This window comes from uncultured Campylobacter sp. (assembly GCF_937997595.1).
Lineage (GTDB): Bacteria > Campylobacterota > Campylobacteria > Campylobacterales > Campylobacteraceae > Campylobacter_B.
The window spans coordinates 1-41,222 of the sequence record NZ_CALKTS010000073.1 but is presented as its reverse complement, the minus strand read 5'-3'; the positions used below and the strand labels follow the sequence as shown (position 1 = coordinate 41,222).

Here is a 41,222-nt window from a genome sequence, read left to right as displayed (position 1 = left end):
TTTTGCGTGCCCGCACGATCGGCGTTGCCTACGGCTCGCGCCGAATATTCCGCGCGACGCCCGATCCGGTCTTGAGCGCGTGCATATCGCATCGACTAGCCGCGCCGCTAACGATGCGCACACAACGCGCATGAGCGGGGCGGTCTTTAAAACATGAAGCAGCCCGTAAGTATCCGCGATAAATTCGCTTCAAAACGCAAATGAAAGCGAGTTTTCAAACACCTGGCGACCTATAAGCGCCGAGCTCTCTATCTGCGCAGCGTTTCTTTCGGTGAGATTTTACCGCCGCCGCACCTTTTGGGCAAAATTTCACTTCCGCCTGCCTTTCGGGGTAAAATTTACTGCCGCCATGTCTTTTGACGAAATTTTACCTAGTCCCAGCTTTCCTTAGCATAGTACCAACTTCAACTACCGCGTCCTTTGGGGTAAAATTTCACCGTCGCGCACAATCGGTATTTAATCGCGCCGTTTGTTTCGTAGTAAAATTTTACTGCCGTCCGCGCTCGGTTCCGCTGCTCGTTTATCGCAAAATGGTCTGCTAGAAACAAAGCCCGTTACCCGCTATGCCACCCTGCTTGTACTCGTTTCCGAGCCGCAAATTTTAAATTTAACTCGCACTGCTTTGCGCCAAAATTTCGCCAAAATTTTACTCGCCGCCGAGACGATCTATTTTAGGCGCGACGAAAATTTATCGCCCTGCTCTGTCGAACAGGCGCCGTCTAAATTCCGCCTCGAAGCGCGCTTTTAAAATTTCATCAGGCTCACGCCGTATGCACGGCTTGCGCGGCGTTGCGTAAAATTTGTCGGACGATGGGCTCTGCTATCCAAATTTTGCCCGCAGTCTCCAAAGTGCCGCCCGCGCGCTAAATTTCACTCGTGCATTAAAATTTCACTCGCGACGCTCGCCCGTTAAAATTCCACGCTGATCGGCTGACCTAAGCGAAACTGCCCATCTTCGTCGCTAAAATCGGCGCGCGCCTCCCACACTAGATCTGCGCGTAGCTCCTCGGTCTGCACTGTGCGGGGCGTGTACATCGCGGTTTGGCTCACGTAGGCGACCTTTGCGCTCGCGCTAGAGCCGTCTGCGGCGATGATCCGCACGCTCTGCCCGGCACGCAGGAAGCGAAGCTGATTTTCGCTCAAATAAAATTTCGCGCGCTTGTTTTTTACTTCGCTGAGCTCAAAAACGCCCACGCTTGGTATGCTGATGTCGCCGAGCTCCTTAAGGCGCGCTCTGATCTGCCCGCTAAATGGCGCTTTTAGCACGCTTTGCGTCTCGATTTGGTAGTTCAGATATTTTAAATTTTCCTCGCAGCTTGCCAAATTTGCGCGGGCGGCGCCGACATCCTCGCCGCGGTAGCCGCTTTGAAGCTGACGCAGATTAGCCTGCGCGCTTTGCAGCTGAGCTTGCGTGCGCTTCATAGAATAAAACGCCTCGTCGATCTGCTGCTTGGACGCGGAGTTGGTTTTGCCTAGGCTTTTTAGGCGCTCGTTCGTCAAAGTAGCGAGCTGTAGGGCGTTTTGCAGCGCGCTTACGTTCGCCGCTGCCATCTCGATCTCCTCGCTACGAAAGCCGCTTTGCAGCTTTTGCAAGCTAAATTTAAGCCCGTCGCATCTCGCGATCTGAATACGTCTTTGATAGCTCAGATTCGCCGTATCCAGAGCTGCCAAAACATCGCCAGCCTGCACGAAATCGCCCTCGTCGCGATAAAGCGCGCTAATGCGGCCGCTGCGCTCGAAGCTAAGCGAGCTCTGCCTGATGTCGATGATGCCGTAGGCCTTGTGCGCGACCTCTTCGCGCCTATCGAGATTGAAGTAGATCGCCGCAGCGAGGGCGGTCAGCGCAAAAACGACGAAAAATAGAAGCCTCTTCATAGATCGCCTTAAATTTTGATATGCGGTTATTATAAAATAACTTTTCTAATGCGGCGCTGATATTTGAAGTTCGGGCGGTGATTTTATAAATCGATCGCATTAAATTTGCCGTATTGAATTGACCGCCGCACGAGTAGAATTGGGCTTGGGAGGATAAAATTTCATCCTATCCGCGCGATTTTAAGCGGCACGACTTGTAAAATACAGCGACTTTTTGAACTAAAAATTTTAAAATTTTAATGCGGAGGCTCCGCTTTCAAGCGGAGCGTGGAATTTTAACGTGCGGGCAGCATACTAGCACTGCGGGCGAAATTTTGTCACGAAAGCGAAATTTTGTCGCGCTAGCGACATCAAGCATCGCAGGCGGAATTTATCGTTTATTACACGAATAGCGCGTAAGTTGCCGCGAATTAAATTTTATCGCGGCACCCATAGCTACTCGCGCGACGAGTTGAAATTTACAGCCTCCGCTAGCGATAAAATTTTAGCAGCATGAGCTCGTGAAGCTTGGATGCGGTGGAAATTCTAACAGCGCAACGAGTAAAAATTTAAGAGGGCGCCGCTTTCAAGCAAAGCGTGAAATTTAATGGGGAAATTTAACGAGCTTTAGGCTCGATGAGCCCAAAGCTCGCTCGGTCGCGCAAAAGCTGAAATATTTAAAACTCGCCTTTAACCGCGGCGATCCATTTATCAGCCCTCGCCTGCCAGTGCTCGTCGCCCTTAAAATCGATCGTAAGACCTACGAATTTGCCGTTTATGAAGGCGCGCGAATGTTTAAATTTATATCCCTCTGCGCCCCAAGCGCCGATGAGATCGGCCTTTTTAAGCACCGGCAAAAACGCACTCATACCGCTGCAAAAATCGCTGCCGTGGCGCTCGATGTTACCGACGCCGACTAGCGCGACCTTGCGTCCGTCAAAATCAGTTTTGTTTAAAAGCTCCAATTTGTCGTCAAATTTAGCCTGGATCTGTCCGTCGCCGTGCGTCGAAGCTGCAAAAATAAACGCGCCAGCGCCCGCCAAATCCTCCTCGCCAAGCTCTTTGGCCTCCTTGATCTCAAAGCCGAGCTTTGAAGCGATGTATTCGCTCACGACTTTCGTGTCGCCGCCTTTGGTGGCGTAAACTAATAGTTTTTTCATTTTCTCTCCTTAAAAATAAGAATGATTCTAACAAAATAAGATAAATTTTGAGTGAAATAAAAATTTTATAAGGCGCCCAGATATAGCGCGATGCCTCGTATCCAGCTAATTTTAAGCGGCAGCGAGCCGGTAAATTTTAACGCCGCCGCTTAACCGCTCGTATAAAAACCCGCAGTATAATGTCGCCAAGCTCATTACAAGGAGAGGATATGCGAAATTTTACATTATGTTTGATCGCCGCGATCGCGCTTTGCGGCTGCGCGACCCCGCAGGATCGATACGGCGGAGATATTTATGACGCGAGCGAGACGAACCGCATGAGACAGAGCGATCGGATCGAGATCGTGGATGTCCTGCCCGCCAAAATCAACGTAGAGCGCTCCGAGGGCAATACGGGTAAAATTTTAGGCGGCGTCGCGGGCGGCACTACGGGCGCCATCATCGGGCATAAGCTCGGCAAACATAGCAGCAGCAGGCGCTTAGCTGAGACCGTGGGGCTAGTAGGCGGCGCGGTAGTGGGCGCGGTCGCCGGAGATGCGATCCAAAACTCCCAAAAAACGGTGCAAGGCTCCAACATCATCTACAAGCTAAACGGCAAGGAATACTCATCCGTGCAAGCCGATCCGCCGTGCAGATTTAGACGCGGCAAGGCTCTGCTGATCCACACGGGCGGCGAAACGCGGGTGCAGCCAAACTCTGGATGCTAACAGAACTCGGTATGTTAAATTTAAAGCCGCAAAGCTTACGGTGAAATTTTAAAATTTTACCGCCATGTTTAAAAATTTAAAAGCGGCGTTTTAAATCCCGAAGCGGCGCGGCTTTTGAAAACGGTGCCGCTAAAATTTGCGGGCGATCGAAATTTTAACTATGCAAAATTTTAAGAGCCCGCTAAAATACTTTAATATATAATCGCCGCTTAAAAACATGGAGCGGCAATGAAAAAATTCTATCTTAAAATTTCAGCACTTACGTTTATAATGGCATTTGCAGTGATCCCTGCTGCGGCAAAGGTAAGCGTAGATCATTTAGAGACGCAAGAGGAAAAAGATTTAGCGATTGCTTGCGATAGCGGCAACGGAAAATATAGCGCATGCACGAAACTGGTCGAAATTTTATCTAAAAAGTGCGACGGCGGAGATTATGAAAGCTGTGGATCGCTCGGCATAGCGCTTTTCGACTCCAATAGATATGAAGACTCCGCCTCCGCTTATAAAAAAGCTTGTGAGGCCGGCGTAGTAACTTACTGCTATATGGTAAGTGTAACCGAAATGCACTATGGCGGAGATATAAATTCGGTAGTTAAATATCTTGGTAAGACATGTGAAGCAGCAAATAGCCTGTTTAAAAACGAAGCGTGCAAGATAAACGAGGAATTGAAAAAGTGCCTAAATGACAGCGAGTGTAATCCTATAAAAAAAGCAAGAATTTTGTTAAAAAGCGTAAGATGATATTGTTTAAAAAGCCGCTTTATATATCAAAATCTAAATAGGAGAGAAAATGCAGAAAATTAAATTTATAGTTTTGGCTTTAATATTTTCAATATACTCGAGTGCAGCAAGACCCATGGATTCGAGCTTTTTCAAAACTTGGGAGGAAAAAGAGCTAAATTTAGAGTGTGATAGCGGCGATGGAAAATATAGCGCATGCACGAAACTGGTCGAAATTTTATCCAAAAAGTGCGATAGCGGAGATTACGAAAGCTGCGGATCGCTCGGCGCGGTGCTTTTGGTTACAATGGGTAGATATAAAGATTCCGTTTCAGCATTAAAGAAAGCTTGCGAGGCAGACATGATGTATTATTGCTTTTTGCTAGCAGGGAATGAAATATTTTACGGCGGAAATATACATATGGCTATCGGTTACTTTGACAAGGTTTGTTACGGAAAAAACAGCGACAAGAAGGATTTTTCCTGCAAAATAAAGGAGCAATTAGAAATTTGCCTAAGCGATAGCGAGTGCAATCCTTTAAGAAAAGCGATGAGTATACTTGTACCAAAATAAAAATTTTAACAACGCGATAAATTTCATCCTTATAGCTGATGCACTTCGCAAAAAAAAGCAAGAATAAAGCCGCTAGAATATTACCGCCTGCTTCTATCGTTTCGCTGCCATAAAATTTTACTCCGTCTCCAAAACCTCTCTCGCGTATTTCATCCCCAAATCATACGCCTTTTCATTTAGCGCACGGGTTTTTTCAGGCACAGAGCGGAGCATTTGCTCTTTTACGAGCCCTGAGTCCATGCAGCGGCTAAGCCCTACTGCGATCGCTAGAGCCACGACACTTTGAGTGATGACATTCCCAACTTCGTATTTTGCGATGGTGATGATTGGAATTTCATAAATTTTAAAGCTTGCCCTATCCTCATCGCTCGGTGCTACTAAATTCGGCTCAATTACGATCACGCCGTCTTTTTTCACGCCATTTTTGAAAGCATCGTAGCTACTCTGCGCCGTTGCGAGCATGAAATCGATCTCGCCCTCGCTCGCGTAAGGATATAGAATTTCTTCATCGCTTAAGATAATATCCACTTTCGTAGGTCCGCCACGTACCTGAGAGGTATACGTAGATGCCTTGATTCCATAGCCGCCGTGCGCGATCTTTGCCGCAGCTAGAATTTCACCCGCTAAGATCACTCCTTGACCGCCCACTCCCACAAATCTTAATTGATTCATCTTAGTCCTTCAAAATTTATCGCTTCGCCGCTTTGTGCCGCGTCTATCACCTTTTGATACGCCTTTGTGTATTCGGTGCGCTCATTATCTTCGTGCAAAACTCCAAGCGGAAATAGCCCCGCTCGCTCATCCTCGCTAAGAGCGTCAAATTTTGTTTTGGAAATCGTGCGCGAATCAAGCCACTTTAGCATTTGCACTGCCTCGCTCATTTTATTTTTACGACCCAAATTTACGTGGCAGTTGCTAAAAATATCAAAAAAACTATAACCCTCGTGCTCAAAGCCCTTAGCCAAAAGTCGCTCGATTTTTTCTGGATTTGTCACGCTCTCGCGTCCGACAAAAGTTGCCCCAGCGGCAATCGCAAGCTTTGCCGCATCAAAGCTGGGATCGACATTGCCGTATTGTGCCGTAACCGTCCAAAACCCGCGCGGTGTCGTAGGACTCGTCTGCGAGTTCGTAAGCCCGTAGATGAAATTGTTTACTAAGATATGATTTAGATCGATATTGCGGCGGCATCCATGGATCGTGTGATTGCCCCCTATCGCAAGCCCGTCGCCATCGCCAGTGACTACTATTACGTGCTTATCGGGATTTGCGAGCTTGATACCCGTAGCATAAGCTATCGCACGTCCGTGCGTCGTATGGACGGTATTGCAGTCTATGTAACTCGACATCCTGCCACTACAGCCGATACCGCTTACCACACACACATCGTCCATACTCCAGCCTATGCGGTCAATCGCGCGGATGATCGCTTTTAAGATTACTCCGTCGCCGCAGCCCCAGCACCAAAGTGTAGGCATCTTGTCCGTTCTTAGATATTTATCGTAATCAAACGCCATTTAAAGCTCCTTTACTTTCTCGATAATCTCGCTAGGGCTGATCGGCCTGCCGTTTGCCTTAAGAAGCGTCTTAAAATCATCCCTCAAGCAAGCGCGCTGCACCTCTAGCAGATACTGCCCTAAATTTAGCTCGGCGATCAAAATTTTATTAAATCTCTCCCCTAGCTCCCTTAGCTTGCGCGCTGGGCTTGGCCACAGCGTGATCGGGCGAAAAAGCCCCACACGCACGCCTTGCCCACGTAGCTTTAAAATCGCGTCTTTTGCTGCTAAGCTAACGCTGCCGTAGGCGATGATGCAAGCATCAGCGTCATCTAGCATAAATTCCTCGTATTGCACGATCTCATCTTCATGCGCCGAAATTTTATTAAAAAGCCTTTTTATAGAGCGATGCACGATCTGCTCGTTTTCGGTCGGAAAGCCCTTCGCGCCGTGATGAAGCCCCGTTATGTGATAGTGGTATCCCCTAAAAAAGGGATTTAGCACCGCAGGCTTATCCGGCGCAGCATCGTAGGGCTCATAATCTTTCGGACTACCTTTAAATTCCGCCCTGCGCTCGATTTTTAGATCCGAAATTTCAGGGAGCATCGCCTTAGCCTGCATATGCCCAAGCGTCTCATCAAGTAGCAAAAATACCGGCGTCATAAACCGCTCGGCTAAATTGAAGGCGCGCACGGTTTGCGTATAAGCCTCCTTTAGCGAGCCCGGACACAGCGCGATGCTTTGAAAATCGCCGTGAGTGGGGTTGTGAGCTTGCAAAATATCGCCCTGCGCCACTCTCGTAGGAAGCCCGGTGCTAGGACCTCCGCGCATAACATTTACGATTAAAAGCGGAATTTCAGCGATAAAGCCAAGTCCAATCTGCTCTGATTTTAGCGAAATTCCAGGACCGGAGCTTGCCGTCATCGCCTTCGCACCGCTCATAGATGCGCCCAAAGCTACAGAAATGCCCGAAATTTCATCTTCCATCTGGATAAATTTACCTCCGACCTTAGGTAGCAAGCGACTCATCTCGTGCGCGATCTCGCTGCTCGGCGTGATCGGGTAGCCGCCGAAAAAATTACAGCCACAATCAATCGCCGCACGCGCAATTAAGGCGTTGCCTGTGGAAATTACCTCTCTCATTATGCGTCCTTGGGTTTCATAAAATTATTGTTTTTGATCTTTTCAGCCATCTCTCTAGCCTGCGAGCTTAGACGAGCGAATTTAAAGCCCTTGGGCGCGACGAAAATCGCAAAATCAGGGCAGTGCAACTCGCACTCCCTACAGCCGATACAGGCGCCCTCATCCACCACGTCGATCATCATGCCCTGCACGGCGCCCTCGTCCTGTCTCATCGCGATCGCGCCGCTAGGACAGACGCTTACGCAGATGTTGCACGCCTTACAGCGGCTCTCATCCGTCCAGACGGCGCGCTGGCTCTCATTTTCGCTCATATTTTCTCCTTAATTTATCAAAATCCGCACCAAATCCAGCTTCGCAATTTATTGAAATTTTGCGGCGCAAGCCTGCTTTGATCGCATTAAAGTCCTCTCGTTTTTAAATTTTGCAGAGTTTAAATTTTAAAATTTTGTGGCGTTTAAAAATTTTACGTCACGCGGAATTCTACGTCAAAGTAAAATTTTAATCTACGAAATTTCACAGCGAGCAAAATTGCACAAATTTTAAAATTCCGCAGCGAATGAAATTTTACGCTACACAATTCCGCGAGCTTAAATTTCTTGCCGAAGTGAAATTTAATGCCGCAAAATTCTATTGCAAGAATCCTGCGCTTTGAAATTTTAAATCTACGAATCCCGCTTCCGCATCGCGCTGAATTCGCTCTATTTCCACTAAAACTTTAGCTCCGCTATCCGCTCACGCATCCGTTCGAGCTGCTTGTAAAACTCGCCCGAGTAGGCGAAATTTCTCTCTATCGCGCCCATTTTGCCGACGCTTACGAAGCGCCCCAAAGGCACCCCCGATCCATCCGCGACGCAGCAGGCGAGCGTGCCGCAAGTATCAAAAAGGATGTATTTTATGATCTTTACGATGCCCGCAGCGGGCGCCAAATACGCCGACGTGCCCAGTAGCTCGCCGATCTGCGCGCCGGCGCGTTTGGTATTTTGTACCGCGCGACCAAAAATTTCATCCGAAATTTCAAATCCCAGCTCGTTTTTAAGCGCGATCATCTCTTCGCTATGCGGGCCTACGATCGCGCTTCTCATCGATGAAATTTCCTTGCCACTCGCGCGAGCGAGTTCAAATTTAAGCCGCGCGCCGTCTAGCTCGCCCGCCATGCCGATGACGCGCTCTTTTGCAAACCCGCTAGCCTGCAGCGCCGCATAGACCATCATATCAAGTGGATTGGTTACGACGATGATGATGGAGCCGGGCGCGTATTTTGCGGCATCTCGCGCGCATTGCGCGACGATGGCGGCGTTGCTGCCAAACAACTCCTCCCTGCTCTGTCCCGCCTTTCTTGCGCGCCCCGCCGTGATCACGACGATGCCTGCGTCCGCTATATCGCTAGGCTCCGTGCTGCCGCTTATACGCAGGTCGCGCTCATAAACCGCCGCCGTATGGGCTAGATCTAAAGCCTTGCCGCTCGCGATCCGCTCTACGGCATCCACAAGCGCGATGCTGTATATCTTTTGGCTCAAAGAATCGCTTACGATAAGATCGTTCGCTACCGCTGCGCCGATGTTTCCTGCGCCGAATATCGCTATTTTCATTGTTATCTCCCAAATATCGATCCGCATTTTTATAACTGCGGGGGTTAAATTTTAAAATTTAAAGACGAAATCTCGTTTTTAAATTTAATGCCGAAACGGCCTTAAATTTTACCTCTGCGCCTTTACGTTGCGCTCGTGCTCGGCTTGCGTGCGCGCAAAATCGTGAAGTCCCGTTTTTTTATTTCGCATAAAATAGAGGTATTCGCTCTTTGCGGGCGCGAAAACGGCGCGTATCGCATCGCGAGAGACCACGCATACCGGTTCTTTCGGAAGTCCGTCGTTGAGGTAGGTGTTGTAGTGGCTGGTGTCGGTGCGGATGCGCTGCGGAGTGATCTTGACGTGCGAAAACTCGCCGTAATTCAGCGTGCCGTCCATCTGAAGGCGCATATTTTTGGCTAAGCGGTTGTCGATGACGGAGGCTACGAGCGGCATCTCATCTGCGTTTGCGGCCTCTTTTTGAATGACCGAGGCCTTGATCAACACCTGCTTCCACGCCGTGGCGTTATAGTCGCCGCTAAGCTCGCGCGACAATCCTTCGTGGAATTTTTGTGCGCTTGAAACAAGGTGGTCGATGATATTTTTTTCGCTTTCGTTTTTGCTAATTTTATAGGTTTCGGGGATCAAAAAGCCCTCGTAAAACGGCGCCGTGGCGTTGTATTCGCGCTCAAGCTCGCTAAAGCTTAGCCCGCGATCTTTCGCCAGCTGTTTTAAAAACACGATCGTAGTCTCTCCCGGGATCAGCTTAATCTCGTTCATCACGGGCTTTGCGACGCTTAACTCATACAAAAATTGATATTTGGGCAAATTTTCGCCGCTAAGCTCCAGCTCGCCGGTTTTTGCGCCGCCGTAAAAAGAAAGTAGCCTCGCGTCGAATTTACTAAATTTTGGATAGCTCTTTGAGAGTTCGGATAAAATTTTCGTTGAGCTGCCTTGTCCTATCTGCACGGTTGTCGCGTTGCCGACGCGCTCGTGCAGATCAAAGCCTACGGCCAAAAGGACGATAGCCGCAAGCTCGATACAAATGCACGCCGCTTTGATGAGCTTTATAAAGAATTTCATGCGTTCCTTTCAAAATTTAGCTGAAATTATAGGCAAATAAGCCAAAATTTTGAATAAATTTCATATTATAAGCGTAGTTTTTCGGCACGCCCGATTTGGTTTTGGGGCGGAGTTTTTTGATGAGGCGATGATGTTTAGAACTTTGGCTAGATTTTTTTTGTGCATAACCATACTTTTTATAATCTGCGCGGTAGGCCTAAAGCACGGTATTGCGATTTCGCAGCTGGACGTGGGCTTTGCAAAGCTTGAAGGGTTTTATCTCAAGCTAAATAAAAGTCTCGTACTGCGCATCAAAAATCTTGAAATTACGCAAAATAATACACAAAATTTAGAGCAAAATTCCACCGATCTGCGCACGCAAAGCGAGAAAATTTTAGAATTTAGCAAAAAAATCTCGCTCATCAACTCCTTTTTCGAAGAGATCGACGTGCAAAATTTAAAGATCAAAGGCGAAAGCCTGAAACTAAAATACAAAAGCGACGTTTTTTACGCCGACACGCGGTTTTTTAGGCTAAGCTCAAAGATCACGCCTGGCTCAAACGGACTTAGCTTCGATCCGATCGAGCTTGAACTAAATGATTTTAATCTCACTCTGCACGGCACGGCGCGAGCAAATTTCAGAGCTGATACGTATGATTTTAACGGCACCTTCGCTTCGCACGAGATTGCGGGCGAGCTTGACGTGCATAACATCGGCTCGGAGCTAAATATCGAGATAAACCGCGCTTCGGCCTTGAGTCTGAAAAATTTTATGAATGAGCTGGGCGCACTTACTGGGCTAAATCCCCTTGCGAACGAGTGGATCTACGGCAAGGCGGTCGCGCAAAACTACTACATCGAAAATCTGCATGCCAAAGTCGATCTGAAAGATCCGCGCCCGATCGCCGAAAACGTTAGCGCTACAGCCTACGCGCAGGATCTTACGATAAAATTTCAACCGCAAATCGAAGCCGTAACGGTAAAAGACGCCAACATCACGCTTAAAAACGATTTTCTAAATTTCACGCTGAATGAGCCTAAATTTAAAGGCAAAAGCCTGGAGGGAAGCGGCGTGCGTATCGGCGGGCTCTTTGAAGAGAGGCCGATCGTATATCTGGATCTGCGAACTAAAGAGAGTTTGGGCAAAGACCTTGTAGATATTTTGCAAAGCTACGGCATAAATGAGCCCGTATATCCGCTGAGCGGCGGGATCGATGCGCGCGTGCTGATAGACGTGGACGTCGAAAAGGAAAGCGCCAAGGTCGATGCGAACGTGACGCTAAAAGACGCCGATCTGATGATCTCCAAAGCGAAATTTCACTCCAAAGCCGCGCGGGTGCATATCACAGAAAAAAAGATCGACATCAAAGACGCGAATCTGCAAAATGAAATTTTTAACGCCACTGCAAGCGGCAGTATCGATATCGCCACGCGCAAAGCTAAATTTAACGGCACAATCCATAGCTTTAATCTCTCCCCGAACGGCAAAGAAATTTTAAAATTTGGTGACGCGCGAGATAATATGAGCCTTGATTTTAGCGGCAAAGCGCCGGTGCTGAGCTCGCAATTTTTAGGCGCGAAGATGAGCTTCGGCGAGCGGATCGAGATTAGCTCGCCCGATATTAGCGGAATTTTGCCCTTTTCTAAGACGCTTAAAAACGCGGGCATTAGCGGCGGAGATCTTAAAATTTTAACCAGCGATTTTACAAACTTAGATATCAGCAGCAACAATCTCATCTTTGATTTCGGTCTGCTGAACAAGGACGGAAGCCATTATAAAAACGACTCTTTCGCGCTTAGAGTGCGCGGGGGCGATCTGGACGGCTCTAGCGAAAGCGGTAAAATTTCTCTCAAAATCAACAAAGGCGGCAACTTCGTCTCTTTAAAAGACGTGGACGTCGCGATCAATACGAGCGTGCAAACTAGCGAGTTTAATAGCGGCACGAAGGAGCGCTCGCCGATAAATTTCAGCGGGCAAAACTCTGCGATCGTGCTATCCGATCTTAATAAGACGCTTAAATTTACGCACTTTAACGGCGTGCTGGACGGCAAAAATATGAATTTAAACGCAAGCTTTAAACGCGGCGACGTGAAGCTGATCTTTAAAAAGAGTTTGCTTCAAATTTTTGCGCAAAACATCAGCGGCGAGGCGCTTAATCAATTCCTGGGCTCGCAGAGCTTCGACGGAGGGGTATTTACGCTGAAAGCAAGCGGCATCGATCCGCGCAACTATCGCGGCGAGATCAACGTGCAAAACACCTATCTGAAGGACTACATCATCTATCAAAGGCTGCTTAGCTTTATAAACTCGGTGCCATCGCTGCTTACGTTTAAGACACCCGATTTCAACGATCGCGGCTTTAGCGTGCAGAAGGGCAAAATTTACTTTCGCCGCAGCGACGATAAAATTTATATAAACGCGATGAACTTTACTGGCAGTAGCGCCGACATCGCGGGCAACGGCGAAGTGGATATGAAAAGCGGTGCGCTGAATATCGATCTGGAGCTTAAATACCTCAAAGACGCAAGCTCGATAATCTCAAAAATCCCGCTGTTAAATCATATCATCTTAGGCGAAAACAACACGATCTCCACGATCATCGAGATTCGCGGTACGATGAAAAAGCCTACCTACTCGACCGGCGTTGCGACCGATGTGCTAAAAACGCCGTATAATCTCATCAAAAACACGCTGATGCTGCCTTTCGTGATCTTCGGCGACAGCGAGGAGAGCAAATGAAATTCCCGCTCGATTATAAGGATAGCTTTGAAAAATCGCTGCTGTTTTGGCTCGTAAAATTCGTGCGCTACAAGCTAAGCGCGTTATCGAATAAGGAGCTGAAAAACGACGCGCTGTTTCGCCGCGCGAGCCTAGCGCTAAATCACGAAGTAGCAAACATCAATGAACTCGAGCGACTCGCAAAAGATGCGCGAAATGCGGGCCTTACGGGCATCAACACCTACTTTAATCCGCTTAAAAAATTTTACGAAGCGATCATGCAGTACGGCCTTGAGAGTATGAAAAATATCGACGAGGAGCTTTTGAGCGAAATTTTAGCCTCGATTACGGGCGGGCTGAGCGATGCGAGCAAAAAAAACTACCGCATCGCGCTGATAAATTTTTTCGGCTTCATCGACCGCCAAAACGAGCAGGACGGTACCTCGCACAACTTCGGCATCGAGCTTAAGTATTGGGGCGGCATTAGCGGCAGCCGCGGCACGAAGCTTCCGGAGTTTATGAGCGAGGAGGAGCTGAAGCGGTTTTTGGACGCGATAAATCTAAGCGAGTTTCGCTCCTTTGCCCATCGCAACCGCCTAATCGTAAAAATCATCGTCTATACGGGCATCCGCGTGGGCGAAGCGATAAATCTCAAGCGCAAAGATATCGCGCCCGAGGGCGATCTTTTCGTCATCCGAATCCGCGGCAAGGGCAATAAATACCGCATCGTAATGATCAAGCGCCACCTAATTGAGGAGCATCTAAACGCGCTGGAGACGAACTTCGCCAACAAAGAGGGCTATCTTTTCGTCACCAAAAACGGCGCGCCGCTTACTCAGGCCTACGTCAGCGGCATAGTGGAGAAAATTTTAATGAGCGCGGGCATCCGCAAGGAAAAAAACGGCGCTCACATGCTGCGACATACCTTCGCAACGATGCTTTACAAAAAGCAAAAGGACCTCGTACTCGTCCAGGAAGCTCTCGGCCACGCGAGCCTAAATACTTCGCGCATCTATACCCACTTCGACAGCGACAAACTGCGCCTTGCGGCGAAGGTCGCGGAGGAATTCGAGGAGTGAAATTTTAAAATTTGCAGCGGCGCGAGGCTTGCTTGAGCGAGATTTTTTAAATCTCGTTTTGAGACGGCTTTAAAATCGTTTTTTATGGAATATTTTACAAGAATTTCAGAATTTTATTTTGAAAAATTCTGAAATTTGTTTTTCATACTAGCATAACAGAACCTAAAAATTTTACCTTGCGAGCTTTAGAATTTAACTCGGCAAAATTTAAAATTAACGCGCGAGCCTTAGAGCTTGATTGCAAAAAATCTAAAATTTTATTCTTTTGGAGTATAGAATAATTTACTTTTTAGATTTTCTCATGTGATTTCGCCTAAAATTCCGGATAAATTTAGTGCAAAATTTAATTTACATTTTTACGATACGGGATTTCATCCGAGGATTTTATAAGCAAAAGATAATCGACATATTAAGAGGTAGCGGATATAAAATTTATCTGCAAATTCCGCAAGGATGGAATTTCTGATTTAAAATTTAAACCCTCGAAATTTTATAGTTTGATTTGCTTTCAAATTCTCATCGCACCGTATTCGCCTTAAAATTAAAGACACAAAAGATTCTGCCACCAAAGTTTGCTGTGAAATTTACCGATGCGAAGCTTGCTTCGTAAACAGCGCAAGAATCATATAGAAATTTCCACTAAAAATTTAAAGAGATAAAATCATCGGCATGACTATTTTTAGATTTATTTTACGACAGAAATCCCGCTCTTGCGAGCAGGATTTCATTTCTTAGGGGGATAAGAAAAGGAGTTTAGGCTAAATAAATTTAGCCCGAGATTTCGTCTAGCCACGGAGTCCGCGACAAAAAGGAGCAAAAAGACGAAATCTCGCGCAAAATTTTAAGCCAATATTTAAGCGATCGGTTCGCGACAATAAACGAGATTTGCGACGGCTTCGAAAGCTATCGCAAAAACGCCGTGCCGCAAGCATCAAAATTAAACGAGCCTTTGTTTTTTGAAATACTCGCGCGGAGCCTTGCAGAGCGGACAGGCGCCTGGGGCTTTCTTGCCGCGATGAACGTGGCCGCAGACCTCGCACACCCAAACTTCCTCGTCGAAGCTCTCGAAAAAGCCCTCTTCTAGCAGGATCTTTTGAAGCTCGTTGTATTCGCGCTCGTGCTCCTCCTCGACCTTGCCGATAGCGTTAAAAAGGCGCGCTACCTCTTTTTTGCCCTCTTCGGTTGCGATTTTAGCGAAGCTCGGATACATGCTCTCGTGCTCGTAGCGCTCGCCGGCGGCAGCATCAAGCAGATTTTTATCCATCTTATCAAGCGCTATGCCGGCAGCCGCATGATGTGCCTTTAGCTCGGCTCTGGCGTGCCATTTTTCGTTTTCGGCAGCCTCATAAAAATGTCGCGCGATGGCGTGAAAGCCCGCCTCTTTAGCCAAATCGCCGTAAAGATCGTATTTATTGCGCGCCTGAGACTCGCCTGCGAATGCCTTCATTAAATTTACCTGCGTCAGATCCTCGGTGATGCATTTCATCGGCTCGCCGCAGCAGCTAAGCGCGCCGCCGCCTACTTTTTGCACCTCGACCTCCGCGCCGCATTTTTCGCATCTATATGTTTCGTACTGTCTCATTATCAATTCCCTATCAAAATTTTTAGGGAATGATACCACGACTACTATTAAATTTTACTTAATAAATTTTATTCTTCTCAATAAATTTATGTTTTTGAGAAAATTTCAGCACGAAATTTCCATCCGCAAAATCTAAACTTAAGATTTTCCAAAGCAAATGGAATTTCAAGCGAAAGTGCTAACACTCGATCATCTAAAAATATGAAATTTAGTTTTCTGACTCATTTAGTCCACGATTTCAAGGCGAGCCACATCATTGGAAATTTTTTAAAATTTAAAGTTATCTCAAAAATAATTTGCTATTTTGCCATATGGTCTTATTTTACGAGTATATGACAATGCTCGGCAAAAAGTAGCTTTAATGCGCCAACGAGCCGCCCGATTGTAACTATGAAGCGTTAAAAGCGTAATTAAGGGCATTGCAGCATTACCATCTTGCCGCTATGATCGGTAATATCTGAGAATTTATGAACGTCAAATTCTAAGCCGCAAATCGAGCAAGGAGAGAATTTATCGACTTCCTTCTCGCCTAAAAGCGAGCAAATTGCGCCTATTGTCGGATTATGTCCAACGATAAATACGCATTCCGCGCTAGCTGCGTTAAAATTTCGCATAACATCTGTGCTAGAAATTTCCACATCATTGCAAGATAGCGCATTATTTTCGCTAATGCTAGCGGGAATTTTAGTGCTCTTAAAAGCAGAATTTTCATCGTTTGCGTCGCGATGTTTTTCGCTACTCAGACCAACCGCATTGTATTTTTCAACATTCACACTGCACCCAAAAAATCGTATCTCATCCAAGCTGCGAATAAACTTTGCCAAATCCCATAAGCTTGCGTCGTATAACTCTCGCAATAACGCTATTTTTTTTGTCGCATCCAACGCATTAGCGATAATTTGCGCCGTATGGAGTGCGCGTATAGCCGAACTTGTAATAATCAAATCAGGCATAAGTCCCAAGCTACGCAGCTTTTCTCCAAGTTTATTTGCACAAAGTTCGCCCACTTGGCTTAATGCCCGTTCAAAATCGCTTTTGCCGCCGCTTTGCGCCTCGGCATGTCTTATAAAATATATCCGTTTCATCCGCATCCTTTCATAAAATTTTATGTATAATTTAGCGTTAAATTCTACAAAATTCTAAATTTTTTCTGGATCATTCCAAAGCCATAACCGACCACAAATCCCGCTATGTGCGCATACCATGCCACATTTACGCCCATTAACATCGGTGCAAAGCTCATTATCAAAATTGCGATAAAAATCCCGCCCGCATTGCGTTCATCAAAATAAGCAATCACGCCTAAAAGCACACAGATAGCGCCGCTAGCGCCTACGATATTGACGATTTCTCCCATGCTCATGGCATAACGGATATAAATCAGACACAAAGCGCCGCTCAGCAGCCCGCCTACGATGTAAAGTAGCGTAAATTTTATCCCACCGAACGCCCGCTCTAAAATCCCGCCGAATTGATACAAGACTGCCATATTCATCGCTAGATGCATCACTCCGCCGTGCATAAAAGATGAACTTAGTAGCTGCCACGGCATCCCCTCGAAAAAATATGGATTGAGCCCAAAAAACAGGTAGGACTTAAAGCCGAAAAAATATTCCAATGCGAATGAAATTACGAAAAATAGGATATTCACCGCGATGATCGCGAGAGTAAATTTGCCTGATTGCATGAAGCTCCTTAAATTTTTCACGCATAGTAGCAAAATTTTTATTAAATTAAAGGCGTAGTGTGATTTTATAGGCTAGAGATAAATTTATGGATAAGTGCTAGCATTAAAATTCGCTAATAGTTTTAATTGAAAGCGCCTTATCAAATAGCTGCGCTAAAATTTAAAATTTAGATATAAAGCTTTAAACTAAAATTTTCGTAACAAAATTTAGACCGTAAATCTTTTTTGAAAGCTTTACTGGAATTTATAAAGTTTATCTGACGTAAATTAAAAAACAAACATGCCGTTAAATTTAATAACGATGGAATTTCAACTATATGAAGCTATTTCGTAGAATTTTATGTATAATTATAAGTATAATTTCACCAAGAATAACAAAAATTTGAGTTTAAATTAATTTCAAAATAAATTTTAGGGTAAATATTTTAAATCCTTATTATATTGCGCGTTAAATTGGTTGCTTCTTGTATAATCTCATAGCCATAATTGGTACATAAACAAAGGGTTCAAGTTTATTAGTATTGAAAAATACGCGATTATAAAATACAAAAATATTCTCGTATAATGCTAATTTGACTTACCATAACAGCATTTTACTTGAAATTTTAGAGCCTAAATCAAACCGCCGCGAATTTTTAAAAGGTCTAGCAAAATTCCATAAAATCTAATAAATTCCAAACGTTATAAGAAATTTTTCAAAAAATACGGAAAAAAATTTTCAAAATTCTAGTTATTTACTCGTCCATACCCTGCGAAGCGATTCGATGCTAGGCAGCTTATGCGGTCTTTGCCGCAGCGGACGATATAGCTATTTTCCATCTTTTGCCCCGCTACATGGACGTTTTTCTTATTTAAATTTACGAAGTCCGCTTGATTTCTACCGCGAGTATTGTGGACAAATTTCACGCGACCATCAGCATAGATCTCACGCACGATACCGATATGGCTGATCTCGTTATTGACCTTGCCTTTGTTAGAGCGCAAGGTGTTTTGAAAAAATACCAAATCCCCCACTCGCGGCGTATTGCTGAGTAAATTTTTACGGCTGTAATAATTATATATTGCTTGGGATTTGCGTCCGTTTGTGAAGTATTTCGGCAGATCTTTTGAGTTAAAAAATAGATCATCGTATTTATCATTTAGCACGGTAATAAATCCGCTGCAGTCTCCTCCTGCGCGAGTGCCAGTGTAATCGTCTACCGATGCGATTAGCGGGCGGTTAAACTCGCTTCCCGGCACCGAAGTTATTCCTTCTTCATGATCGTTTAAGACATACGCTTGCTGGCTGCCGGCAGACGGGGCTTTTGAGGAGCAACCGACCAGCAAAAACGCACCCAAAGCGCAGATAATTAGTTGTTTCATATAAATCCTTAAATAAAATTATGCGACGATTCGAACGTACGGCGTAATTTTAGCGCCTGGCGGTAACAAAATGGTAACTTTAAAGCTAAATTCTGTATAATTATTTAAATTTTACACGGAGAAATCATGCATTATCTACGAATTAACGGAGGCAAAAAACTAAGCGGCAGCGTCAAAATAAGTGGCGCAAAAAACGCCGCACTGCCGCTCATAGCTCTATCTATCCTTTCAAAAAACGAAGTCGTAATTAAAAATTTACCCGCAGTTTCCGATATCCACACGCTAATTCAACTGCTTTCAAATTTAGGCGCAAAGTGCGAGTTCCTTGACGCCAACACTGCCAAAATCGATCCGCGCGAGATAAACTCGACCAAAGCGATCTACGACATAGTGCGTAAAATGCGCGCTTCGATCTTGGTGCTGGGACCGCTTTTAGCGCGGTTTAGACACTGCGAGGTAAGCCTTCCGGGGGGCTGCGCGATCGGCGCAAGGCCGATTGATCTGCACCTTAGCGCGCTTGAAAAGATGGGCGCAGAGGTTAAGATCGAGCAGGGTTATGTCGTTTGCACCGCAAAAAAGGGGCTTAAGGGCGCGACTATAAATTTTGACAAAATTACCGTCACCGGCACCGAAAATATCGTAATGGCGGCTGCCTTAGCAAGCGGCACCACGCATATCATAAACGCGGCAAAAGAGCCCGAAGTGATCGCCGTTTGTAACGCATTAAAAAGCGCAGGCATCGACATAGAGGGCATCGGCACGAACGAAATCCTCATCAAAGGAAGCGGCGGCGAGCTTTTAAGCTTGAACGAAATTTCGATCATTCCCGATCGCATCGAGGCGGGCACCTATCTGTGCGCAGGCGCAATCACGGGCTCTCGTATCACGATCACGCACGCTTGCGCGGCTCATCTTGGCGCCGTGCTTGCAAAATTTGAAGATATGGGCTTTAAATTTGAAATTTCAAACGGTGGCGACGAGATCACGATCCTGCCCGCCTCAAAGATCAAACCCGTAGAGATCATCACGAGCGAATATCCGGGCTTTCCTACCGATATGCAGGCGCAGTTTATGGCGCTTGCGTGCATCTCCTCGGGCGTCAGCACCATCGACGAGAGGCTTTTTGAAAACCGCTTCATGCACGTTAGCGAACTCTCAAGAATGGGCGCAGATATCCGTTTAAACGGACACATCGCGACTATCAGCGGCGGCAAGCTAAACGGCGCAGACGTTATGGCGACCGATCTGCGCGCCAGCTCGGCACTCGTTTTAGCCGCCCTTGCGGCGCGCGGCGAGAGCAAAATACATAGAATTTACCACCTAGATCGCGGATATGAGAGGCTGGAAGCTAAGCTTGGTGCGCTTGGTGCCGATATACAGAGGCTGGAGGAATGAAGACTTCGGAATAAAAATCTTGTGCGAGCAAGTGATGCGGAATTTTATGCAAAACGCGTTTTAAAATGCCACGCTACGTAAGAGCCACGTAAATTCTATCAGCAGCAATGCATTTAAATCGCTAAAGCTAAGTGTGGCGAAATTTTAAAGGCAAATCTTGGTAGAATTTCAAGGATGAGTCCCTTAAGAATTTAAGTGGCGAACTTTGGTAAAATTTAATGAACGAGCCGTGGTGGAATTTTTTAAGCAAATGTGGGTGGAATTCCTAGGGCAAAGCGGAATTTTACGAGCGAAATGTTTTGAAATTTTAAGCAACGCTCGCATTAAAACAAGACAAGTTTGAGCCCATAAAATTTCGCACATTTATTTGGGTAAATTTTGCTTTGCAAGCTTTGGCAAAACATAGAATTTAAGACTATGTGAGGTCTTAACTGCGCGAATTTAAAATGTAAAAAATGATAAAAAGGACTTAAAATGATAGGAATAAATGAGGCTATAGATTTGGCTACGGCCAGAATCACATCAAGCAGGCGGAGCGAAATGGTACCTCTTCCCAGCGCTCTAGGCCGCATTCTTTCTAGCGATATTTCTGCGATTAAAAACCTACCCTGCTTCGATAATTCGGCGCTTGACGGCTATGCCTACGCGGCAGAATTCAAAGACGAAGAGCTAGAGATCGTAGAGCCTACGATTTTTGCAGGAGATGAGAAATTCTACGAAATCAAGGCCGGACAGGCGCAAAAGATAATGACCGGCGCGCCAATGCCTGCGGGCGCGGACTCTGTCGCGAGGCTAGAGGATGTAGACACGCAAGGTGGAACTCTAAAAATCCCTGCTTTCGTTCATGCCCACGACGGCTTTCGTAAAAAAGGCGAGGAGGTGCGCGCGGGCGAGCTTTTATTGCGCCGTGGCGAAATTTTAAACCCTGCCAAAATCATGCTTCTTGCCGCGCAAGGAATTTACGAAGCAAGCGTTTACACGCGTCCTAAAATCGCTCTATTTTCCAGTGGAAACGAACTAAAAGAGCCGTGGCAGAGCGCAAGTGAGCGCGAAATTTATAACGCCAACTCTAGTGGTATTGCTGCATTGCTGCAAAAATACGGCTTTGAAAATGAGTATTTAGGGATTTTAAAGGATGATTTTAGCGCGGTGTGCGAGGCGCTAGATACTGCTACGCGTAAATTTGACGTGCTAATTACCAGCGGTGGAGCAAGTGCTGGGGAGGCGGATTTTATGCAAAGCGCTATGAATGAACTTGGATTTTTGCAGGCTTTCGATCACATTGATATCAAGCCCGGCCGCCCCAGCAAGTGCTTCGCAAAAGACGGCAAATTCGTCTTTGCAATGGCAGGCAATCCAATGGCTGCTTTCGTGCTTACGCGCGCAGTCATACTGCCGATCTTATTTAAGCTTAGCGGCGCAAGCGAGGCTTTTAGCGCAGAAGCGGCGATCTATGCCAAGCTCGCAAGCGATCTAAAGCTAAAAAGCGGCAGAGTAAATTTAACCGTAGGCGCATATGAAGGCGGAGTTTTTACGCCTATGCCGTCGCCTTCTGGGCGCATCAGACCGCTGGCTGCGGCATCGCATTTTTTCTTGGCTGATCCCGAATGCGACAAAGTTCGCGCTGGAGAAATCATAAAAATTTATGAAATTTAAGCGAGAAATTATTGACAAATGAAAATTTATAGGCTACAATCGCGCTTTATTTTTACCGCATGCGGGAATAGCTCAGTGGTAGAGCGCAACCTTGCCATGGTTGATGTCGCGAGTTCGACTCTCGTTTCCCGCTCCATCTTAACTTCAAATTTTAAAATTCTTTCCGTTCCGCTCGCTTTTAAAGCACAAAATTTCGATATGAAAGCCTTGAAATGAAAATTTTAGTTTGCGTAAGCGGCGCGAGTTTTTGCGAGATCGGGCTTGATCTGCTTAAATTTCTCGCTAGCTCGCCGCATGAAATCCACGCCGTGCTTACGCAGGGTGCACGCCGCGTCCTGAGCGCCGAAAGCGGCATAGATGCGAACGAGGCTTTAAAATCCGCGGAATTTAAGAACGTAAAATTTTATCCCGACACCGATCTGGGCGCGCCGCCCGCTTCGGGCTCGTTCGGCATTGACGCCACAATCTTTGCGCCCTGCTCTATTGGCTCTTTGGCTAAAATTTACGGCGGGCTTTGCGACAGTCTAAGCACCCGCGCCGCTGCAGTCGCGTTAAAAGAGCACAAGCGGCTAGTTCTTGGCGTGCGTGAGATGCCTCTTTCTGCGATCAGCCTGCGTCAGATGAGTGAGCTAGCCGCACTCGGCGTCATCATCGCTCCGCCCGTGATCGCAGGCTACTGCGGCGTGCAAAATTTAAAAAATTTCATAATCGGCAAGTGGTGCGACGCTCTGGGCGTGCAAAACGAGCTATTTAAAAGGTGGCAATAATGCAAAACTCAAGAAAATGTATCTATCCGGGCACTTTCGATCCTATCACGAACGGCCATCTGGACGTCATCAAGCGTGCGCTAGGGCTTTTTGATGAAGTCATCGTCGCAGTCGCGCTAAACGAGAGCAAAAAGCCCTACTTCAGCCTAAAATCCAGACTAGAGATGGCGCGAGCCGCGACACGCGGGCTTCGCGGCATAAGTGTGCAAAGCTTTGATAATCTGCTCGTGGATTTTGCTAAATCTTGCGGCGTGCGCTTCGTTATCCGCGGACTCCGCGCGGTTAGCGACTTTGAGTACGAGCTGCAGATCGGCTATGCAAACGCCTCGCTATGGGAGAAATTTGAGAGCGTGTATTTGATGCCGACGCTCAAAAACGCCTTCATCTCAAGCTCGATTGTCCGCTCCGTTTTGAGCCACGGCGGCGATGTTTCGCACCTGGTGCCGAGCGAAATTTTAAAATTTTTGAAAAAATGAGCTTGCAAGCGACTGAAATTTAGCTCGCAGGCGCAGCTAAATTTAAAATTTACAAACCACACGGGAGATAAAAATGAGCGAAGCAATGGATGAGATAGAAAGACTGCGAACGTTTTTAAAAAGCGTGAGAGATGAATACAAAGCCTTACATAAAATAGCCGAAGCGCAGGTCGTAAGTAGGCGCTGGGCGTCGGACGAGTATATTAATTTAGAGCCCTTTTATTTCGAATATAACCGCTTCTTTAAGGGCAAAATTTTAAAAGCTAAACCAAAAAAGATCGCAAACGCCTACGAATACGGCTTTGATGCGCAAGATCGCGTCGTTTTTGAAAGACAACATGACGGCAAAAAACATTTCTTTGAAAGCCTTTATTTTTGGGGGCGGGACGAAGTTTTAAAATATCATTTCGGTTGCTACAATAAAAGATGCGTAGGATGCTTCAATATAAAAAGATTTATCTATGAGGATGGCGAGCTAAAGTCCATCTACTCGGCCTTTGACAACAACGCCTATGGGATAGAAAATTTTACTTACGAAGGCGGCAAACTCGCACAAAGACGGGAGTATGTAGAGCACCCTCGCGCAGGCAGAAGGAATGACGTAACAAACTATGAATTTGACGCAATGGGCGAACTGAGCTTAATAACCGAAAATGGTTATGTGCGCTATCAAAAGCCCGATAAGGATATGAGCTACAAAAAGCTTTATGAGCTCGCCGCGCAAAGGCTGCTGCCCGCGATTAAAGAGACGATCAAAAAGCACGCGCCAGGCTGTAAGCTCTACTGCATAAATTTAGCTTGCGACAATAGGAGTTTGCCGCCGATCATCGGATTCGGTTCGCAAGAACAGCGCGCGCAGTGGCTTGCGCGAAAAGATGGCTGGCTTCTTTGGCTCGTTCCTGATTACGAGTTTCGAGCTGAGGTCGAAGTAGACTACGAAACGGCGAAAATTTTTGATCTTTTCAATCAAGAAACGCAGCTAAATGATAAATATGCGCAGGCTAAAAAGCTTATTTGGGGGTGTATGAAGCAGCTTAAAGCAGGTCTTGGCGAATTTGCGCTCGATATGACGGAGGATTTTACGATCACGGCTACCGATTGCGATCTTAGCGATCTGCGGAAAAATTTCATAGCAATAAATCCCGAGCCGATAAACGTATAGGGCAAAATTTAAAATTTCATCGTCGCGGTTTTATCATCGCGCGCAGCACTCGCCCGCCCCAATGCGCCCCACTCTACACGACGCTGCCGCCCTGCTCCGCCAGAAGCGCCGCCATTTCCGTTTAGCGCCATCCGCTTCGCAAAGCACATATCCTGCTATGTATAATGGCTCCCTACCTCGCCCGACGCGTCATCATATCCGCACGGCGCGTCGTCTTTATCGACCGGCGCCCTGCTCCGCTCGGTAAATGTCCGTAAGCGCAAAATTTGCTCACCGCTTATTCGGCGCATCCGTCCGAGCGCTAAATTTAACCGCGAGCTGCGCCACAAAAATCAAGAGCCGAGCAAGGCGCCCGATAAAATTTGCGTCAAAAGATCAAAAGCGGCTCGGATAAGCTCGCGCAAAAGCCCGATTTGGAGGCGAAATTTAGCGCTCAGCTGTTTAAAAAAGCCGCTATTTAGCTATAAGCTTGTAAAATAACGCACAAATTTAAAGGCGAAAAATGTATGTAATATTCGAAGGTATCGACGGCGTGGGCAAAAGCACGCAGATAGCGCGGCTGGCGACGGCTTTTCCGCAGGCGATCGTGACCAAGGAGCCCGGCGGCACGAAGCTCGGCGAGGCGGTGCGAAGCCTCGTTTTGGGCGAGGATTTTAAGTGGCGGCGCGGTAGCATAAATCTACGCGAAGCCTGCGGCGAAATCTCAAAGCGCGCCGAGCTGCTTTTGTTCCTCGCAGACCGCGCCGAGCACTACGAGCGCGTGATAAAGGGCGGCGCGGACAGGCTCGTGCTAAGCGATCGCGGCTTCATCTCGGGGCTTGCCTATGCGCTGGCAAACGACGAAAACGCGGATCTTAACGAACTCATCGCGCTTAATAAATTTGCGCTCGGGGGCAAATTCGCAGATAAAATCGTGCTATTTTCGGCGGACGAACAGCTCGTCAAAAAACGGCTTAAAACGCGCGTTAGCAGCGATATAATCGAAGCTCGCGGGCTAAAATATCTAATGCGCGTGCAGGAGCTGATGGCACAGGCATGCACGGCGTGCGGCGTTCAGACGCTGCAAATCGACGCCGCGCAATCCGAAGAAGCGATCTGCGATCAGATAAAAAATTTCATACTTTCTTAAAATTTTAAGGCGTGGAATTTTGCTGCTGGAATTGATTTCTGAGGTCTGCCGTGAAATTTTAGCTATGGAATTTCGCCCATAAAATTTCATCTTCGAATTTCGTTATGGAATTTTACAGGAGAGATTCTAGGTAAAATTTCATGGGCGGAATTTTGTTTTATAATTCAGCCGTAAAATTTCGGTACGTAATTCTGTCTTAAAATTCTGCCGTAAACCGAAAAGGCGCGAAATTTCATAAGCGAAATCCCGCGCGGAATTTTAATTCGCGGATTCGCAGGCGGAATTCCGCTTAAGCTTTAGATTGAAAGGATAGCGATGAAGATATTAAAGTTCGTTTTGCGTAAGATTTTTAAATTTATATTTCTGTTTTGGGTGGTCATAAGCTCGCTTTTCGGCACCTTTATGATCGCATATCAAGTTTTTAGTCGCAATTACGAGAGCTGGATGCGACTTTATACTTTTAGCGGCGCCAGTGTGGAGCTGCAAAACTTTACAATCGGAGTAAGCTTGGACTCTACGACCGGTGGTGCAAGATGGGTACATCGAGAGGGGGATCCAATGCCAGATTTCCCCGATGATAACTCCACGGGCGCTCCGTATGAGCTAAATATAAAATTTAACCATATAAATCGCGAAAATACGCCGAAGATCGTGCTGAAAAACACCAAGCTCGAGCAGGAGAAGAGCGGGCGCGTAGTATTTGAAAGGGATGAGCTAGAGGCGCCGATAGAGATTGGCGAATACAGCGGCATCGCAAGCGCATCGGTAAAAATCCCGAGTATCGACTCCATCCACGTAAGGCATAAGCTAAGCACCGAAATATGCGTGCCTGATGGATCCTGCACTAGCTTCGTGCACTACTTCTCGCCGCGCAAAAGCGCGCAGGTTACGGCAGTAGTGCGGACTTTTTAGCGAGAAATTCGGCGTGAAATTTTAAAACATAAAATTTACGGCGGCATGGGTTAATTTGGCGGAATAAACGAGTAGATTATCGATGCCCGTAACGTGATAGTATGCTTTATTCGCGTGGCGGAATTTTGCCGCTTACCGTATTTGTGGAAAACAAAATTTCAAAATTTCGGGGCGCATAAAATTTATAGCGCAGCGTGAAATTCTACCCGGCAAAAATTTATGCCCTATTCCGGCACCGATAAATAAATCTGCTAACAAATCCTGCGAGGCTACAATCTATTAATATGATAAATTTGCAGTGCAGCGATTGAGTATAAAATTTTAAGATTACCTGCAAAAATATCATAATTCAAAAAGCGCGTTACATATTATAAAATGCGCTTTATTATCATTCGCCCTTTTATAATTTTCAGTATTTTTGCTAGCCGTTTCAAAAACGCTTTGCAAAATTTAGAGCTATATTAAAGCTTAAAATGCGCCTATTACGTATTTTTCGACCTATTCAAAATTTTATACTTCTTAAAAAATCAAAATTTCAAGCATTTAAAATTTATCCTAAATTTAAACTGCAATTTAATTAAACATTAAAAATCTTTGTATTATTATTCGCCGCGTTAATAATCAATTCTATAATCATTAAGTAAGGAAATATAAATGTTTAGAAGATTCTCTCTCTCTCTCTATGTCTCGCTGCTCTTTTATGGCTCGCTTTACGCGGAAGAGCCCGCCAACTCACAAGAGCTGGGAACTATCCAGGTAACGGGAAATGTCGATTCGCAAAGCGTAGCCGAGCAAAAGGTCGGCGAAACTAAAACTACCGCGCAGACTATCAAGAAGCAGCAGATCACCGATAGTAGAGACTTGGTGCGATACCAAACGGGTATCACGGCGGTCGAAACAGGCAGATTCGGCGCTAGCGGATATGCCGTTCGCGGCGTGGACGAAAACCGCGTGGCTATCACGGTGGACGGGCTTCGTCAAGCGGAGACTCTAAGCTCGCAGGGCTTTAAAGACCTTTTTGAGGGGTATGGAAATTTTAACAACACAAGAAACGGCGTAGAGATGGAAAACGTCAAAACAGCCAATATCACCAAAGGAGCCGACTCTATAAAAGCGGGAAGCGGCGCGCTCGGCGGATCGGTAATGTTTGAAACCAAAGACGCCAGGGATTTCTTAACGGAAAAGAACTATCATTTCGGCTTTAAACAGGGCTATCAAAGCGTCGATAGTCAAAATTTCCACTCCTTTACTGGTGCGGCTAGATATGGCTGGTTTGATTTTTTAGTTATAAATACCGATAGACACGGACATGAGAGAAAAAACTATTTCTACGATATATATGATAGTAAAGAGGATAAACTTCACATAGGAAAAACTCGCGAAAAGGCAGACCCCTACACCATAACCAAGAAGAGCACGCTCGTAAAGGTTGGATTTCAACCCGGCGACGAGCATAGATTTTCCGTTGCGGTGGATAACTCAAAGCTCAATTCCAACGGCGAAGACCTATCTTACACGCTCAGGCTCGGCAGTCGCCCGGGCGCTCCGGAACGATACGGAAGCAGGACGAACCACGACAGCTCCGATCGAAGAAACGTGCAATTCAGCTACGAAAATTTCAGCGAGACGCTGCTTTGGGATCACGTTAAAATTTCATACTCGAAGCAGAGTATTAAAAACCGCGCGATCAATAAAGAGGGTTGCCAGGGGAGCGCTTGCCAAAATACGCAAAATCCTGCGGGATTGCAATTAAAGGAAAATTCAAATAACTATGAAATAACCGATAAAAATAATCGAAGCTTAACTACAGATACGAATTCATATGATTCGGATACCCCCGCACCTATTAAAGACAATGCCGGGAATAATCTTAACCCTGGCACCGACTTTAAAACTCAGAATTCTACGGGTATATTTTTAGACTGTACCAAAATAAATTGCGATAAAAAATTTAGAGTCTTAAGGGCAAAATATGACACAGAGGATTATATGAAAAATGACAAGGGTTACACTTACGAATTCGTTGAAAGAGATATTACTAAACACACCCTCCCAAACGGTCAAGTATATGGAACGATAGAAAAATCAAGCGAAGACGCCACAGTAACAAGGCCCAATACTGATCCTGCATGGTCTTGGTATGGAGACTGGAGCACAAGCTATGATTTATATCATATTTTGCCATACACTGACGGCTATAATTCAATCCAATACTCCGACAGGACGTTAGATACCGAAACCCAGCAAGTAAATTTGGATTTCGAGAAATACATTAGCCTATTTGATACCATAGAGAACTCTATATCATACGGCGGACTTTTGGATCAAACAGATAAATCTATGACTAATAAAGATGGATTTTACTCGGGTGATTCACAATGGTGGGATAATATACTCTTCGGTAGAACTCCTGGAGGTGGCGTACCGAATCCCGACTACCATATGAACGGCAATCAGAGAAGCAATACGACCGCCGTTAATACCTACCTGATCCCGGTGCAAACTACGACTACGGCAGGTTATATCGGAGATGAAATTCAAATAACCAAATATGTAGGCTTTGATCTTGGCTATCGCTACGACAAGGTAAAGCATAAACCGAAATATACCGGCTATCCCGAAGTGCCCAGAGGCATCATAACCGGTTTGTGGGTGCCGTATCCTTACAACCCCTATGACGGAATACATGGTTACTACACTCCTTATGGAGAGGAAAATTATCAGCAAAATTTAAAATTCCTGCTAAGAGAGAAGGAATACAAAAGCGGCTCATACAAACTAGGTCTAAATTTAGACCCGCTCGATTGGATAAGAATTCAGCTAAAAGGCTCCAAGGGTTTCCGCGCTCCGACATCGGATGAGGCGTATATGACCTTTAAGCATCCGGACTTTTCTATCCGTCCTAATATATTTTTAGAACCAGAAATCGCAAGGACGAAGGAGATCGCTCTTACCTTTTATAGCGAGAGAAGCCGCATAACTTTCGATGTTTTTAAGACGGATTATAAAAATTTTATCGATCTTGAATTTTTGGGAAATTTACAAGTCGTAGATCAGCAGATACCCTATCCGTTTTATCAAAACGTAAACCGAGATAGCGCCAAAGTGCATGGATTTGAGATAAATACCCATCTGGAGCTCGGCGATGTATCGGAGAGTCTAGAGGGATTTAGGCTGGGGTATAAATATAGCAGACAAAAGGGCAGAATGTCGTGCGCCAGCAACGGCTCAAACGCCAATAATTCAAACTCCGGATGCAGCAGGGGCGAAGAGGTGCCGATGAATGCGATCCAACCGCCTACTTCCGTCTATAATATCGGCTATTCTACGCCCGGCGACAAATATGGCATTGATCTTTTCATTACCGACGTAGGAGCCAAGAAGCGCAAAGACACCTACAATATGTATTGGAAAAGCCAAGTCGAAAGAACGGATCCGTATTGGGGGCACATCGATGCTTCTATAGTAAACGGAGAGCCCGTAACCGATAATACCAAAGGTTGGCGAAGCGGTGATTATACGGTAGTGGACGTTATTGCTTATGCAAAGCCGCAAAAAAATTTTAACTTTAGTCTAGGCGTTTACAACCTAACCAACGCCAAATATATCACTTGGGATAGCGCCCGCTCGATCAGGGCTTTCGGAACGGTCAATATGATCGATCAGGCGACGGGTGCGGGCATCGGCAGGTTTTACGCGCCGCGCAGAAATTTTAGATTTAACTGGGAGGTAACGTTTTAGTTCTTGGTGTGTTTCGATCCAAAATTTAAAACGAATTTCGAATCCAGGGCTCAAGTTGATCAAATCGAGCCCTGGATTGCAATTTATGCTTTAAATTTATCCAATGAGCCTTTGCAACGCAAGAGCAAGATCACTTCGTATTTTTGGCATTTTGATAAAATTTTTAGCGATATAATTTTCGCCGAACAGTAACATTTTGCGCGCGCATTAAATTTGTATATCGCCGCTTTCGTTTATGCGGTTTTGGCTCAGAACCTACCGCCGTGCAGTATAAATTTTACATTTCTATCGATAAAGCCTTTTTTACTAAGATCAAAGGCAAACTTTCATATCACCTAAATTTGCTCGCCGTATGATCCTAATAAAGACGAGTTAAAAATACCGAAGACGTTTGACAACCACACGCAAAAACTACGGCAGCTGGATGAGACCTACGATAAGGCGCACAAGACGATGCTTAAGACAAATGATTTTTTATTTATGCGTTAATACGCGGAAAAATAAAGACAAATTAGCCTCTATTTTTCTCGATTTCATATAAAATTTTGATTTTTTTACAAGCTCTTTGCAAGATGCAGAACCCTAAGGCAATATATAATAAAATGGACAACTTACTAATGCCGTAAAACCATATGGGAAACGTTACGATTAAAAAAACTATTAATATAAAATCCCAAATTATAGCTAGAGCCTGTTTCACTCTCATATAATTTGAATACTTAGCTAAAATCGAAATATGCGTTATGCTGGGCGACTCAGGGAAAAGATAACAATACGTTACCTCGACTATATCGCCGTTATCAGCAAACCATTGATCGGGATAGTCGAAAAATCTTATTCCTTTTACCTCAAATGTTATATACAGTCCGTCTCGCCCCCAGTCTGTTTCTAAGTTTTCTATCTTGCCGATAATTGTGAAAAATTTCAATTCACTTGAAGCTTTCTTTTTTAAATGCCACATTATTTTCCTCCAAATTTTGGTAAAATTTCGTAAAATATGCGCTACTTTCTATGGCGTTCGCACTAAAATTTTAATTTTTACGCACCCGCGTCAAGATAGGCGAGAAGTCCCATCAAAATCAATGTTAACGACACGCAATCATAGAAATTTGCTAAAACCGAGCGAGCCCCTTTTTTGCGAGCGCAAAGTATATTGCAAACAGTATCGCAGACACGGCAAAAACAAAGCCAAATGCGATTACTATATACAGCACCTGAATTATCCGATACAGCACATATAGCACAAAGTCTTAAGCATCTGGGCGAGCCGCACTTCTAAAGCCGTAAGCATATCCAAATACCTATCTTTGCGAAAATGTACGCGCACGCGATCACTCTCGTTTAGAGTTAAAGGCTTCACGGCGTATGCGAAAACATACGCCCTTAATCTCAAAAAGCGCGAATGTGTCGATACTTTTCGCAATGTATGGACGCTTAAATTTTCGATTCTGCTCGTGATTTTGCTTTTAGCTTCGGATTTTGGCAAAAGATTCATATCTATAGTCCGTGCGCAAAATTCGCCACCGAAAGGTACGGCGGATTAAATGCATAGAATTGTAAAGTTGAGCTTACTTACGATAATGTTTAAAGTTCCGTCCTGCGCGAATTAAATTTATATAATTTTAAAATCGAGCCGAACCCGAGCATGCGTTCGATCCCGGGGATTTTTTATGAAATTTCAAAATTTTAAATCGCTGCTTTCAACTAAAATTTTTAAATTTCCAAATTCTCACACGCCATAGAAATTCAAATTTCGCAAATTTAAAAATTTGAATCGGATGTGCAAATTCAGCACAAATTAAAACTCTGTAAATTTTAAATTTCGCTCGAATGCAGCGCAAATTTTAAACATTAAATCTAAAATGCATCACGTCGCCGTCTTGCACGACGTAGTCCTTGCCCTCAAGGCGCATTTTGCCCGCTTCTTTCGCCCTACTCTCGCCGCCGCACGCGATAAAATCATCAAATCCGATCACCTCTGCTCTGATAAATCCGCGCTCAAAGTCGTTGTGAATCACGCTCGCGGCTTTCGGAGCCTTCCAGCCCTTCGTGATCGTCCACGCGCGCACCTCTATCTCACCGGCGGTAAAATAGCTGATGAGGCTGAGTTTCGCGAAGGAGCGCTTGATAATGAGCTCCAGCCCGCTTTGCTGCGCGCCCAGGCTTTGCAGCATCTCGTGCGTCTCCTCGTCGCTTAGCCCTATGAGCTCCTCTTCGATCTTGGCGCAGAGCTTGATTACCTCCGCGCCGCGGGCGTTTGCGTATTCTCTTACGCGCGCGACATATTCGTTATCTTGCGCGATACCGTCTTCGTCCACATTGGCGCCGTAGATTACATCTTTGGCGCTAAGCAGGCGCAGCTCGCGATTTAAAGCGATGTAGCTTTCATCCTCTTTTAGCGCAAAATTTGAAGCGGGCTTGCCGTCGTTTAGATGCGCTAAAAGCTCGTTTGCTACGGCTAGCGCCTCTTTAGCGCCCTTTTGATTTGCTTTGGCTTCCTTGCCGAGACGCTCGATCTTGCGTCCAAGCTGCTCGATGTCCGCTAAAATCAGCTCGGTTTCGATGATCTCGATATCGCGGATAGGATCGACGCAGCCTTCGACGTGGGTTATGTCGCCGCTTTCGAAGCAGCGCACGATATGAAGGATGATCTCGCACTCGCGGATATTTGAAAGAAATTTATTCCCCAGCCCCTCGCCCTTGCTAGCTCCGCGCACGAGACCCGCGATATCTACAAACTCAATAGTCGAATGCACGATGCGACCGGGCTTAACGATGTCCGCCAGCTTTGCTAGCCGCGCATCGGGCACGGGCACGACCGCTTTGTTGGGCTCGATCGTGCAGAATGGATAGTTCTGCGCCTGTGCGTTTTGTGCGCCGCTAAGCGCGTTAAAAGTCGTGGATTTACCGACGTTCGGAAGCCCTACGATCCCTACTGAAAGCCCCATCTACGCGTCCTTCAGCTCTTTGGCTAGAGCCTGCAAGAAATATAAGTTTGCTCTCACGCCTGCGCCAGTCGCACCCGCTGCGTAATAGCCCCACGCCTTTTCCAGATACGCAGGTCCTGCGATATCAAGGTGCAGCCACCTGTCTTTATACTCGTCTTTTATAAATTTATCCAAAAACAACCCCGCAGTTATCGCGCCGCCGTATCTACTGGAAGCGCAGTTAGAGACGTCTGCAATACTGCTTTTGATTAGCTCGCGCAGATAATCGTTAAATTCCAAAATGCTAAATAGCTCGCCGCTTGATCCGCTAAGATCTTTAAATTTACGCTTTAGCTCCTCGCTATTTCCCATGATGCCGCTAGTGTATTCGCCTAGGCCCACGACGCAAGCGCCGGTAAGCGTCGCCATATCGATTAGCAGACTTGGCTCAAGATCCTGCGCGTAGCTTAGGCAGTCGGCAAGCACGAGCCGCCCCTCCGCATCGGTGTTTCGCACCTCGATACTCACGCCGCTGCGGCTAAGCAGCACGTCGTCGGGTTTATACGAATCGCCGCCGATCATATTTTCAGTAGCGCCGATAACCGCGTGTATCTCAAACGGCAGCTCAAGCTCGGCAGCGCCCTTGATGATGCCCATCGCGGCAAGCGCGCCGCTTTTGTCGCTTTTCATCGTAAGCATATAATCGCTCGGCTTCAGACTTAGCCCGCCGCTGTCGTAAGTAAGCCCTTTGCCCACGAAAACGATGCGCTTTAGGCAGCGCTGCGGCTTATAGATCAGATGGATGAGGCGCGGCGGATGAGCGCTGGAGCGATTGACCGCTAAAAACGCATTCATATTCTGCTCGCGCAAAAAATCCTCGTCGTAAATTTTAACACTCACGTCGTCGTAGTTAGACGCCAAAATTTCAGCCTCGCTCGCCATCTTTTCGGGCGTGTAAATTTCAGGGATCTCATTGACGCCGTCGCGCGCAAAATTTGCGGCATTTGCCATCACGGTGCCCTGCTGCACGCCGTAGTTCATCTTTTGCACGTCGGGGCTACTGCCGCCGTACTCCTGCGTCGAGATTAAAATTTCATTCAAGCTGGAGCTTTTTTTATCGCTTTTGTATTTGTTAAACTCATAGCCGCCCAGAAGCACGCCCTCGACCATCGCCATCGTGCTTCTGCGGTCGCATCCGCATTTATAAAAGGCGATTTTGAAATTTTTGATCGCGTAGCCCTTAAGCGCGTTGTATGCACTCGCAAGCGCCGCTCGCAGCCTATCGAAGCTAAGTTCTTTAACGCCGACGTACAACCGTCCGCTCTCGGCAAGCAGCAGATTGCCCTCGCCTTTGTAATTAAAAAGCGCAAACTTATCCGTGTCTTTAATAAATTCGTGATTTAAATTTTTATCCACAACTAAAATAACTTCAAAATCCGCCTCTATCTCGTTAATTTTACGATCTAGCAGTTTTACTTTCATCTCGTTCCTTTCGTGAGTTCATAAAGTGATTTTCCATACGTTTAAATAGCCTAAAAAATAGATATAAAATTCCGCCTATGATAGGTATCGCAAAATACCAGTGTTGCTCGATTAGCCGCAGCCCGCTCCAGATCTCCTCGCCAAAATACCACGCCAAAATCATCGTCGCGCCCGACCAGCACCAAGCACTAAAAAGATTGATAATCGCAAATTTCTTTGCGCTGTAGCGAGTGATACCGATACTCATCGGGATGATGACGCGGAAGCCATACATATAGCGCTGCATTAAAATTATCGGCCAGCCGTAGCGTTGCAAAAGCAAGTGCGCAATCGCAAATTTTCGGCGCTGCGCCGCGAGCTTTTTACTGATATATTTTTTATTGTAGCGACCAATATAAAAATAAAACTGATCGCCACAAAATGCCCCAAGCCCCGCAACAAAGATACCTAGCGGCAAATTTATATGTCCCTCGTGCGCCATTATGCCGCCTAAAATCAGTGCGATTTCGCCTTCTAAAATACACCAAACAAAAAGCACGATATAGGCGTATTGGTGGTATTCTTGCAGTAAATTTTTAAGTAGCTCTTCCAAAATCACGCCTCTAAAACGCAATAAACGTTTGTGCGACGCGAAAACTCGCCTAGATCGTTTAACTCGCGTAAATTTAGCAAAAAGCAGGCTTCGACGCACTTAGCCTGCGTCTGCGCGATGAGATCTAATGCCGCTCGTGCGGTGCCTCCGGTGGCAATAAGATCGTCGATTAGCAGCACCTTGGCATCCTGCACGCCGGAGAATGCATCCACGTGCATCTCGACCTGATCGAAGCCGTATTCAAGGCTGTATTTTTGCGAAATCGTAATATAAGGAAGCTTCTTTGGCTTTCTAATCGGCACAAAAGCAACTCTCAACCTCGCAGCAAGTGCCGCTGCAAAAATAAATCCGCGACTTTCTATGCCTACTATGTAATCAAGTCCGTAATCGGCGTAGCGCTCGGCTAGATGATCAAGCAGGAAATTAAACGCCTCGCGATCGCCTACGAGCGTCGTGATATCGTAAAACAAAATACCGGGCTTTGGGAAGTCACGCACGGTGCGGATCGAGCGAAATAAATAGCTTTTTTGCTCGCTGCTTAGGCTTTTCATAGCTTACCTCTTTTCAATCTTGCGTTTTGGATTTTTAAGCTGCAGTTTTCGCTCTCCTCATTTTGCAGGGCCTCAATGCCGAAGCGAAGGGCAGTTTTGAGCTTTTCGTTATCGCTTTTAAGCTTTGAAATTCTTTCTTCGCTCTTTCGAAGCAAAGCATAAATTTTAGAATTTTTTCGGATCGATAGAATAAGTAGCGCTGCAAAAAATAGCGCTAAAACGCCTAATACTACGCTCATTGCTCGTCTCCTTCATTTGGATTTGCAAAGCGGCGCATAGTAGCGGAGGTTATACTAAAATAGGCAGAATTTATGCCTCTAAAATACGCGTTAGAAAGATTTGCTCCCTTTAAATTTACACTGCTCACAATAGCAGAATTCTTATCTTTTAAACTCACACTGGCACAATTCATGCTTTTTGGGTTAACGCTCATGCAGAAGGAATTTGTAACCTTAAAATTTATAATTGCTGGGTTCAAACCGACAAAATCTTTACGACTAGCTTTTTGAGCGAAATTTTTCTCGCAAACGCTCTCGCGCGTAAAATTTAACGTAGAATTTGCGCTAGTGGAATTTTTACCCAATGGATTTTTCCCATCAAAGATTATCTTTGCGTGCGCAGAATTTAAATTTATATGATGTGCACCACCAAAGCTTATCAAGGAATTCTCGCCGGTAAATAAGGAATTTTTACCGTTAAAGCTCCGCGCAAAATTTGACGCGAAATCCGTGTCGATAGGATTTTTGCTAGAAGGGCTTTTGCTGGCGAAGCTTGATTTGGAATTCCACCCATTTAAATTAGCGCCACAGCTTTGTTCCGCAAAATTTTGAGCGGAATTCTGCATGGAATTCTCCCCATTAAATCCATGCGCGCAATTCGCACTACCGCAAGCGCCTAGCTTTGCGACGCGCTTAATGTGCCTACCGCCCGCAAAATCGGTGTTAAAAAACGCCCTAATCATATCTCCGATCACCAGCGCACCCATTAATCGCTCGCCGAAGGCTAGGACGTTGGCGTCGTTGTGCTCTCTGGCTAATCTAGCGCTAGTCGCGTCATGACACAGCGCACAGCGGATGTGAGCGTGGCGGTTTGCGGCGATGCTGATACCGATGCCCGTACCGCAAATCAAAACGCCGTAAATGCCGTAGTCGGTGGAATTTAAAATTTTATCTTTGCTAGCGTTTGCGGCGGCTATGCTTGCGCAGGCGGTCGTATTTGCGTCCGCATCAAAATTCTTGCTGTAGCCGCTCTTGACGGCGTTAAAATTTTTATCTTTTTCGCCGTGCTGCGCGGTAGCGCTAAAATTCCCGCTACCGTTTATACTCGCGCCGAAATTTTCACTGCCGCCCGCTTCCGAATTTTCTGCGGTCGTGGCGGAATTTTTGTCGTTATTTTCTTTAAAATTTTCGCTCCTCGCGCAGGTTTCACATTCGGCTAAAATTTTATCCGCCAGCGCGCCCGCAAAATCGGGATAGTCCACGCTCGCTTCGGCACTATGCGTGCCAAGATCGACCGCTTCGTAACCTAAAGCGGCGAGCGCTTTTTTAGCTTGTTCTTTGGCACGAAAGCCCGCATGATCGCTCGCTATGAAAATTTTATTTATTTGCATTGCCGCTCCTTATTTTTGCTCATAGATTAGGCTCTCGTCGTTTTGCAAGGTATCGACGAAGCGCCCGATTCGCTCCCAGCGGATCTTGCGATCGGCATCGATACTAAAATATGTAAACCACGGCTTGCCGACGATCAGACGATAAGGTACCGGACCCCAGAAGCGGCTATCGGCGGAATTATTTCGATTATCGCCTATCATAAAATACTCATCCTGCGGCACTTTGATGTAAAAGGCATTGAAGCTTATCCCCGCAGCTTCGAAGCTGTGAGGAATTTCGCTTAGGCTAATGGGTTTCATAGAAAATTCACCCTTCTCAAGTGCGATTTTGACATTTGTTAGCATTGAGTTTCTAGCATTAGGGTCATAGTGAATGCCCTTAAATTTATACGGCTCTTTGACATATTTTTCGCCACCTAAAATCACAATGTCGCGAGCATCATAGTTTGCGACAATGAACTCGTCGCCTTCATGCGGACGAAGGTAGAAATTATTCAGATCAAATATCACCTCGTCGCCACCTACGGCAAAATTTCGCTTTACAAAGTGCATTTTTTCATTAAGCGGATAGCGGAAAACCACGATGTCGCCGCGTTTCGGACCCTCGCCACGGATGATATGCCCATCTCCGTCGCTATCAGGAGCTACCTGCCACTCCACAAAGGGAATATGCGGGGTCGGGATGCCGTAGCTAAATTTTTTAACGAATAAAAAATCGCCCTCTAAAAGCGTAGTGCGCATCGATCCGCTGGGGATCACGAAGGCTTGCGCAACAAAAAGAATGACAAATAAAACGACGATGACCGTTCCCGTCCAACTTGATAAAAAGTGATAAATTTTGCTTAGTATTTTCATTTAGGCTCTTTGTCTTAAGCGATTTTTCGCCGATTTTATCGTGTTGCTCAAAAGCATCGCGATCGTCATCGGTCCCACGCCTCCGGGCACGGGCGTGATGAACGAGCATTTTGGCGCGACTGCGTCAAAATCGACGTCGCCCCTTAGTTTGCAGTCCTCGCCGCGATTGATCCCCACATCGATCACCACCGCACCCTCTTTTACCATATCTGCGCTCACAAAATGCGCTCTACCGACCGCTGCGACCAAAATATCGGCGTCTGCGCAAAGCTGCTTTAAATCTTTCGTCTTGCTATGAGCGATAGTGACGGTGGCGTCGGCATTTAACAGCAGGCTCGCCATCGGCTTTCCGACGATATTGCTACGACCCAGCACGACGGCGTTTTTACCCGCTATCTGCACGCCGTATTCCTCAAGCAGGCGCATCACGCCAAGCGGAGTACAAGGCACAAAACCGTCCGCAAGCCCGCTAGTAAGCTTGCCTACGTTTATCGCACTAAATCCGTCCACGTCCTTTTGCGGGCTTATTTTTTCTAAAATTTTATTCGTATCAATGTGCTTCGGAAGCGGCAGCTGCACCAAGATGCCGTCGATGCTTTCGTCCTCGTTTAAATTGTCTATCAGTTCTAAAAGCGCCGCCTCGCCCACGTCGGAGCTCAAGCGGTGCGCTACGGATCGGATCCCACAGGCGGCGCAGGCTTTTTCCTTGCTCGCGACATAGGTCTTACTAGCCGCGTCCTCGCCTACCAAAATCACCGCCAGCGCGGGTTTTACGCCCTTTGCGGCAAGATCTGAAGCGGCCGATTTGATCTCATCTTTTACCTTCGCGCTTATGCTTTTGCCGTCGATTAAAGTCATTTAAAGCCTTTTTGAGAAATAGGGAATGTTACCCTAAAATTTATAAAATTTAGATTTATTCAGCGGGATTTTATGGGAATTTGAAAGAATTTTAAAAAGAATTTCGTCCTAAATTTAAGCCTATTTAAATAAGCCTAAATTTTATCGTTATTATAGACGGACAAACGCCTTGGCGCCGCTACGCTCAGGCCGAGACGCTGCTAAGGCTCGTATTGCAGGCTTGAGAGCTTTTGTCCACGAATGAGCAAAAACTACAATGTTTCCATTTTCTCGCCGTTAAACGTCTCGTATCGTCACCCGCCGCGCAATATACGCTATGCATAATAGTAGCCTGTATAATGGTGGCTCGGCGCCTTATTTCGCTCTGGCTCTGGGACATCTTGCGGTCCGCTCCTAGAGCAGCCGCATAGAAACAGCGCCGCACACAGAAACAAAACGATCTTTTTCACCATATATCCTTTTCAAAATTTTTATAATTTTATCTTTGATTGGTTGCAAAATTTCATAAAATTTTTCAAAGCACTCATAAAAATTTTATCCCCTTTGAAATTTAAAATTTTTGGCGAATTCTAACAACACAAATTTCGTCAAAATTTAGGCTTCGCGCAAGTTAGAATCTCGCGAAAAAATCAAAATTCTAGCGATACAAATCCTATTTAATGCGACATTTACGCAACGTGCGCCGTGCAAGATCGCGCAACCTCTGCCCGCACGCCGAAATACCGCTCCGAACACAACCGCGCCGCTTTGGAATTTTAAAATTTCGCCGAATTTTTAAAGCGCCTCGCTTAAATTTACTCGTTGCGCAGCGTTTGCAGCACGTCGATCTGCGTGGCTTTTTTGGCCGGATACCATGACGAGAGCGCCACGATAAGCACCGCGCCGATTAAAATCATCGCCAAATCGCCTAGCGAGAGCTCCATCGGCAGCTTCGAGCTTCCGTAAACGTCGGCCGGCAGATTTACGATGTCGAAGCTTCCGAGTAGCCACACGCCGAATAGGCCCAAAATGAGCCCGAATATGATGCCGCCGCCGCCGATCGTGGCTCCGAGCGCAAAAAAGGTCCTTTTAACCTCCTTTTTGCTAGCGCCCAGGCTAAGTAAAAGCGCGATCTCTTGGCGGCGATTCATCACGGTCATCAGAAGCGAGCTTACGATATTTAGGCTCGCGACCAGGATTATCAGCATCAGCACGATGAAAAGTGCACGCTTTTCAAGTGCAAGGGCGCTGAAAAAATTGCCGTTTTGCTGCCACCAGCCCACGGCGTTAGTGCCGCTAGGGAGGCTTTTTTTGATGCGCTCCAGGTCTTTAAACGGATCGTTTGAAAAAACATGCACGCCGTCGAAAGTCCCTTCGTCGTAGCCCAAAATTTTGGCTAGATCGCTCGCGTCTGCGTAGGAATACGCCTTGTCGTAAGCGATCAGCCCCGAGCTGAAATCCGCGCGCACGTCAAAGCGCTTCATCTTAGGGATCAGCGCAAAGCCGCCCGGATCGCTCTTCGTAAAGATCATCGTGATCTTGCCGCCCTCATCCAGCATAAATTCGTCCTTGATCCCACGCCCTATCATTATGCCGTAGTCCGTTAGATTGGCGTCTTTGGCGCCCGCTGCGACGACGGAGTTGATCCGCTTTTCGTCGTTTAAATTTACGCCGAAAATCAGCCCACCCTCGAGCTTCTCGCCGCTTTTGGCGATGACTTGCGAGCTGATGTAAGGGCTAAAGATCAGATCGGGAAAGTCCGCCCGCAGCCCCTCCACGTCGTCCTTTGAAATACCGCCGCGAAAGTGGCTGTGGATCGTGATCGGGTAGTTCATCGTAAAGAGCTTGCGCTCGAATTCTTTATCAAAACCGTTCATTATCGCCATCGCGACAATGAGCACCGTAAGCCCCACGCCGACGCCCAAAAACGCAAGCAGCGCCGAAAGCGTAATGAAGGGCTGAGAGCGGTCGAATCTGAGATATTTGAATAATAAATACTTTACCAAAAAGCCATCCTTGTAAAATTTCACATAAAATTTAGCGCTAAATTATATGTGAAATTTTAAGTATTTTGGAATTTTAAAATTCCAAAAACAGGTTTTATGCCTTTAAATGTGAAAGCCACAGCTGGCTTTGAAAATTTAAAATCGCGCCGAAATCTATTTATACGCAATAAAATTCGCCCCCCAAGATATCGGATACGACAAACCAAACAGATCGTCTTGCCAAAACCTCGAAATTTTAAACCCGAATTCTAAATTTTAAAATTTCAAACGCCTTAAAATTTTAAAATTTTAGAAATTTAAAACTCTTTAGAATTTTGAAATTCTTAAAATTAAAAGGCAGATTTCGCTTAAAAAGCTCGCTCGTAATCGCATAAATTTAAAATTTCAAATGCCGCGCAGTGTCCTAGCCGCGCACTAA

The 41,222-nt window shown here is 46.1% G+C and carries 38 protein-coding genes, 1 tRNA gene and 2 pseudogenes; 16 read left to right on the top strand and 25 right to left on the bottom strand.

Features of this window, described 5'->3' with window-relative positions:
• Positions 1–469 precede the first annotated feature (469 nt).
• Positions 470–748 (top strand): hypothetical protein, encoded by a 279-nt coding sequence (locus tag Q0614_RS02565; protein WP_298786333.1) that lies wholly within the window; start codon positions 470–472, stop codon positions 746–748.
• Positions 749–909: 161 nt separating this feature from the next.
• On the opposite strand, the gene Q0614_RS02560 is transcribed toward Q0614_RS02565, so the two are convergent.
• Both Q0614_RS02560 and Q0614_RS02555 read right to left on the bottom strand, forming a co-directional pair.
• Positions 910–1,875 carry an HlyD family efflux transporter periplasmic adaptor subunit gene (locus Q0614_RS02560; RefSeq protein WP_298786331.1) on the bottom strand — a complete coding sequence of 322 codons (966 nt, stop codon included), beginning with the start codon at positions 1,873–1,875 and terminating at the stop codon, positions 910–912.
• A gap of 656 nt (positions 1,876–2,531) precedes the next feature.
• The gene (locus Q0614_RS02555; RefSeq protein ID WP_298786329.1) at positions 2,532–3,014 is read right to left on the bottom strand and encodes a flavodoxin domain-containing protein; all 483 of its coding nucleotides are present in this window, start codon (positions 3,012–3,014) and stop codon (positions 2,532–2,534) included.
• A gap of 209 nt (positions 3,015–3,223) precedes the next feature.
• Here Q0614_RS02555 and Q0614_RS02550 point away from each other — a divergent pair, with 209 nt between their 5' ends.
• The 3 genes from Q0614_RS02550 (at position 3,224) to Q0614_RS02540 (ending at position 5,015) form a co-directional block, all read left to right on the top strand.
• Positions 3,224–3,721: a hypothetical protein gene (locus Q0614_RS02550; protein ID WP_298786326.1), complete on the top strand. Its 498-nt coding sequence runs from the start codon at positions 3,224–3,226 to the stop codon at positions 3,719–3,721.
• A 228-nt stretch (positions 3,722–3,949) separates the two neighbouring features.
• The gene (locus tag Q0614_RS02545; RefSeq protein ID WP_298786324.1) at positions 3,950–4,462 is read left to right on the top strand and encodes a hypothetical protein; all 513 of its coding nucleotides are present in this window, start codon (positions 3,950–3,952) and stop codon (positions 4,460–4,462) included.
• A 49-nt stretch (positions 4,463–4,511) separates the two neighbouring features.
• Positions 4,512–5,015 (top strand): hypothetical protein, encoded by a 504-nt coding sequence (locus Q0614_RS02540; RefSeq protein ID WP_298786322.1) that lies wholly within the window; start codon positions 4,512–4,514, stop codon positions 5,013–5,015.
• 117 nt (positions 5,016–5,132) lie between these two features.
• Here Q0614_RS02540 and Q0614_RS02535 read toward each other — a convergent pair whose 3' ends face one another.
• The 6 genes from Q0614_RS02535 to mltG all read right to left on the bottom strand — a co-directional run bounded on the left by Q0614_RS02535 (position 5,133) and on the right by mltG (position 10,299).
• On the bottom strand, positions 5,133–5,687 hold the full coding sequence (locus Q0614_RS02535; RefSeq protein WP_297949406.1) for a 2-oxoacid:acceptor oxidoreductase family protein: 555 nt from the start codon (positions 5,685–5,687) through the stop codon (positions 5,133–5,135).
• Positions 5,684–6,529: a 2-oxoglutarate ferredoxin oxidoreductase subunit beta gene (locus Q0614_RS02530; RefSeq protein ID WP_298786319.1), complete on the bottom strand. Its 846-nt coding sequence runs from the start codon at positions 6,527–6,529 to the stop codon at positions 5,684–5,686. The genes Q0614_RS02535 and Q0614_RS02530 overlap by 4 nt, the downstream gene beginning before the upstream one ends.
• Positions 6,530–7,651, bottom strand: coding sequence for a 2-oxoglutarate synthase subunit alpha (locus Q0614_RS02525; protein ID WP_298786318.1), 1,122 nt, complete (start codon positions 7,649–7,651; stop codon positions 6,530–6,532).
• Positions 7,651–7,962 carry a 4Fe-4S binding protein gene (locus tag Q0614_RS02520; RefSeq protein WP_177388316.1) on the bottom strand — a complete coding sequence of 104 codons (312 nt, stop codon included), beginning with the start codon at positions 7,960–7,962 and terminating at the stop codon, positions 7,651–7,653. The genes Q0614_RS02525 and Q0614_RS02520 overlap by 1 nt, the downstream gene beginning before the upstream one ends.
• Before the next feature lie 396 nt (positions 7,963–8,358).
• Positions 8,359–9,240, bottom strand: coding sequence for a malate dehydrogenase (locus tag Q0614_RS02515; protein ID WP_298786317.1), 882 nt, complete (start codon positions 9,238–9,240; stop codon positions 8,359–8,361).
• Positions 9,241–9,348: 108 nt separating this feature from the next.
• Positions 9,349–10,299: an endolytic transglycosylase MltG gene (gene mltG / locus Q0614_RS02510; protein WP_298786316.1), complete on the bottom strand. Its 951-nt coding sequence runs from the start codon at positions 10,297–10,299 to the stop codon at positions 9,349–9,351.
• A 49-nt stretch (positions 10,300–10,348) separates the two neighbouring features.
• Here mltG and Q0614_RS02505 point away from each other — a divergent pair, with 49 nt between their 5' ends.
• The 3 genes from Q0614_RS02505 to Q0614_RS02495 all read left to right on the top strand — a co-directional run bounded on the left by Q0614_RS02505 (position 10,349) and on the right by Q0614_RS02495 (position 14,542).
• Entirely contained in the window at positions 10,349–13,018 is a 2,670-nt protein-coding gene (locus Q0614_RS02505) for an AsmA-like C-terminal domain-containing protein (RefSeq protein WP_298786315.1), read from the top strand.
• Complete coding sequence (locus Q0614_RS02500; protein ID WP_298103034.1) at positions 13,015–14,076, top strand: tyrosine-type recombinase/integrase; 1,062 nt, start codon at positions 13,015–13,017, stop codon at positions 14,074–14,076. Before Q0614_RS02505 ends, Q0614_RS02500 begins: the two co-directional genes overlap by 4 nt.
• 334 nt (positions 14,077–14,410) lie before the next feature.
• Positions 14,411–14,542 (top strand): hypothetical protein, encoded by a 132-nt coding sequence (locus tag Q0614_RS02495; RefSeq protein ID WP_298786313.1) that lies wholly within the window; start codon positions 14,411–14,413, stop codon positions 14,540–14,542.
• A gap of 471 nt (positions 14,543–15,013) precedes the next feature.
• Here Q0614_RS02495 and Q0614_RS02490 read toward each other — a convergent pair whose 3' ends face one another.
• From Q0614_RS02490 to Q0614_RS02475, 4 genes are all read right to left on the bottom strand, one after another.
• Positions 15,014–15,658 (bottom strand): ferritin family protein, encoded by a 645-nt coding sequence (locus tag Q0614_RS02490; RefSeq protein WP_298786312.1) that lies wholly within the window; start codon positions 15,656–15,658, stop codon positions 15,014–15,016.
• Positions 15,659–16,068: 410 nt separating this feature from the next.
• Entirely contained in the window at positions 16,069–16,743 is a 675-nt protein-coding gene (locus Q0614_RS02485; RefSeq protein ID WP_298786311.1) for a histidine phosphatase family protein, read from the bottom strand.
• Positions 16,744–16,787: 44 nt separating this feature from the next.
• A complete protein-coding gene (locus Q0614_RS02480) occupies positions 16,788–17,345 on the bottom strand; it encodes a rhomboid family intramembrane serine protease (protein WP_298786309.1) in 558 nt (185 codons plus the stop codon).
• A 726-nt stretch (positions 17,346–18,071) separates the two neighbouring features.
• Entirely contained in the window at positions 18,072–18,707 is a 636-nt protein-coding gene (locus Q0614_RS02475) for an NlpC/P60 family protein (protein WP_005870540.1), read from the bottom strand.
• Between the two features lie 126 nt (positions 18,708–18,833).
• On the opposite strand from Q0614_RS02475, the gene murA reads away from it, so the two are divergent.
• From murA to Q0614_RS02430, 9 genes are all read left to right on the top strand, one after another.
• Positions 18,834–20,102 (top strand): UDP-N-acetylglucosamine 1-carboxyvinyltransferase, encoded by a 1,269-nt coding sequence (gene murA, locus Q0614_RS02470; protein WP_298786307.1) that lies wholly within the window; start codon positions 18,834–18,836, stop codon positions 20,100–20,102.
• 474 nt (positions 20,103–20,576) lie between these two features.
• Positions 20,577–21,758, top strand: a complete 1,182-nt coding sequence (locus Q0614_RS02465) for a molybdopterin molybdotransferase MoeA (RefSeq protein ID WP_298786305.1) — start codon at positions 20,577–20,579, stop codon at positions 21,756–21,758.
• Positions 21,759–21,819: 61 nt separating this feature from the next.
• Positions 21,820–21,894, top strand: a tRNA-Gly gene (locus tag Q0614_RS02460).
• A gap of 76 nt (positions 21,895–21,970) precedes the next feature.
• A complete protein-coding gene (locus Q0614_RS02455; RefSeq protein WP_298786303.1) occupies positions 21,971–22,525 on the top strand; it encodes a UbiX family flavin prenyltransferase in 555 nt (184 codons plus the stop codon).
• Positions 22,525–23,001 carry a pantetheine-phosphate adenylyltransferase gene (gene coaD / locus Q0614_RS02450; RefSeq protein WP_298786300.1) on the top strand — a complete coding sequence of 159 codons (477 nt, stop codon included), beginning with the start codon at positions 22,525–22,527 and terminating at the stop codon, positions 22,999–23,001. Before Q0614_RS02455 ends, coaD begins: the two co-directional genes overlap by 1 nt.
• A gap of 73 nt (positions 23,002–23,074) precedes the next feature.
• A complete protein-coding gene (locus tag Q0614_RS02445) occupies positions 23,075–24,163 on the top strand; it encodes a hypothetical protein (RefSeq protein WP_298786299.1) in 1,089 nt (362 codons plus the stop codon).
• Between the two features lie 502 nt (positions 24,164–24,665).
• A complete protein-coding gene (gene tmk, locus Q0614_RS02440; RefSeq protein WP_298786297.1) occupies positions 24,666–25,292 on the top strand; it encodes a dTMP kinase in 627 nt (208 codons plus the stop codon).
• 315 nt (positions 25,293–25,607) lie between these two features.
• On the top strand, positions 25,608–26,204 hold the full coding sequence (locus Q0614_RS02435; protein ID WP_298786295.1) for a hypothetical protein: 597 nt from the start codon (positions 25,608–25,610) through the stop codon (positions 26,202–26,204).
• 654 nt (positions 26,205–26,858) lie between these two features.
• Entirely contained in the window at positions 26,859–29,945 is a 3,087-nt protein-coding gene (locus Q0614_RS02430) for a TonB-dependent receptor (RefSeq protein WP_298786293.1), read from the top strand.
• A 511-nt stretch (positions 29,946–30,456) separates the two neighbouring features.
• On the opposite strand, the gene Q0614_RS02425 is transcribed toward Q0614_RS02430, so the two are convergent.
• From Q0614_RS02425 to Q0614_RS02365, 13 genes and pseudogenes are all read right to left on the bottom strand, one after another.
• On the bottom strand, positions 30,457–30,906 hold the full coding sequence (locus Q0614_RS02425; RefSeq protein WP_298786291.1) for a hypothetical protein: 450 nt from the start codon (positions 30,904–30,906) through the stop codon (positions 30,457–30,459).
• A 258-nt stretch (positions 30,907–31,164) separates the two neighbouring features.
• Entirely contained in the window at positions 31,165–31,440 is a 276-nt protein-coding gene (locus Q0614_RS02420; RefSeq protein ID WP_298786290.1) for a hypothetical protein, read from the bottom strand.
• Positions 31,441–31,789: 349 nt separating this feature from the next.
• Complete coding sequence (gene ychF / locus Q0614_RS02415) at positions 31,790–32,893, bottom strand: redox-regulated ATPase YchF (protein WP_298786289.1); 1,104 nt, start codon at positions 32,891–32,893, stop codon at positions 31,790–31,792.
• Complete coding sequence (locus tag Q0614_RS02410) at positions 32,894–34,354, bottom strand: leucyl aminopeptidase (RefSeq protein ID WP_298786288.1); 1,461 nt, start codon at positions 34,352–34,354, stop codon at positions 32,894–32,896.
• Positions 34,329–34,946, bottom strand: a complete 618-nt coding sequence (locus tag Q0614_RS02405) for a DedA family protein (protein WP_005870565.1) — start codon at positions 34,944–34,946, stop codon at positions 34,329–34,331. Before Q0614_RS02405 ends, Q0614_RS02410 begins: the two co-directional genes overlap by 26 nt.
• A 2-nt stretch (positions 34,947–34,948) precedes the next feature.
• Positions 34,949–35,497: an adenine phosphoribosyltransferase gene (locus Q0614_RS02400; RefSeq protein ID WP_291937052.1), complete on the bottom strand. Its 549-nt coding sequence runs from the start codon at positions 35,495–35,497 to the stop codon at positions 34,949–34,951.
• Positions 35,494–35,736: a hypothetical protein gene (locus tag Q0614_RS02395; RefSeq protein ID WP_005870567.1), complete on the bottom strand. Its 243-nt coding sequence runs from the start codon at positions 35,734–35,736 to the stop codon at positions 35,494–35,496. Before Q0614_RS02395 ends, Q0614_RS02400 begins: the two co-directional genes overlap by 4 nt.
• 656 nt (positions 35,737–36,392) lie before the next feature.
• A pseudogene (locus Q0614_RS02390) lies at positions 36,393–36,635 on the bottom strand (RpiB/LacA/LacB family sugar-phosphate isomerase); the annotation flags it as partial.
• Between the two features lie 303 nt (positions 36,636–36,938).
• Positions 36,939–37,106: pseudogene (locus Q0614_RS02385) on the bottom strand (RpiB/LacA/LacB family sugar-phosphate isomerase); the annotation flags it as partial.
• A gap of 9 nt (positions 37,107–37,115) precedes the next feature.
• Positions 37,116–37,961 carry a signal peptidase I gene (gene lepB, locus Q0614_RS02380; RefSeq protein ID WP_298786286.1) on the bottom strand — a complete coding sequence of 282 codons (846 nt, stop codon included), beginning with the start codon at positions 37,959–37,961 and terminating at the stop codon, positions 37,116–37,118.
• Complete coding sequence (gene folD / locus Q0614_RS02375; protein ID WP_298786284.1) at positions 37,962–38,819, bottom strand: bifunctional methylenetetrahydrofolate dehydrogenase/methenyltetrahydrofolate cyclohydrolase FolD; 858 nt, start codon at positions 38,817–38,819, stop codon at positions 37,962–37,964.
• A gap of 314 nt (positions 38,820–39,133) precedes the next feature.
• Positions 39,134–39,268, bottom strand: coding sequence for a hypothetical protein (locus Q0614_RS02370; RefSeq protein WP_297960755.1), 135 nt, complete (start codon positions 39,266–39,268; stop codon positions 39,134–39,136).
• A 345-nt stretch (positions 39,269–39,613) separates the two neighbouring features.
• On the bottom strand, positions 39,614–40,804 hold the full coding sequence (locus tag Q0614_RS02365; protein ID WP_298786282.1) for an ABC transporter permease: 1,191 nt from the start codon (positions 40,802–40,804) through the stop codon (positions 39,614–39,616).
• Between the last annotated feature and the right edge of the window lie 418 nt (positions 40,805–41,222).

Bases quoted from the DNA above. Each gene is read 5' to 3' on its own strand.
- Q0614_RS02560 (WP_298786331.1), bottom strand. From the start codon at position 1,875: ATGAAGAGGCTTCTATTTTTCGTCGTTTTTGCGCTGACCGCCCTCGCT.
- Q0614_RS02555 (WP_298786329.1), bottom strand. From the start codon at position 3,014: ATGAAAAAACTATTAGTTTACGCCACCAAAGGCGGCGACACGAAAGTC.
- Q0614_RS02550 (WP_298786326.1), top strand. From the start codon at position 3,224: ATGCGAAATTTTACATTATGTTTGATCGCCGCGATCGCGCTTTGCGGC.
- Q0614_RS02545 (WP_298786324.1), top strand. From the start codon at position 3,950: ATGAAAAAATTCTATCTTAAAATTTCAGCACTTACGTTTATAATGGCA.
- Q0614_RS02540 (WP_298786322.1), top strand. From the start codon at position 4,512: ATGCAGAAAATTAAATTTATAGTTTTGGCTTTAATATTTTCAATATAC.
- Q0614_RS02535 (WP_297949406.1), bottom strand. From the start codon at position 5,687: ATGAATCAATTAAGATTTGTGGGAGTGGGCGGTCAAGGAGTGATCTTA.
- Q0614_RS02530 (WP_298786319.1), bottom strand. From the start codon at position 6,529: ATGGCGTTTGATTACGATAAATATCTAAGAACGGACAAGATGCCTACA.
- Q0614_RS02525 (WP_298786318.1), bottom strand. From the start codon at position 7,651: ATGAGAGAGGTAATTTCCACAGGCAACGCCTTAATTGCGCGTGCGGCG.
- Q0614_RS02520 (WP_177388316.1), bottom strand. From the start codon at position 7,962: ATGAGCGAAAATGAGAGCCAGCGCGCCGTCTGGACGGATGAGAGCCGC.
- Q0614_RS02515 (WP_298786317.1), bottom strand. From the start codon at position 9,240: ATGAAAATAGCGATATTCGGCGCAGGAAACATCGGCGCAGCGGTAGCG.
- mltG (WP_298786316.1), bottom strand. From the start codon at position 10,299: ATGAAATTCTTTATAAAGCTCATCAAAGCGGCGTGCATTTGTATCGAG.
- Q0614_RS02500 (WP_298103034.1), top strand. From the start codon at position 13,015: ATGAAATTCCCGCTCGATTATAAGGATAGCTTTGAAAAATCGCTGCTG.
- Q0614_RS02490 (WP_298786312.1), bottom strand. From the start codon at position 15,658: ATGAGACAGTACGAAACATATAGATGCGAAAAATGCGGCGCGGAGGTC.
- Q0614_RS02485 (WP_298786311.1), bottom strand. From the start codon at position 16,743: ATGAAACGGATATATTTTATAAGACATGCCGAGGCGCAAAGCGGCGGC.
- Q0614_RS02480 (WP_298786309.1), bottom strand. From the start codon at position 17,345: ATGCAATCAGGCAAATTTACTCTCGCGATCATCGCGGTGAATATCCTA.
- Q0614_RS02475 (WP_005870540.1), bottom strand. From the start codon at position 18,707: ATGAAACAACTAATTATCTGCGCTTTGGGTGCGTTTTTGCTGGTCGGT.
- murA (WP_298786307.1), top strand. From the start codon at position 18,834: ATGCATTATCTACGAATTAACGGAGGCAAAAAACTAAGCGGCAGCGTC.
- Q0614_RS02465 (WP_298786305.1), top strand. From the start codon at position 20,577: ATGATAGGAATAAATGAGGCTATAGATTTGGCTACGGCCAGAATCACA.
- Q0614_RS02455 (WP_298786303.1), top strand. From the start codon at position 21,971: ATGAAAATTTTAGTTTGCGTAAGCGGCGCGAGTTTTTGCGAGATCGGG.
- coaD (WP_298786300.1), top strand. From the start codon at position 22,525: ATGCAAAACTCAAGAAAATGTATCTATCCGGGCACTTTCGATCCTATC.
- Q0614_RS02445 (WP_298786299.1), top strand. From the start codon at position 23,075: ATGAGCGAAGCAATGGATGAGATAGAAAGACTGCGAACGTTTTTAAAA.
- tmk (WP_298786297.1), top strand. From the start codon at position 24,666: ATGTATGTAATATTCGAAGGTATCGACGGCGTGGGCAAAAGCACGCAG.
- Q0614_RS02435 (WP_298786295.1), top strand. From the start codon at position 25,608: ATGAAGATATTAAAGTTCGTTTTGCGTAAGATTTTTAAATTTATATTT.
- Q0614_RS02430 (WP_298786293.1), top strand. From the start codon at position 26,859: ATGTTTAGAAGATTCTCTCTCTCTCTCTATGTCTCGCTGCTCTTTTAT.
- Q0614_RS02425 (WP_298786291.1), bottom strand. From the start codon at position 30,906: ATGTGGCATTTAAAAAAGAAAGCTTCAAGTGAATTGAAATTTTTCACA.
- Q0614_RS02420 (WP_298786290.1), bottom strand. From the start codon at position 31,440: ATGAATCTTTTGCCAAAATCCGAAGCTAAAAGCAAAATCACGAGCAGA.
- ychF (WP_298786289.1), bottom strand. From the start codon at position 32,893: ATGGGGCTTTCAGTAGGGATCGTAGGGCTTCCGAACGTCGGTAAATCC.
- Q0614_RS02410 (WP_298786288.1), bottom strand. From the start codon at position 34,354: ATGAAAGTAAAACTGCTAGATCGTAAAATTAACGAGATAGAGGCGGAT.
- Q0614_RS02400 (WP_291937052.1), bottom strand. From the start codon at position 35,497: ATGAAAAGCCTAAGCAGCGAGCAAAAAAGCTATTTATTTCGCTCGATC.
- Q0614_RS02395 (WP_005870567.1), bottom strand. From the start codon at position 35,736: ATGAGCGTAGTATTAGGCGTTTTAGCGCTATTTTTTGCAGCGCTACTT.
- lepB (WP_298786286.1), bottom strand. From the start codon at position 37,961: ATGAAAATACTAAGCAAAATTTATCACTTTTTATCAAGTTGGACGGGA.
- folD (WP_298786284.1), bottom strand. From the start codon at position 38,819: ATGACTTTAATCGACGGCAAAAGCATAAGCGCGAAGGTAAAAGATGAG.